This is a genomic window from Nitrosomonas sp. (assembly GCF_020852615.1).
Lineage (GTDB): Bacteria > Pseudomonadota > Gammaproteobacteria > Burkholderiales > Nitrosomonadaceae > Nitrosomonas.
Map to the genome: position 1 here is coordinate 57,672 of NZ_JADZAJ010000018.1, position 52,130 is coordinate 109,801.

General features: G+C 51.3%; 45 protein-coding genes (1 of these 45 only partly in view). 19 read left to right on the forward strand and 26 right to left on the reverse strand.

Going from position 1 to position 52,130, the window contains the following annotated elements:
* The 5 genes from IT527_RS03730 to IT527_RS03750 all read right to left on the reverse strand — a co-directional run.
* Positions 1-1,209, reverse strand: the 5' portion of a protein-coding gene (locus IT527_RS03730; protein WP_292966755.1) for an RNA-binding domain-containing protein. It extends 282 nt beyond the left edge of the window; only the first 1,209 of its 1,491 coding nucleotides appear in the window; it begins with the start codon at positions 1,207-1,209; its stop codon lies beyond the left edge, outside the window.
* 14 nt (positions 1,210-1,223) lie between these two features.
* Complete coding sequence (locus IT527_RS03735; RefSeq protein WP_292966757.1) at positions 1,224-2,747, reverse strand: RNA-directed DNA polymerase; 1,524 nt, start codon at positions 2,745-2,747, stop codon at positions 1,224-1,226.
* Complete coding sequence (locus tag IT527_RS03740; protein WP_292966759.1) at positions 2,744-4,003, reverse strand: restriction endonuclease subunit S; 1,260 nt, start codon at positions 4,001-4,003, stop codon at positions 2,744-2,746. Before IT527_RS03740 ends, IT527_RS03735 begins: the two co-directional genes overlap by 4 nt.
* The gene (locus IT527_RS03745) at positions 3,993-5,576 is read right to left on the reverse strand and encodes a class I SAM-dependent DNA methyltransferase (protein WP_292966761.1); all 1,584 of its coding nucleotides are present in this window, start codon (positions 5,574-5,576) and stop codon (positions 3,993-3,995) included. Before IT527_RS03745 ends, IT527_RS03740 begins: the two co-directional genes overlap by 11 nt.
* Before the next feature lie 167 nt (positions 5,577-5,743).
* Positions 5,744-5,887 carry a hypothetical protein gene (locus tag IT527_RS03750; RefSeq protein WP_292966762.1) on the reverse strand — a complete coding sequence of 48 codons (144 nt, stop codon included), beginning with the start codon at positions 5,885-5,887 and terminating at the stop codon, positions 5,744-5,746.
* A gap of 317 nt (positions 5,888-6,204) precedes the next feature.
* Here IT527_RS03750 and holB point away from each other — a divergent pair, with 317 nt between their 5' ends.
* Positions 6,205-7,269 carry a DNA polymerase III subunit delta' gene (holB, locus tag IT527_RS03755; RefSeq protein ID WP_292966764.1) on the forward strand — a complete coding sequence of 355 codons (1,065 nt, stop codon included), beginning with the start codon at positions 6,205-6,207 and terminating at the stop codon, positions 7,267-7,269.
* Between the two features lie 69 nt (positions 7,270-7,338).
* On the opposite strand, the gene IT527_RS03760 is transcribed toward holB, so the two are convergent.
* Positions 7,339-7,857, reverse strand: coding sequence for a hypothetical protein (locus IT527_RS03760; protein WP_292966766.1), 519 nt, complete (start codon positions 7,855-7,857; stop codon positions 7,339-7,341).
* A gap of 229 nt (positions 7,858-8,086) precedes the next feature.
* Here IT527_RS03760 and IT527_RS03765 point away from each other — a divergent pair, with 229 nt between their 5' ends.
* Positions 8,087-10,813, forward strand: a complete 2,727-nt coding sequence (locus IT527_RS03765; protein WP_292966768.1) for a PD-(D/E)XK nuclease family protein — start codon at positions 8,087-8,089, stop codon at positions 10,811-10,813.
* A gap of 95 nt (positions 10,814-10,908) precedes the next feature.
* On the opposite strand, the gene IT527_RS03770 is transcribed toward IT527_RS03765, so the two are convergent.
* From IT527_RS03770 to def, 6 genes are all read right to left on the reverse strand, one after another.
* Complete coding sequence (locus IT527_RS03770; RefSeq protein WP_292966769.1) at positions 10,909-12,174, reverse strand: sigma-54 dependent transcriptional regulator; 1,266 nt, start codon at positions 12,172-12,174, stop codon at positions 10,909-10,911.
* Between the two features lie 226 nt (positions 12,175-12,400).
* Positions 12,401-14,575 (reverse strand): ATP-binding protein, encoded by a 2,175-nt coding sequence (locus IT527_RS03775; RefSeq protein WP_292966771.1) that lies wholly within the window; start codon positions 14,573-14,575, stop codon positions 12,401-12,403.
* Between the two features lie 9 nt (positions 14,576-14,584).
* Positions 14,585-15,178 carry a DUF4390 domain-containing protein gene (locus IT527_RS03780; RefSeq protein ID WP_292966773.1) on the reverse strand — a complete coding sequence of 198 codons (594 nt, stop codon included), beginning with the start codon at positions 15,176-15,178 and terminating at the stop codon, positions 14,585-14,587.
* Positions 15,179-15,212: 34 nt separating this feature from the next.
* Positions 15,213-16,493, reverse strand: coding sequence for a 16S rRNA (cytosine(967)-C(5))-methyltransferase RsmB (rsmB, locus tag IT527_RS03785; protein WP_292966776.1), 1,281 nt, complete (start codon positions 16,491-16,493; stop codon positions 15,213-15,215).
* Positions 16,490-17,446: a methionyl-tRNA formyltransferase gene (fmt, locus tag IT527_RS03790; protein ID WP_292966842.1), complete on the reverse strand. Its 957-nt coding sequence runs from the start codon at positions 17,444-17,446 to the stop codon at positions 16,490-16,492. Before fmt ends, rsmB begins: the two co-directional genes overlap by 4 nt.
* A 61-nt stretch (positions 17,447-17,507) precedes the next feature.
* Positions 17,508-18,017, reverse strand: a complete 510-nt coding sequence (def, locus tag IT527_RS03795; protein WP_292966778.1) for a peptide deformylase — start codon at positions 18,015-18,017, stop codon at positions 17,508-17,510.
* A 165-nt stretch (positions 18,018-18,182) separates the two neighbouring features.
* On the opposite strand from def, the gene IT527_RS03800 reads away from it, so the two are divergent.
* From IT527_RS03800 to IT527_RS03825, 6 genes are all read left to right on the forward strand, one after another.
* Positions 18,183-19,211, forward strand: coding sequence for a LysM peptidoglycan-binding domain-containing protein (locus IT527_RS03800; RefSeq protein ID WP_292966780.1), 1,029 nt, complete (start codon positions 18,183-18,185; stop codon positions 19,209-19,211).
* 213 nt (positions 19,212-19,424) lie between these two features.
* Positions 19,425-20,954: an MBOAT family protein gene (locus tag IT527_RS03805; RefSeq protein ID WP_292966781.1), complete on the forward strand. Its 1,530-nt coding sequence runs from the start codon at positions 19,425-19,427 to the stop codon at positions 20,952-20,954.
* A 6-nt stretch (positions 20,955-20,960) separates the two neighbouring features.
* The gene (locus tag IT527_RS03810) at positions 20,961-22,184 is read left to right on the forward strand and encodes a hypothetical protein (RefSeq protein ID WP_292966783.1); all 1,224 of its coding nucleotides are present in this window, start codon (positions 20,961-20,963) and stop codon (positions 22,182-22,184) included.
* Between the two features lie 69 nt (positions 22,185-22,253).
* A complete protein-coding gene (gene dprA / locus IT527_RS03815; RefSeq protein WP_292966785.1) occupies positions 22,254-23,372 on the forward strand; it encodes a DNA-processing protein DprA in 1,119 nt (372 codons plus the stop codon).
* 82 nt (positions 23,373-23,454) lie between these two features.
* A complete protein-coding gene (locus tag IT527_RS03820) occupies positions 23,455-23,913 on the forward strand; it encodes a DUF494 domain-containing protein (protein WP_292966787.1) in 459 nt (152 codons plus the stop codon).
* Positions 23,914-24,058: 145 nt separating this feature from the next.
* Positions 24,059-26,554 carry a DNA topoisomerase III gene (locus IT527_RS03825; protein ID WP_292966790.1) on the forward strand — a complete coding sequence of 832 codons (2,496 nt, stop codon included), beginning with the start codon at positions 24,059-24,061 and terminating at the stop codon, positions 26,552-26,554.
* 45 nt (positions 26,555-26,599) lie between these two features.
* Here IT527_RS03825 and IT527_RS03830 read toward each other — a convergent pair whose 3' ends face one another.
* The gene (locus IT527_RS03830) at positions 26,600-26,851 is read right to left on the reverse strand and encodes a hypothetical protein (RefSeq protein ID WP_292966792.1); all 252 of its coding nucleotides are present in this window, start codon (positions 26,849-26,851) and stop codon (positions 26,600-26,602) included.
* A 216-nt stretch (positions 26,852-27,067) separates the two neighbouring features.
* Between IT527_RS03830 and aroA the strand changes: the two genes are divergently transcribed.
* The 6 genes from aroA (at position 27,068) to pyrF (ending at position 32,316) form a co-directional block, all read left to right on the forward strand.
* Positions 27,068-28,357: a 3-phosphoshikimate 1-carboxyvinyltransferase gene (aroA, locus tag IT527_RS03835; protein ID WP_292966844.1), complete on the forward strand. Its 1,290-nt coding sequence runs from the start codon at positions 27,068-27,070 to the stop codon at positions 28,355-28,357.
* An 83-nt stretch (positions 28,358-28,440) separates the two neighbouring features.
* Positions 28,441-29,112, forward strand: coding sequence for a (d)CMP kinase (gene cmk / locus IT527_RS03840; RefSeq protein WP_292966847.1), 672 nt, complete (start codon positions 28,441-28,443; stop codon positions 29,110-29,112).
* Between the two features lie 112 nt (positions 29,113-29,224).
* Positions 29,225-30,946 carry a 30S ribosomal protein S1 gene (gene rpsA, locus IT527_RS03845; protein WP_292966794.1) on the forward strand — a complete coding sequence of 574 codons (1,722 nt, stop codon included), beginning with the start codon at positions 29,225-29,227 and terminating at the stop codon, positions 30,944-30,946.
* A gap of 9 nt (positions 30,947-30,955) precedes the next feature.
* Positions 30,956-31,273, forward strand: coding sequence for an integration host factor subunit beta (locus IT527_RS03850; protein ID WP_292966795.1), 318 nt, complete (start codon positions 30,956-30,958; stop codon positions 31,271-31,273).
* A 200-nt stretch (positions 31,274-31,473) separates the two neighbouring features.
* Positions 31,474-31,608, forward strand: coding sequence for a LapA family protein (locus IT527_RS09700; protein WP_363278047.1), 135 nt, complete (start codon positions 31,474-31,476; stop codon positions 31,606-31,608).
* 12 nt (positions 31,609-31,620) lie between these two features.
* Complete coding sequence (pyrF, locus tag IT527_RS03855; protein WP_292966796.1) at positions 31,621-32,316, forward strand: orotidine-5'-phosphate decarboxylase; 696 nt, start codon at positions 31,621-31,623, stop codon at positions 32,314-32,316.
* Here pyrF and IT527_RS03860 read toward each other — a convergent pair.
* The 6 genes from IT527_RS03860 to IT527_RS03880 all read right to left on the reverse strand — a co-directional run bounded on the left by IT527_RS03860 (position 32,311) and on the right by IT527_RS03880 (position 37,248).
* Positions 32,311-33,351, reverse strand: coding sequence for a phytoene/squalene synthase family protein (locus IT527_RS03860; RefSeq protein WP_292966798.1), 1,041 nt, complete (start codon positions 33,349-33,351; stop codon positions 32,311-32,313). The genes pyrF and IT527_RS03860 overlap by 6 nt on opposite strands.
* A gap of 21 nt (positions 33,352-33,372) precedes the next feature.
* The gene (gene lysA, locus IT527_RS03865; RefSeq protein WP_292966800.1) at positions 33,373-34,629 is read right to left on the reverse strand and encodes a diaminopimelate decarboxylase; all 1,257 of its coding nucleotides are present in this window, start codon (positions 34,627-34,629) and stop codon (positions 33,373-33,375) included.
* Positions 34,626-34,751, reverse strand: a complete 126-nt coding sequence (locus IT527_RS09705) for a lipoprotein (RefSeq protein ID WP_363278046.1) — start codon at positions 34,749-34,751, stop codon at positions 34,626-34,628. Before IT527_RS09705 ends, lysA begins: the two co-directional genes overlap by 4 nt.
* A 95-nt stretch (positions 34,752-34,846) precedes the next feature.
* Positions 34,847-35,449 (reverse strand): ABC-type transport auxiliary lipoprotein family protein, encoded by a 603-nt coding sequence (locus tag IT527_RS03870; RefSeq protein ID WP_292966802.1) that lies wholly within the window; start codon positions 35,447-35,449, stop codon positions 34,847-34,849.
* A gap of 13 nt (positions 35,450-35,462) precedes the next feature.
* Positions 35,463-36,389: an MlaD family protein gene (locus IT527_RS03875; protein WP_292966804.1), complete on the reverse strand. Its 927-nt coding sequence runs from the start codon at positions 36,387-36,389 to the stop codon at positions 35,463-35,465.
* 31 nt (positions 36,390-36,420) lie between these two features.
* Positions 36,421-37,248, reverse strand: a complete 828-nt coding sequence (locus IT527_RS03880; protein WP_292966807.1) for an inositol monophosphatase family protein — start codon at positions 37,246-37,248, stop codon at positions 36,421-36,423.
* Between the two features lie 47 nt (positions 37,249-37,295).
* On the opposite strand from IT527_RS03880, the gene IT527_RS03885 reads away from it, so the two are divergent.
* Positions 37,296-38,036, forward strand: a complete 741-nt coding sequence (locus IT527_RS03885) for an RNA methyltransferase (RefSeq protein WP_292966810.1) — start codon at positions 37,296-37,298, stop codon at positions 38,034-38,036.
* A gap of 73 nt (positions 38,037-38,109) precedes the next feature.
* Here the strand turns inward: IT527_RS03885 and IT527_RS03890 are convergent, their stop codons facing one another.
* Positions 38,110-38,724 carry a glutathione S-transferase gene (locus IT527_RS03890; RefSeq protein WP_292966813.1) on the reverse strand — a complete coding sequence of 205 codons (615 nt, stop codon included), beginning with the start codon at positions 38,722-38,724 and terminating at the stop codon, positions 38,110-38,112.
* A gap of 123 nt (positions 38,725-38,847) precedes the next feature.
* Here IT527_RS03890 and purB point away from each other — a divergent pair, with 123 nt between their 5' ends.
* From purB to dnaJ, 4 genes are all read left to right on the forward strand, one after another.
* Positions 38,848-40,224 carry an adenylosuccinate lyase gene (gene purB, locus IT527_RS03895; protein WP_292966849.1) on the forward strand — a complete coding sequence of 459 codons (1,377 nt, stop codon included), beginning with the start codon at positions 38,848-38,850 and terminating at the stop codon, positions 40,222-40,224.
* A 128-nt stretch (positions 40,225-40,352) separates the two neighbouring features.
* Positions 40,353-40,937: a nucleotide exchange factor GrpE gene (grpE, locus tag IT527_RS03900; protein ID WP_292966814.1), complete on the forward strand. Its 585-nt coding sequence runs from the start codon at positions 40,353-40,355 to the stop codon at positions 40,935-40,937.
* A gap of 62 nt (positions 40,938-40,999) precedes the next feature.
* Positions 41,000-42,937 (forward strand): molecular chaperone DnaK, encoded by a 1,938-nt coding sequence (dnaK, locus tag IT527_RS03905; protein WP_292966816.1) that lies wholly within the window; start codon positions 41,000-41,002, stop codon positions 42,935-42,937.
* A gap of 198 nt (positions 42,938-43,135) precedes the next feature.
* Positions 43,136-44,248 carry a molecular chaperone DnaJ gene (gene dnaJ, locus IT527_RS03910; RefSeq protein WP_292966818.1) on the forward strand — a complete coding sequence of 371 codons (1,113 nt, stop codon included), beginning with the start codon at positions 43,136-43,138 and terminating at the stop codon, positions 44,246-44,248.
* Between the two features lie 83 nt (positions 44,249-44,331).
* Here dnaJ and IT527_RS03915 read toward each other — a convergent pair whose 3' ends face one another.
* The 6 genes from IT527_RS03915 to IT527_RS03940 form a co-directional block, all read right to left on the reverse strand.
* Positions 44,332-47,658, reverse strand: coding sequence for a mechanosensitive ion channel domain-containing protein (locus IT527_RS03915; protein WP_292966821.1), 3,327 nt, complete (start codon positions 47,656-47,658; stop codon positions 44,332-44,334).
* A gap of 294 nt (positions 47,659-47,952) precedes the next feature.
* Entirely contained in the window at positions 47,953-48,585 is a 633-nt protein-coding gene (locus IT527_RS03920; RefSeq protein ID WP_292966824.1) for a hypothetical protein, read from the reverse strand.
* A 69-nt stretch (positions 48,586-48,654) separates the two neighbouring features.
* Positions 48,655-49,248, reverse strand: coding sequence for a TetR/AcrR family transcriptional regulator (locus IT527_RS03925; RefSeq protein ID WP_292966827.1), 594 nt, complete (start codon positions 49,246-49,248; stop codon positions 48,655-48,657).
* Between the two features lie 180 nt (positions 49,249-49,428).
* The gene (locus IT527_RS03930; protein ID WP_292966830.1) at positions 49,429-50,613 is read right to left on the reverse strand and encodes an NAD(P)/FAD-dependent oxidoreductase; all 1,185 of its coding nucleotides are present in this window, start codon (positions 50,611-50,613) and stop codon (positions 49,429-49,431) included.
* 61 nt (positions 50,614-50,674) lie between these two features.
* Complete coding sequence (locus IT527_RS03935) at positions 50,675-51,217, reverse strand: OsmC family protein (protein ID WP_292966832.1); 543 nt, start codon at positions 51,215-51,217, stop codon at positions 50,675-50,677.
* Positions 51,218-51,493: 276 nt separating this feature from the next.
* On the reverse strand, positions 51,494-52,130 hold a 637-nt coding region (locus IT527_RS03940; protein ID WP_292966834.1), incomplete at its 5' end, for a hypothetical protein.

The window sequence follows — 52,130 nt, forward strand, 5'->3', positions numbered from 1 at the left end:
GGCTTCCACCGCCACCGGCCAACCTCGCGCCGCCCGCGCCGCCGCCACGTCGAACGTCACTACCACGGCGCCGGTGTGCACGGTCGTGAGCGGCGGCTCCAGCCCGGCTTCGCGCATCAAACCGGCGATCTTCAGCGTGCCGCGCCCCCATGTCTCGATGATGCCGCGCCGGTAGAACGCCTGTGCAATCAGCGGATTCCAGGGCTTCGATTCGTGCTGCCGCAGCAGCGCTTCCGGGGTCAGGCCGAAGTGCAGATCGCCGATGGAAATGATCTCCAGCCGGTCGTCGTACAACGCCACATTGACCGACCCGCCGCCGATGGCGTAATCCCGATGCACGAAGGCATTGGCCAGCGCCTCGCGCAACGCCTCGACCGGGAACAGCGGCGTATCCTCGCGTTCCATCTTGCCCGGGATGATGCGCCCGGCGATGGGCAACGACTCGATCAGAAACCGCTCCGCCTTGCGCATCAACGCGAAGGCGTTGCCCTGAAACTGGCGGTTGTCGAGGAATTCGTCGCGGCTGGTGCCCTTGAAGCGTGCCACCTTCAGCAGCAATTGCGGAAAATCGGGCAGCGGCACATCGTCGCGACAAAACAGCACCACCGCCGCGCGGGACAGCTTGCCGCCATCCACCAGCAGGTTCATGCCGCGCAGGATATCCATCGGTTCGCGCGTGCCGGGGTCTTCGCTGCGCCCCCGGCGAATGGATTCCTCCAAGGTCTGCACCATCTCGCGCGTGTCCAGCCTGGTCGTATCCCAGCCGTCGGCAGGCTGGTTTTCCCAGCGCTGCACGGCGTGCAACTCTTCCATCAACAGGCGCTGCTGCACATCGCGCGGCATCACCCGCGTGGTGTTCAGCACCCGCTCGTAGGGCACGCCGCGATAGTGCGTGACCCGCCCGCTGCGCGACACCGTAACCACCAGCACTTCGCGCTCCGCCTCGACTGGTACGCGCTCCACCGTGGGAAACAGCGGCGGCTCGAAGTGGCGAAACTCCTGCGCCAGTTCTTCCAGCGTGCGGTCATTGACCGTCTGCCCCACCGCCTTGCCCGAAGGCGTGACGCCGAACAGCACGCGCCCGCCCTGGCCGTTGGCGAAAGCGCACAGCGTGCGGCAGGCGCGCTCCTTTTCCGCCGTGGATTTCTTGAATTCGAGGGTGGCGGATTCGCCGGAGATGAGCCAGGCGGTGAGTTGAGAGCCTGTCATCGAGCTGGAATTTCTCATCCGTAATACCCCTCCACATTGGAGAGAAACAGTTCGACCTCTTCCGATTGGATTACGGGAGCCAGCTGATCACGAATTGTTGTATCCACGATCTTGATGGCATCCACTGCAGCCTTTAGGCCATTGGAAGATATCCAATCGCTGTTCCACAGCGACACTTTTTCATCAGTTACCAACTTGCAGATGGCCTCCTGATATGCAATGTCCTTGTCTATCGGAAGCGTTGCACGCTGCAACCATATCTGCATATGGCCGGTATTTGGTAACTTGCCAAATTTTTGTTGTATGCGCTTTACGGTAGATTTTTTTACCTCGTCATCCTCAAGAAACTCCAGGAGAATACTCAGTATCGCAGCAGTGATCGGGTAGGTTCTGGGATTTCGATAAGCAATGTCTACCACGATGGCGATCAATGGCATCACACCATCGCGCCTTGGCTTGGATTTCAAAAGGCGCTTGTGATAGTCGCTCAACGCGCGAACCAGACTGCCAGAATTTGGGTGGTTCGTTGCATGGTCATGAACGATCAGCAAGTGCTTCTGCAAGTCTTTCTCTCGCTGCTTGCGCCCCATCCATGCCAGCTTGTCGCCTCTGATGGATGCTCGCACTACGTCGGAACTGGCGCGTGTTTTTGACGGGTTGAGCTTCAAGCCAAGGCCCGTAGTAATCTCGGTTATCGCTTTGGCGATGGCATCCCCGTCTTGCGGGTTGTTGATGAAAACGCGGTAGTCATCCCGATACCGGAGCACTTGATAATCCGACAGCCCCAATTCTTCGATGCGCTGCGACAGTTCCAGATCTGCCAGACCAAGCACCGTCTCGGCGATGAAATTCATGAGCGCTGACCCTTGCGGAATGCCATTGGTCTGGCCATGTCGCATGTCCTGAATATGGTTGTCGATTACATTGCCAACCAAACCATTGTCCCGCCGCTTTTTCTTCGCCTCTTCCTTTGTATGCAAGGCCCATGCGATGGAATGCGTGTAAATCGCGCCATAGCAATCCGTAACGTCGGTCTCCAGCACATAGTCGTATTCAAGCGAAAGCTGAATGGAGCGTTGCTCCACCTCTTGCCACCACTGCGAAACTTGTTCCGCACGATCCTTCTCTTTCGATGTTGAAACGACAGGCAGGCTCAAGCAGCGAATCTTCTTGTTGTTCGAAAATTCCTGAAACCGCGCGCAGATGGAATTCCATTGGGCTTCATCCGTCATTGCCTGCACCAGCGAGACGTAAATCGCAGGATGAATCAGTTGGAATGGTCGCCACGCATACCGTCCATCCTTGTTATGGAAGATCGTGTAATTGACGTCATGGTGGTCACGCACGCCAGAACTCAAGCCGGATAGCTGCTTTCCTGTAAGCGCACTGCTAACGTCATCCAACAGGCCACCAAAACCGATGTAGGGCGGCAAATCCAGACTGCAGTAGCTCGTCGGCTTCAGAAAGAACTTCCTCGCCTCATCGTACGGCAATTCGAGAATGGACTTCTTGCTTGATGCCGAGGTAGTCGCATTCATATGGCTGCCTCGGCATCTGAGACCCGTAGCCGCCCAGAAATCAGGCGCGGCAGCAGGGTGTCGCGTAGGGTAGCGAGGGTGGCGGCTTGCTGGCTGTTTCGTTCGATGCGTTCGAGCATCGGCTTCGTGACGGCGGAAAACTCGGCAATGACTTGATCCGGTGCGACAACGCACGGTGTTTCGGCAACGACATTTGGCCGCACTGCGGGATACGCCGCCCCATCGGCGAGATTGGCGAGGCGTTCGATGGCTTCATTTCGCGTGATGGCCAGATAGATGAAGCTGGCGTAGTGCGGCTTCCTCGGTGAAAGCACGGCAAAGCCTGTGCTGCCGGTAAGGCTCGCATCCGGCATGTGGATGTAGGCGAACGCGCGGTTGCCGGGGCGAACCGTCCCGACAATGGTGTCGCCTTCGCGCAGATGCATTCGTGCGCGGCTCGGCGCTTCGTCAAAGGCGTATTCGGTAATCGCTTCGATGCGATTGGACGAAACGCCGCTGAGGTCGATGTAACGCACGGTTGGCGGGTGTTTCTTGTCCGTCCATTTTGCGGCGTTGAGTTCGCACAAGTCCGCGAGCGTCCCCACGCGCCACCCCTTCGGAATCAAGTCCAGTTCCAATTCCTGCATATCCTCCGGCAACACGCCGTCGAAGTCCACGAACCGGGACTTGAACAGCGCGGCGGCGATGGCTTCCAGCGTGGCGTTGGTCTGGTGTAGGTTGTCGATGCGGTCGTCGAGCACGCCGAGCGTTTCGGCGATGGCGCCCTGTTCTTCGAGCGGTGGAAGTGGCAATTCAATCGTCTTCAAATACGAAGACGGACGCGCGATTGATGGGACGCCGGTTTGCGACGCATTGGCAAGTAGCTTGTGCCGACCTTCGTTGCTGTGGAAGAAGTAGGAAATGAAGACCGGATCAGCCTTGCTCAAGTCGCAGCGCAGATAGAACTGGCGCTGTGAAATGACATATCGCTCGTATTGGGAATTGGGTGGAATGTAGGCGACCTGACTGATGTTCCCGGCATGAGTGAAGATGACATCGCCGCGAAACACATTCGAGTTCCTCATCTTTTCCGCGTGTTCTTCGGTGACAAAGTTGAAATCTCTGTCCTCCACGCGAACACCACGAAGATGAGCGCCGCTGATAACGGGAACGCCAGTCTCGACGAAAGTCTCGACTTTGATATTCGAGCCGAATGGCCCCATCGCAATTTTGTCCGCGATGTCTTCAATGCGGACAATCGGCCACTCAGACGCCATAACCGAGCGCCCCCAGCTTGTCGCGGATGACAGCATCCAGTTCCGCGCCGCGCTTCGTCTGTTCAAACAACTGCGCGGTCAACCTCTGCATCTTTTCCGCGAATGCCTCGTCGTCCTCATCCTGCGCTTCCGCGCCAACGTAGCGCCCAGGCGTGAGAACGTAATCGTGCTTGCGGATAGCGTCGAGGGTGGCAGACTTGCAGAAGCCGGGGATGTCCGCATATTCGCCCGCGTTGGCCTCTCCGCGCCAAGCGTGGTAGGTGGCGGCGATCCTGCCGATTTCCCCGTCGGTCAGTTCGCGCCGCGTCCGATCCACCAGCACGCCCAGCTTGCGCGCGTCGATGAACAGCACTTCGCCGCGCCGGTCGCGTAGCTTGGTTTTCTTCACCAGCCCATTGCTGCGGTCTTTCGCCAGAATCCACAAGCAAGCCGGAATCTGCGTGGAGTAGAACAACTGGCCGGGCAGCGCGACCATGCAGTCCACGATGTTCGCCTCGATCATCGCCTTGCGGATGTCACCTTCGCCGCTCTGCTGCGAACTCATCGAGCCGTTGGCAAGCACCACGCCAGCGAAGCCGTGGGGTGCGAGGTGGTGGGCGATGTGCTGCAACCATGCGTAGTTGGCATTGCCAACCGGCGGTGCGCCGAAGGCCCAGCGCACATCCTCGCGCAAACGCTCGCCGCCCCAGTCCGAAATGTTGAACGGCGGGTTGGCGAGGATGAAGTCGGCCTTGAGGTCGCGCAGCTCGTCCTTGTGAAAGCTCCCCTCGTTGTTCCAGCGGATGTCGGAGTCAATGCCCCGCACCGCAAGGTTCATCTTGGCCAGCCGCCACGTGGTGTAGTTCGACTCCTGCCCGTAGATGGCGATGTCGCCGATGCGCCCGCCATGCTCGTGCACGAACTTTTCCGACTGCACGAACATCCCGCCCGAGCCGCAGCAAGGGTCGTAGACGCGGCCTGAGTACGGCTCCAGCATCTCAACCAGCACCCGCACCACGGAGCGCGGCGTGTAGAACTCGCCACCACGCTTGCCTTCGGCTCCGGCGAACTGGCCCAGGAAATATTCGTACACGCGCCCAAGGATGTCCTTGGAGCGGTCACCTTCCTCGTTCAGCGCAATGCCGGAGATCAGGTCGATCAGCTCACCCAGCATCACCTTATTGAGCGCGGGCCGGGCGTAGTCCTTGGGCAGCACACCTTTCAACGATTCGTTGTCCTTCTCGATGGCGCGCATGGCGTCGTCGATCAGCGTGCCGATGGTGGGCTGCTTGGCATTGGCTTGTAGATGCGACCAGCGTGCTGCCGATGGCACCCAGAAGATGTTGTCGGCGAGGTATTCATCCTTGTCCTCGGCGGCAGCGGCATCCTCGGCCAGCAGTTGCGCGTGGCGGGTCTCGAACGCGTCGGAGATGTATTTCAGGAAGATGAGGCCCAACGCGACGTGCTTGTAGTCGCTGGGCTCCATGTTGCCGCGCAGCTTGTCGGCAGCCTTGAACAGTTCCGCCTCGAAGCCAAGCTGACCTTGTTTGAGAACAGTGCCGTTACCGTTTTTGGCGGTGTCGTTCTGTGCCATTGTGTTCTTTTCTGTTTGTGTGATATTTTTTGTTGAAGTGCTGGCTGCCGGGGTCTGGTGTTTCTGATGTTGTACAGCGCCAGCCGGATTATGGCTTATTATCAATCGTTTTTATGCAGACAAAATACTGAATAAATCAGGATTTTTCTTTTTCGGGAAGATTCTGTCTAATTGGAGTAGAGTTTCCAGAAGATAGTCAGCCAGAATAGCAGCGTGCCGATAAAGATCGTACAGGTGGCGGCGGGAATCAGGTATTTTTTCCAGGGCTGGCGATGACTGAGGAGTACGCCATCCTTGCCTGCCAGTTTCAATTGCTACCCACAAACAGCTCAGATTATCGTTGAGAACCTATTCAAAGGTGAAAAATGCTGCAGTAGTAATTACGCCAGCAATTGGAAATAGATAGCGTAATTCAGAGTAATGTTCGGAAAAATCATGATCGAAGTATTTCGTCAGTAATCCGTCAGCTACACCAAAATAAACAGTCAATATGGCGAAACGGAGCGTGCTGTAGTGTCTGGTGCCCGCTATCAGTTCTTTCAGTTTCTGATCTCCCGGTTTTTTTATTCGTGTCTGGCTTCCAAATCATGTTAAATCTCCCGATCTTAAAAACAGAGCAGCTTAAAAAATGAATCCGACCGAAATTTTTCCGTGGCAGCGGTCAATCTGGCCACGAATCCGGCAGCCGGACAGTGTGCAGCGGCATCACGCGCTGTTGCTGAGGGGGCGCAGGGGGATTGGCAAGCTGGGTTTTGCATTTGCTCTGGCACAATCCCTGTTGTGCGCGCAGACGGATACAGCAGGTGTAGCGTGCGAAAAATGCCAGGATTGTTACTGGTTTGAGCAGGGATTGCATCCGAATTTCCGTCTGCTGGAGCCGGAGGCACTGTCAGCGCAGGAGGGAGTGGCAGATAAGGGGGGTGAAGAAAATCGCGAAGATGCCGGTGGTGCAAAATCGGGTAAAAAACTGAGTCAGCAGATCAGTGTTGCGCAGATTCGTGCACTGGACGATTTCATTTATTTAAGCGCCCATCAGGCGCGATACAAGGTGGTGCTGATTCACCCGGCGGAAGCGATGAATACGGCTGCAGCCAATGCGTTACTGAAAAAGCTGGAGGAGCCGCCGCCGGAAGTCCTGTTTATTCTGGTGACACATAACGCGGCACTGATCCCGGCGACGATTCTCAGCCGCTGTCAGCAGATTGCCATGCCGGCGCCGGGGTATGAAGCAGCAAAGGACTGGCTGGTCAGCCAGGGAATTGCGGATGCTGATTTCCGTCTGGCCATGTCAGGTTTTTCGCCGCTGCAGGCGCTGCAGTATGACGAACAGCTGGCTGCTTCTCATGCTGATTTTATTCAGAGTCTGTGTGCGCCGGAGAAATTTGATCCGATTGAGCTGGCAGAGAAATTGCACAAACTGGATTTACCCGGTGTGACCGGCTGGCTGCAGAAATGGTGTTATGACCTGTTAAGCTGCCGTGCCGGCGGGCAGGTGCGTTATCACCTGAGACAGGCGGCAGCTGTCCGGCAGCAGGCGGCTGTTATCGATCCGGTTGCTTTCGGGTTTCTGTGGCGCAGCCTGGTTACTTCGCAGCAGCTGGCGCGCCATCCGCTCAACGCGAAGCTGTTTCTGGAGGAAATGTTTCTGAACTATATGGATTTAATATGTCCTGCCAATTCAGCGCACCTTTAAAAACCCGGTGATGCGGGATGAAGCGCAAGCTGCCTGGCTGTTATCCCGCATTCTGATGAATGATTCAGACTATTGGATGCACGATTCACTGGTTGGGTCGATGGTGCAGGCCCAGAGCGTTCTGTGGACACCCGCTGCACGGTTGAAAAGGTGGTCTGCCTGCTGGCCTTTTTGCTGTTCCAGTGTGAGCGTGACTTTCTCCGGAATGAGGTATGGCTGAACCCAGAAGCGTAACCGGCAAAATTCCTTTTCCTCAGAACATAATTTGTGAATGGCGGCGCTGTAGACGGTTTTATCTGCCTGGCGCCCTTTTTCGATCAGCACCATCTGCACAAATTTGCCTGAATTCCCCATTTCAATACGGCGTATCAGTTTCCAGCCAATGCCGCTGGGCAGTGCCTGCTCTTTTGCCTGTTCTGCTGTTTTTTCTGCCGCTTCCCCTTCCGCTGAAGCTGGTGCGGCTTGTTCTGCAGGGGCAGATGCTGCGGCGGTATCGGCAGCAGTCTGCTCGTCTTCCTGTCCTGAAAAAACCAGGCTGGACCAGCTGATAGCCAGGGCGATCAATAATCCGTTTCCTATTTTGTTCATTGCTTCTCCTGATTAAACTGTTTTAAAAATGAATTACGGGCACCTCTGAGAATCCGGTTGTGCGGATGAAATGCAAGGCACATGGAGTATCACAACGAGACATATCAGGCGGACTGACGCGGCAGTGTGTATCGTGCAGCATTGCTTTACCTGAAAAACCGGTTTTCAGAAATGCCCTTGTATTATTCTGTCGGCGTATAGCACCCATTCCCAGATTGCCTGCAAAAATATGAAGAATTCAGCCAGAACAACCTGCCTGTCCGACGCCCGGCAGACTAACGTTACTGATCTTATCCAAAGACTGGACAGCTGTGCAACGATTGTGACCGGAAACCGGCGATTGGCGCGCGCACTTCATCAGGTATTTAATCAGGCCAAATCGGCAGAAGGGCCTGGAATATGGCCTGCACCGGATATTCTGCCCTGGGAGGCGTGGCTGCAGCGGTTATGGCAGGAAGTGATTGTTTTCAGTCAGGCACCGGCAGCACGGAAATTGTTGCTGACTCCCTGGCAGGAGTATTTCATCTGGCAGTCAATCCTGGCAGAGCGCACTGGCGGTGTTCCGCTGCAGGCGGTAAATGAAACAGTTACCCGTATTGTGGAAGCGTGGCAGACGCTGCAGGCGTGGTGTATTCCGCTTGCTGCGGCAGATTTTGAACATAACGCGGATACCCGACTGTTCCGGGAGCTGGTTTCAGCATTTGAAGCCAAATGCCGGAAAAATGACTGGTTTTCATCTGCTGTTTTACCTGAGATGCTGGCAGAGTGTGCGTTGGCTGGTGATCTGCAATTATCGCAAGGGTTGCCGCACGAGCTGGTGCTGACAGGTTTTGATGAATGGACACCACAGCAGACTTTATTCCTGCAGGCACTTGAACAGGCGGGATATCCATTGCAATGGCTGCAGCTTTCCGGGCAGCCGGGCAAAACCGGTAAGCTGGCCTGTGCAGACAGCCATGATGAAATCCGGCAGGCGGCATACTGGATCCGACAACGCCTGCAGGAAAATCCGGCAGCCCGGATTGCACTGATCGTTCCGGAACTGGCGGCGCAGCGGGAGGCAATCTGCCACATGCTGGATGAAGTGCTGATTCCGCAAGCCTTGCAGCCGGGACAGCATCAACTGGTGCGCCCGTATAATCTTTCGCTGGGCAAGCCACTGGATCGCTATCCGCCCATTGGTATCGCTCTGGATATTCTTGATCTGGTGGAAAGTACCGTTGAGCTGCCACACATCAGCCGCCTGTTGCGCACTTCTTTCATTGCGGGCGGGGATCGGGAAATGAATACACGTGCCCTGCTGGATGCCCGTCTGCGTGAATCAGGTGAATGGCACCCTGGCTGGCAAAAGCTGCTGATGAATGCCGCTCATGGCGGTCAGCCGTATTCATGTCCGCTGCTGGCTGCATCACTGAGCGATTTCATGAAACAGGCAGCCGTATCGCGTACACCGTGCAGCCCCGGAGAATGGGCACAGCGATTTGGGCGATGGCTGAAAGCGATTGGCTGGCCGGGTGAGCGGAGTTTGTCCAGCGAGGAATACCAGGTGATTCAGGCGTGGCAGGGCGTGCTGAGGGAATTTTCCACCCTGGACTGGGTCACCCGGTCGATCAGTTTAGGTACGGCACTGGAGCAGCTCAGACGCATGGTTGCCAGTACGATTTTCCAGCCTGAATCGATGGAAGCGCCGGTTCAGGTACTGGGGCTGTTTGAAGCCGGTGGACTGCAGTTCGACCATCTCTGGATTATGGGATTGCATGACGGGGTATTTCCTGCACCGCCTCGGCCCAATCCTTTTCTTCCTTTGGCCCTGCAACGTAACGCTGATGCCCCTCATTCCGGTGCGAAGCGTGAATTGCATGTGGCAGCGGCACTGTTGCAGCGCATTATCACCAGTGCACATGAGATCGTCATCAGTTATCCGCAGCGTAATGGAGATGAAATGCTGAGTGCCAGTCCGCTGCTTGAGGTTTTTCCGGTGCTGAACGGGGAATTGCCTGCTGCGGCTGCCTGGCCCGGCTGGCGAAATATCGTGTACCACAGTCGTCAGCTGGAAGTACTGTCTGAAGACATTGCACCTGCATTTACCGGAACAGCTGCTCCGGGTGGCAACAGGCTGTTCAAACTACAGGCAGCCTGTCCTTTTCTGGCATTTGCCGAGCTGCGGCTGGGTGCATCTTCACTGGGAAAAATACAGATTGGTCTGAATGCGCGGGTGCGTGGCATTTTGCTGCATCGGGTCATGGAAATGATCTGGGCCGGGCTGGGTTCATCGGTTGCGCTGGCTGCCCTGTCTGACAGTGAATTGCATGTGCTGGCGGGTGACAGGATAAATGAGGCGATACGTGAAATCGCGTCCCGTTATCCGCATTCTTTTGGTAAACGGCTGCAGGCACTTGAAAGCAGGCGGTTGCATGATCTGGTGCTGGCATGGCTGGAAGTGGAGAAACAGCGCCCGCCTTTTCATGTTTCCGGCCGGGAGCAGGAAGCAGAGCTGGAGCTGAATGGGTTGCCTGTCCGTTTACGGATAGACCGTATTGATACGCTGGAAACGGGGGAAAAGCTGCTGATCGACTACAAAACGGGTGAAGTCAAAACAGGCGTCTGGTTTGGCGAACGTCCGGATGAACCGCAATTACCACTATACAGCCTGGCATTCTCTGAGGGGCTGGCCGGAATGGCATTTGCCCGGATCCGGGTGGGTGATGTGGCCTTCAAAGGGGTGGCACGTGAAGAGGTAGCTATTCCGGGAGTGAAACCCTTTGAGAAATTGAAAGACGTGCAGGAGGAGAGTTGGGGAGAAATACTCGCCAGCTGGCGCAGGACGATGGAAAAACTGCTGCAGGATTTCATGGCCGGAGAAGCAGGAGTCAACCCCAAACAGTACCCGCAAACCTGTACTTACTGTGAACTTAAATCTCTGTGCAGGATCGGCGAATTGTCAGGAACAGAGTAACTGCTGCACTTTGGATCAGGAAAAATATTGGTAAAAAACGGATAAAGAACAGGTAAAAACCGGTAACGGGCTTCCATATATCCGGATTGAATTATTCAGGATGACTGGCCGCGCGGCTTGATGCCCAGTGTTTTGATCTTCCGGTACAGATGGGTGCGTTCCAGGCCGGCGCGTTCAGCAACCCGGGTCATGTTACCCCCTTCCTGTTCTATCAGTTTTTCAAAATAGTTTTTCTCGAACAGATCTCGAGCTTCACGCAGCGATATATTAAGTGGAATATCGGAAACAATGGAAACAGCTTCTTGTGATGAAGAGGTTAAGGCCTGCTGCACGGCGTCAACAGCGATTTCCTCGCCAGTGCAGGTCAGTGCAAGTGAATGGACGATACTGCTTAACTGGGAAAGGTTGCCCGGCCAGTCGTAATTACGCAAGGCGTTCAGTGCTGCTGTACTGAAGTGCATGAGTGGTATTTCTCCCGATTCAATCCAGCCTGAAAGGAGCTGGTTGGCCATTTCCGGTATATCTTCACGGTGGGCGCGCAGAGGGGGGACAGTAATGCAAAGGTTGCCCAGCACTTCAAATAATTTGGGGTGGTAGGCGCCTTGTGCTGTCAGTTCTGCCAATGGACGTATCGTGGCACAAACCAGCCGGACACTGTATTGCTCCAGTTTACCCAGCAGCAGTAACAAACCTTTTTGTTCCAGCTTATTCAGATCACCTACTTCTCCAAGGAAAAGCAGCCCCCCTTTTGCCTGCTCCAGCTGGGTGAGGGGGCTTTCAGCAAGAAATGAGTAAGATTCCGGAGCAACCCAGGGGGTGTTGGGACGGTGCAGGAACCGTGCGCAGTGTTCTACCCCGACCCCGGGTTCTCCCGTCAGCAGAACAGGAATTTTAAGATTTTCCACCTGTTCGAGCTTCTTTCTGAGTTCTGTAATCAGCCCGCTGTAGCCCAGGCTTGACAGGGACAGGGTGGAGGATGATTTGTGCTGCTTGCCGCCCCGCATGACTTGTCCAACAGTATTCAGCAGTTTTTGCAGCGGGATTGGTTTTTCCAGATAGCCGACTGCGCCGACCCGTGTGGCTTCCACTGCCGTATCAATTGTGCCGTGCCCGGACATCATGACGACCGGCATGGTCAGGAGGCCGTTATTCGCCCAATCTTTCAGGAGCGTGATGCCGTCTGTATCCGGCATCCAGATATCCAGCAGCACCAGATCCGGGCGAGTCTGGTTGCGGTAGTTTCTTGCCTGTTCCGCATTTTCCGCCAGTGCAATGTTATAGCCTTCATCTCCCAGTATCTCGGATAACAACTCACGTATTCCCAGCTCATCGTCTACAACGAGAATGGTGTTATTGGCCATACGATTTCTGTCCTGTTTGCAATCGGAATATGAAATTTTTTACAGCAGTCCAGCTGTTAAGCTCGCGTGAAATTACCTGGTACCCCGCAGACTGTTTCCGGTTTTATTGCCCGGTCCGGTTATTGTGCCTTGCCTGTTTTTCCGGTGCAAAACTTTGTAGCTATGCAAAATAGTTTGTCTGAACAGTTTGTCTGGCAAGGGGTAATCGGGTATCCAGTCTTCAGATTCAGGCTGCCTGAGTCGAAGGCTGGCCGGGGTTGCCGGGTAAGGCAGGCAGAGTAATTGAAATTTGCGCGCCATGGGGCTGAACATTCTGGATTTTGATGGAGCCGCCATGCTCGTCAATAATTTTTTTGACGATCGGCAGCCCCAGGCCGGTTCCTTTTGGTTTGGTCGTGACATAAGGCTCAAATGCATGCGCTTTGACCTGCTCTGGAAATCCCTTGCCGTTATCGATCACATTCAGCTCGATTCCGTTATTCACTGACCTGGTTTGTACGGTAATTCTGGCATTTTCTGTTTCGGCCAATGCATCTTGTGCATTCTGTAACAGGTTGTGAATGACTTGCCGTAATCTGGCCGGATCTCCCCGAACAGGCGGAATTTCTCCTGCCAGTTCCAGGGTGATGGGGAATTGCTGTAATTCATTTCCGGCGTTATCGCCCGCATGGTAAAGCGCCAGGACCTCCCTCACCAGCCGGTTAATATCCAGCTGGTACAGTTCAAGTTCGGGTACGCGCGCATATTCCCGGAATTCATTTACCATTCTTTTCAGCGCATCTACCTGGCTGACAATGGTTTCAGTGGAGCGCTTCAGTATTTTGGCATCAGTTTCATCCAGTTTGCTGATCAGTTTGTGCTGCAGACGTTCGGCAGACAGCTGGATTGGGGTAAGCGGATTCTTGATTTCATGTGCCAGCCGCCGGGCTACTTCTCCCCATGCTACGGTACGCTGGACTTGCAGCAGATTGGTAATATCGTCAAAAACGACAACACCGCCCCCACCGGACGCCAGCGGCAGGCGGGAGCCGCGCAAAAGCAGAACCTGTTCTTTGTCTGTGGTGAAGTGCAGTACCTGTCGCTGCCATTCGCCGACTTCCTCGGAATCAAACCCGCCCCTTATTTCACTGGCCAGTAATCGAAGCCCCGATTCCTGCCCGGCACATTCTTCCATGGTTAACCCCTTGAACCGGGTTAATGGAATTTGCAGTATCTGTTCAGCACTCTGGTTAACTGCGCGTATACATAACGCTTTATCGAAAACGATGACGCCGGATGACAGATTGGCCAGAATGTTTTCAAGGTAGGCGCGCGCATTTTCGATTTCCTGCTGGTTCTGCTGTGCAATGGTGCGAGCGGCTGCCAGTTGCTCGGTCATCAGGTTGAATGATTCTGTCAGGATACCAAACTCATCCGTACTGTTGACCTGATGCCGGCGGCTGAAGTCGCCTTGCGCTACTGCACGCGTGCCTTCGGCCAGCAATCCAAGAGGAGCGCTCAGCTTCTCGCTGATCAGGAAAGCGCTGGCAAGTGCCGAGAACAATGCGAGTAACAGGGCCAGTGTCAGTGTGACACTGTACAGTCGCGTCAGCCCCTGGCGGGATAATGTCAGTTCCTGATAATCACTGAAACCGGCCTGGACAATTTCGGCGTTGCGCGCGATGGATTCCGGTACGCGCTGCAGCACCTGTAATACCCGGATATCTTCTTCAGCACTCAACACATTGACAGGTACAAGTACCCGTAAATACAGCGTGTTATTGGCAAGTGTTTCAACTGCGCTGTAATTTTTCTGCATCCGGATACGCCGCATCGCCTCCGTATTGGGAATTTCCGGAAACAGTACCGAATCATCCAGACTGGTAAAGGCGATGACTTTTCCGTCCTGATTGAACAGGGTGGCCTCCTGGATCCGGGATTGAATCAGGAGCTGATTCAGAGTGGTTAACGGATACGATGATGCCTGTTCTGCCAGTTCAAGCGCGGCTACCTGTGCTTTTTTTTGCAATTCTTCCAGCAGATTGTCCAACACCTTCTGGCCAAGCGTCAGGCCACCTTCCAGTGCGCGATCCACCTTGACATCAAACCAGGATTCGATGCTTTTTTCCAGAAACTGGATTGAAATACCGTAGATAAGTGCACCAGGAAGAATAGCCATCAGCGAAAATACCATCAGCAGCCGTAGCGCTAATTTGGAGCCAAACTGGCCTGTTTTGAGGCGGCGGCGCAATCGTCCGAGTAAAAATCCAACGACGCCGATCAGAAACAGCAGGAAGATGACAATGCTGACAATTAACCAGCGGTAGTGGTGTCCGAAGAATTCGGTATTGGCACCCGTTGAGGCCAGCAGGTACAGCATGACAATGCTTAACCCGGCTACGGTAAAAATAACGTATTTCATAGACTGGCGTTATTGAAGGTCGGGTGTCTTGTCAGTGTCGTTGCCAGCATTGGGAACAGGCGGGAATTTGAGCTGCCAGATTTTTTTCTCGGAACTGAGGGTCCAGTCTTCTGTATCGAGCCATTCCAGCTGGAAGGGTTTGGGTAAGCGCGAGATGTCCAGCCATACTTGCAGGATTGCTGTGTAAGTGGTATCAGGAAGTAATGGCTCGTTTTCCCTGATCTGTAAACCTGGCTGATGACCCAGCGCCTGTAAAGCTGCTTTCAGTGTCGGGAAATTTTGTGATTGTCCGCCCTGAACCAGCCGGTACTGTCTCGTCAGTGCCTGATAACTGAGCCCTATTCTTGCCTTGGAACGGGCGATTTCTTCATTCAGCCAGTACCAGCGCGGTTTTACAACCAGGAGCCGGGTAACGAAATACAGATCAACTCCTTTTTTAAGCGCCTGTTTCATTGTTTCGCTTAAAGCGATATCCGCTTCCACATCAATCTGAAAATTTTCATTCGATTTCCTGATCTGGAAAGATTCGATTGTGATGTGTCCTTTATCAGCAGCAGGGGCAGGTGATGGCAGCAGCAACACCATCAGCAGTGAGAATGTCATGTAATACCAGGAACAGTTTCTGGCGGAAAATCTGTCAGTCTTTCTGGAATAAAGCATAAAAGAAACCATCGTGCTGCGACCCTGGTAATAGCTGGCCGTTATTCATTGCTTCGCGAGAGACTGGCAGTCTACTGGCATCGTGACGAGCAGTCAGGAATTTTTCGGCGATTGCATTGTTTTCTTCATTGAATATTGAGCAGGTGGCGTACAGCAGTTTTCCTCCCTGCCGCAGCAATGGCCACAATGCATTTAATATCGCCATTTGCGCCTGCGCGAAGTTACGGATATCCCCGGGTCTTCTGAGCCATTTAATATCCGGATGGCGGCTGACCACGCCTGAAGCCGAGCATGGAACATCGGCCAGGATACGGTCATATAACCGGCCATCCCACCATTGCGACGGGTGCATTGCATCTCCACAAACCAAATGGTAACCGGTTATTTTCAAACGGGAAAAATTTTCTGTCAGTCTGGTAAGCCGATCTGCATATTTGTCCAGCACTGTTAATTCAATTCCCTCCGACAGTTCGGCAAGATGGGTGCTTTTTCCGCCTGGTGCAGCGCAGGCATCCAGTACACGCATCCCTGAGCTGACATCCAGTAGTGGTGCAGCAAATTGTGCACCGGCATCCTGTACAGTAATCAGCCCTTCATGGAACCCGGGTAATCTTTCCACGGGGACTGGTTTGCGTAGTCGTAAAGCGTTGCCCCATAACCATTCAGAGTCGATATCCTGAGTTTTCAGCATTACCTGATAGTGATGGATCGAGGTACGTAACGGGTTGATGCGCAGAATCATGGCGGGGTGTTCATTACCTGCAAGCAGTATGGCTTTGTAATCCTGCGGGTATTGCTGACGCAGTTTGTTAATCCACCATTGTGGATAAGAATAGCGAGCGACTTCATCTTCTCTGATTTCATTCGTCAGGGCAGTTTGCTTGCGCATGAAGTTGCGTAACACGGCATTGATCAGTCCGGATATGGCGGGGTTGTGCGAAATTTTCCGGGACGATGAAACTGCATGGTCAACAATGGCGTGTGCCGGAGCTTTACTGTAACAGAGCTGATACAGTGCGATGGTGAGCAGGTAATGCAGTTGTTTGTCTTGCAGTGGTTTGTTCAACAGCCTGCGGAGCAGGGCGTCAAACTGTCCATAATGGCGGAGTACGCCATAAGCAATATCCTGAATAGCGCCGCGTTGCTGAGAGGTGAGATGGGGGCCGGTTTGCCAGATGTGACGTAATACTTCATTCAGGCTGGCACCGGCAAAAACTTCTCCAATGGCCTGTACAGCCAGTAACTGGATTTCAATCATTTTTCAGAGGGGCCCTGCGCTGCTTTATGGAAAATTTCTCCGGGTTGCAGCGGGTGCCCGGAAAGGAACTGTGCAGCGGTCAGTTTTTTTCCGCCTGCTTTTTGCAGGGTATGAATAGATAAGGCATTACGGCCACATGCAACCACGATTCCATCGGAGTCAGCGGCGATAATTTCACCCGCTTGTTGCGGGCTGCCATGATTGATGATACTGGCCTGCCACAGTTTGATTGTATTGCCATTCAGACAGGTAAAAGCACCGGGATGCGGGTCAAATGTCCGGATTATCCGGTCAATCTGTGCCGCATCACCTGTCCAGTCGATTTCGGCCTCATTTTTCCGTATTTTTGCTGCATAACAGGCGTTTACATCATTTTGCGGGGTGGAAGTCAGCCTGCCCTGATCCAGCAATGTCAAGGCTTCCACAATACATTCACCACCCAGATCAGCCAGTTTGTCATGCAGGGTGGCAGCGGTGTCATGTGATTCGATGGGAAATGCCTGTTTCAGCAGGATTGATCCGGTATCCAGCCCCTGATCCATTTGCATGATGGTAATTCCGGTTTCCGTATCGCCCTCCAGCAAGGCGCGCTGAATGGGAGCAGCGCCACGCCAGCGGGGCAGCAGGGAAGCATGGATATTGATACAGCCATGACGGGGGAGGTGCAATACGGCTTCCGGCAGCAGCAATCCGTAGGCTGCGACAATCATCACATCAGGTTTGAACGCCTTGAGTTGTGCCTGTATATCGGGTGTTTTCAGCGTTTCCGGTTGTAGTAACGGAATATCAAGCTGTTGCGCCAGCAGCTTGACCGGGCTTGCCTGCAGTTTCATACCGCGCCCGGCGGGCCGATCCGGTTGAGTCAGGGTGAGGATGATGTCGAACCCCGCTTTCCGCAAGGCTTCCAGTGCCCTGGCTGCGAAAACCGGTGTGCCTGCAAAAATAATTCTCATGCGTAACCCGTGTTTGCTGGGTGGAGGGGTATTGCCGGAATCGGGTGCTGACTGGATTCGATCAGGCAATTTGTTGTCTGCGCGCCTGTTTTTTCAGTTTGCTCAGAATACGGGACTGTTTGAAGGGGGACAGGTATTCGACAAACACTTTACCCGTGAGGTGGTCCATTTCATGCTGGATGCAAACGGCCAGCAACCCGGTTGCTTCCATCTCAAAGAATTTTCCGTCAATGTCAATTGCCTGAACGGTGACTGCTTCGGCACGGGTTACTTTGTCATAGATGCCGGGTACAGAGAGGCATCCTTCCTGTGCTTCTGATTTTCCGCTGCTGGCGGTAATTTTCGGGTTGATCAGCGTGAGCAGCTCATCCCGGGTTTCTGATACATCAATGACAATTATTTGCTGATGGACATTAACCTGGGTGGCTGCCAGTCCTATACCGGGAGCAGCATACATGGTTTCGGCCATGTCACTGATCAGAGTGCGTATTTCCGGTGTAACCGACGGGACTTCAGCTGCAATCTTGTGCAACCGTTCATCGGGATATTGGAGTATGTTCAGAATTGCCATAATAAATATGCATAGTTCGAGTGCTGGTACTTTGGGGCGCGGTTCTATCATTGTGCACCGGCTGATTTTTTGCTGACCGGTCCGGCGTGCTGCCCGGTCAGGTGAGACTGGAGTGAATGGATCGCCTGATCTTTCCGGGTATTTTGATGGAGATGAAGAACCCTTATGCGCACTTTGACAATTATATCTGCGATTTTGTTTATTGGTCTGTTTTCCGGGCTGTCTCTCGCGGCAGGTGAGGTTTGGATACGGGATGATGCCCCTGATCATTACCAGGTCATTCCCGGTGATACGCTTTGGGGAATTGCCTCCCGTTTTCTCAGGGAACCCTGGCGCTGGCCCGAAATCTGGCAGATGAACCGGGAGCAGATCAGGAATCCGCACCGGATTTATCCGGGGGATGTCATCGTTATTGAAAATACACCATACGGAAAGCGGCTGAAATTGGCTGGCGGGAAAGGGGCTGTCAGGCTCTCCCCCCGAATTCGTACCGAGGCTTCAGCCATGCAGGCCATCCCTGGTATCCCGGCTGAAAAAATAGCACCTTTTCTGGATCAGCCGCTGGTTGTTGAAAAAAATCAGCTGGATAAAGCGCCTGTTATCCTTGGAGCGAGTGATGATCGAGTAATTTTGAGTACAGGTAACAAGGTTTATGTGAACAATTTGCCTGCTGATCAGGGGAGGGACTGGCAGGTGTTTCGTAGCGGGAAGGTGCTGATTGATCCTGATCATGCCAATCGTATTCTTGGATATGAAGCTGTATATCTGGGTACGGTTGAGGTTACCGATTTTGCAGTAATCAGTACCGCAAAGATTACCCGTTCCGTGCAGGAGATTCTGAAAGGCGATCGACTGTTGCCACTGTCAGCCGCAAAAATTGAAGATTATTTACCGCATGCACCTGATTTTCCGGTGACAGCCCGGATTATTTCCGTCTACGGTGGCGTGCATGAAATCGGGGAAAATATGATTGTGGCGCTCAATCAGGGTAAAAACGACGGAATTGAGCCGGGGCATATACTGGCTGTCTACCATGAGCACAGCATACGGTCTCATGAAGGCAAGTCGATCAGTCTCCCGGATGAGCGCATTGGACTGGCAATGGTTTTTCGGGTGTTTGATACTGTTTCCTACGCGCTGATTATGCAGAGCACTCAAACAATCAAGGTGATGGATGAATTGAAAACACCCTGATGAGTGGTGCAGCACCTGCAGTGATTAAAAATATTTCCTTACTGTCTGTGCGGGTTATCATAAGCCGTCATAAAAAGCAGACAGTCCTTCTCCACCCTGCGGCAGGGCGGTGAGCCCTGAGAATTTGTCCGGGAGGGGCTGAAAAAGCATAATACGGCGACTGATCAGGAACCCTTGCCGTTCTTCTTTTTACTAACCGGAGTAAAAAAGTACGTGCTGTTCAATTCTTTTGGCTTCATATTTCTTTACCTGCCAATCGTTATTTTCATTTTCTTCTGGCTGGGTCGCTACGATAAAACCCGGGCAGCCGGGTGGCTTGCATTTGCTTCTCTTTTTTTCTATGGCTATTGGGATTATCGGTACGTCCCCCTGCTTCTGGCCTCTGTCGGGTTTAATTACTGGGCCGGATTACATATTGCCCGGGCAGTCTCTGCCCGGAAAATCTGGCTTGTCTTTGCGTTGACAGCCAACCTGCTTCTGCTTGCCTACTATAAATACGCAAACTTTTTTCTCTATACAATCGATGCTGTCAGCGGCTGGCACTTCGAAGCTCTGGATATCGTTCTGCCAATAGGTATCTCGTTTTATACGTTTACCCAGATTGCTTTTCTGGTAGATACCTACCGGGGACAGGTCAAAGAATACCGGTTTGTTCACTACATTCTGTTTGTCAGTTATTTTCCTCATCTTATCGCCGGACCGGTGCTGCATCACAAGGAAATGATGCCCCAGTTTGCTGACGATAAAAATTATCACCCGGGCTGGGAAAATATTGCCATTGGCCTGTCTATTTTCGTCATTGGATTAACAAAAAAAATATTGATCGCAGATAACGTTGCACCTCTTGCCGATCCGGTTTTTTCTCCCGATGCCCACCCGCAACTTATTGAAGCATGGATAGGAGCACTGGCATATACGTTTCAGCTCTACTTTGATTTTTCTGCCTACTCGGATATGGCCATCGGCTTATCCCGTCTGTTTGGAGTCAAACTTCCCCTCAACTTCAATTCGCCTTATAAAGCAGAGAACATCAGTGATTTCTGGCGGCGCTGGCATATGACGCTATCACGCTTTCTTCGTGATTATTTATATATTCCGCTCGGCGGTAACCGTAACGGTTCACTTAACCGCTATCGCAATCTCATGATTACTATGCTGCTGGGTGGCCTTTGGCACGGTGCGGGGTGGACGTTTGTTATCTGGGGCGGTTTACACGGGTTTTATCTTGTAATAAACCATGCCTGGCAATTTGTTATATCAAAATTAAAGATGCATACGGGACCAATCTGGACAGCCAGTAGCCGTCTGATTACATTCCTGGCAGTTGTCATTGCGTGGGTATTCTTCCGTGCCCCGGATATACGAACGGCGATTGATATCCTTGGCGCAATGATCGGGGTGAACGGGATTTCATTCCCCCACGGCTTGGCACATTATTCAGATCAATTTCAATATTTGCCTTTTTCTGTGTCGTTCAATGGTATTCAATGGATTGATTTCGGTGGAATTGATGTTCCTGTTCTCCTGGCCGCCGCACTGATTGCATGGTTTGCTCCGAATACCCAGGAGATCTTTTCCCGGTATGATCCCTGCCTCGAAAAAGTGACTCCCCCGGGTTCCCTGATCAGCCGCTATATCAGCTGGGCTCCTTCAAAACTGACAGGAGTGGTGTTCGCAGTATTGTTTGTTATCTGCATGCTCAATATGAACCGGGTAACAGAATTTTTATATTTTCAGTTCTAGTCTGATATGAAACCAGACACGATCTATCATCCCGGGAAAGCAGAATTTCGCATATATGTAACAATATTTTGTTCGCTCTTTACGGTGGTACTGTCTTCGATTGCCGGCCTTAATTACTTTGTTGATCCATACCTGATTCATCAGTGGGATTCACCTCTGATTCAAAGACTTCGCCCGACAGAAGAAAGATTGAGCCCATGGGGAAAGACTTATGCTGTCGCAGCGTATAAACCATCCATTCTCTATCTGGGTAACTCAAGAACGGAATTTGGACTGCCAACTGATTCTCCTGTTTTTTCCGGAAAGAAAGTGTTTAACAGTGCAATTTCCGGGGCAACTGTGGCAGATGCAATCACAATGGGTAAGCATGCTTCTTCGGTAAGCCAGCTTGACACAGTTGTCTGGGGAATCGATTATCAAACCTTTTCTGCCGTCGTGGGTAATACGGAATTTGATAGAGGGCTCGTAGCCGATTCAGGCAATTATTTTCTTCATCGTGCCATTCTGGACGTTAAACGTGTGCTTGCAGTAGATATGACGCGAGATTCAGTCGCCGTATTGTCGGGTTCATTTGATCCGGTATGCCATTCAAGTCTGGTTTTCTACGGACAGCGGGATAAAGCGTGTATGAAAAAAATTATTGAAATGCAGGGAGGTATTCAGCAGGCGATAAAAACAGAGACAAGAAATTTTGCCAAAGCCACTCCTTCTGCTGAAAAGGCTTTTTATGAATTCAATTCCTTTATCCGGGAATTATGCAGCCGGAAAATCCAGATCCGTCTTTATATCAACCCGACGCATGCGCTTACAATGAGCGCGCTCTACTGGAATAATAAATGGGGTCCGATGGAGACCTGGTTGCGGCAACTGGTGGAAATTGCAGATGCAGCAAGGTACTCAGGTTGTGATATCCGTTTATTCAATTTTTCCGGATTTAACAGCATCACTACTGAATCTGTTCCTCAGATCAGTGGGAGAAGCAAGATGGAGAACTATGCGGAGACTTCCCATTACCGGGATAATGTTGGCACGATGATTCTGGAGAAAATGTTTGATTCTGATACGGGCTCAGTGCCAGATGACTTTGGCGTGGAGCTTAATAAGGAAATGTTATCTGCTTATCTGGAAAAAATGCGATCTGACCGTGATCAGTATCATGTACAGCATCCGGTCGAAACCCTGTTTGTGAAATCATTGATTTCTGATTCGGGGGAAGTATTGCATGAATAAATCTCTTCCTGAAACATCATTACGCCTGAATTTGAACCGGGATTTCTAGCGGGTTGAAGATATTTCTTTATGCTGATTGATCGGGATATTGAGTCTTGGTTACGTCTCGGGTTGACGGAAGGGGTGGGAAGCGGGGCACTGCGCCGGTTGCTGGTTGCGTTTGGTGATCCGGCTGAGGTGCTTGCCGCAAATCAGAGTGCGCTTGAAGGGGTGGTGAAGAAATCAGTCGCTGCCAGTATTTTTCTTCGCAGGGTGGATGAAGAGAGACTGGCCAGAACGGTTGAATGGCTGAGAGATCCTCTTAATTCTCTGATTACATTGGCAGATCCGGATTATCCGAAGCTCCTGCTCAATATAACTGATCCTCCTCCCATGCTGTATTTCAAAGGCCGGCGGCATTTGCTGGCGCGGCCGGCGCTGGCAATCGTTGGCAGCCGTAACGCAACGCCGCAGGGGCTGGCAAATGCTGATGCTTTTGCCGAAGCTGCCAGTAACGCAGGGTTTTGTGTCATTAGTGGTCTGGCTCAAGGCATAGATACTGCCGCACATCAGGGAGGGTTGCGGGGTGCATCTTCCAGTATGGCTATTGTCGGAACCGGACTTGATCTTGTCTATCCCTCAAAAAATCATGAGCTGGCCCATAGATTGGCTGACACAGGAGGGCTGATTTCGGAGTTTCCTTTGGGAACTCCGGCGATAGGCCGTAATTTTCCGCGCAGAAACCGAATCATCAGCGGTATGTGCCATGCGTGTCTGGTTGTGGAAGCGACACTGCACAGCGGATCACTGATTACTGCCAGGCTGGCGCTGGAACAGGGGCGTGAAGTGATGGCGATTCCGGGTTCTATTCATTCTCCCCTGTCCAAGGGCGGTCATGCGCTGATCAAACAAGGTGCAAAACTGGTTGAGAATATTCAGGATATTCTGGATGAGTTGCACTACCAGTCTGTCCCGCAACTGGAATCTGCGCCGGAGGGAGAGGATACGGTAAATATGCCGGTCGAAGATCTTTGCGAGGATGATGATTCCGGTTTATTAATGCATTTTGGCTACGATTCCGCTGATATTGATACATTGTGTATACGTAGCGGCTTGACGGTTGAGACAGTATCCGCCATGCTACTGAACTTGGAATTGGAGGGCAGGGTTGGCAGTCTTCCCGGGGGGAAATATCAGCGTATTCGCTGATTTACCAGAAGTGAGTGGTATGGCTGTCACCCTGTTTTGAGTGTCTTAGAGTGGTCTTGATTTGAGACCACGGTACAGAGCCATGTTCGATATTCTCATTTATCTGTTTGAAAATTACTTTGATGCTGGAAATTGTCCGGATTCTGCCACGCTGACACGGAAGCTGACCATGGCTGGTTTTGATGATGAGGAGATTACGCTGGCGCTTGACTGGCTGTCCGATCTTTCCTGTTACGGTGAAGAGGGTTACCTGGACGGATTGGCGGAGAGTCGTTCAATGCGCCACTTCACTGAAGAAGAAATGGAGATTATTGATACGGAAGGGCGTGGATTTATTCTTTTTCTTGAACAGGCAGAGGTGATTAACCCTTTGCAGCGTGAATTACTGATTGATCGCGTCATTCGTATGGATGGCGATATTCCCAGCGTGGAAAAAATAAAACTGGCGGTGCTGCTTAATCTCTGGATTCAGAATCGGTTAACGGATCGCGGTATCGTCGAAGGACTGTTCATCGTCAGTGATTTTCACCAGCGGCACTAACATCCGGCTGATTCCACACAAACATTTTTTCCAAATTTGTTGATAACCGATATCCGGAAGGTCGGGCAGCCCGGCCGGCCAGCGCCGTTTCTGCGCCAGCTTTCACTTTTGTTTTGTTGTACCAGCCGTTGTATGTAAATACCCTATGAGTAAAAAACTGATCATCGCTGAAAAGCCTTCTGTTGCTAATGATATTGCGCGTGCCCTGGGAGGCTTTACTAAACAGGGAGATTATTTTGAGAGTGATGAGTTTGTTTTATCCTCGGCAGTCGGGCATCTGCTGGAGCTGGTCGTTCCTGAAGAATATGAAGTCAAGCGAGGAAAGTGGAGTTTTGACCATTTACCCGTTATTCCACCACGTTTTGATCTTGCCCCGATCGAAAAAACTACGGATCGTCTGAAACTGCTGAGCAAGCTGATCAAACGCAAAGATGTCGATACACTGATTAACGCCTGCGATGCCGGGCGTGAAGGTGAGCTGATTTTCCGTTACATCGTGCGTCATGCAGGCAGTAAAAAATCTGTTAAGCGTTTGTGGTTGCAGTCTATGACACCGACTGCCATACGTGAGGCTTTTGTAAATCTGCTGGATGATGCTGAAGTGCTGCCCCTGGCTGATGCGGCTGTTAGCCGGTCGGAAGCGGACTGGCTGGTGGGTATTAACGGCACACGTGTTATGACTGCATTTAATTCGCAGGAAGGTGGGTTTCACAAAACCACAGTGGGGCGTGTACAGACACCTACGCTTGCTATATTGGTCGAGCGGGAAGAAGCGATCAAAAAATTTGTGGCTCGGGATTACTGGGAGGTTCATGCTGTTTTTCAGGCAGAGAGCGGCTCCTACAAGGGAAAATGGTTTGATGAAAATTTCAGTAAGCGTAAGGATGAAACTGAATCCAGGGCAGATCGGGTCTGGGATCATGCTAAAGCTGAAGCAGTTCGGAATAAATGCCTGGGCCAGACTGGAATTGTTTCTGAAGAAAACAAACCAGCCAGGGAAAATTGTCCGCTGCTGTACGATCTGACCGGTTTGCAGCGTGATGCCAACAGCCGTTTTGGCTTTTCTGCCAAAACGACACTGGGACTGGCTCAGGCACTGTATGAGAAACATAAGGTGCTGACGTATCCCCGTACTGATTCGCGTGCGCTTCCAGAGGATTACCCGCCGGTTGTCAGAGATACACTGCAGGCGCTGAAGGGATCACACTATGACCGGTTTGCCAGCCAGATTCTGGAATCAGGCTGGGTGAAACCCAATAAACGTATTTTTAACAATACAAAGGTTTCCGATCACTTCGCCATCATACCGACTGCACTTGTTCCCAGGAAACTCAATGAGGCGGAAGAGAAGCTCTACGATCTGGTAACCAAACGTTTCCTGGCAATTTTTTATCCGGCAGCAGAATTTCTGATGACAACCCGCATTACACGGGTGGAAGGGGAGCCTTTTAAAACTGAGGGTAAGGTGCTGGTGCACGCCGGCTGGCAAGCTGTTTATGGCAAGGTGGAATCTGCTGCTCAGGGGCAGGAAGAAGAACTGGTGGCAGTCGCACCGGGTGAAGCTGTATTGGCGCAGGAAGTCAGCGTTGTTGCCAGTCAGACACGCCCTCCCGCCAGATATAACGAGTCTACCCTGTTATCTGCGATGGAAGGTGCCGGAAAGTTTGTGGAAGATGAAGAGTTGCGTGCAGCAATGAGTGCCAAGGGACTGGGTACACCCGCAACACGGGCCGCCATTATAGAGGGATTGATTCACGAGAATTATGTTGAGCGTTCAGGACGGGATCTGCAGCCGACAGCAAAAGCATTTTCCCTGGTCACCCTGTTGCGTGGACTGAAAATTCCCGAGCTGATTTCGCCTGAGCTGACAGGGGACTGGGAATTCAAGTTGCGCCAGATGGAGCAGGGTCAGCTAAAGCGCGATGTTTTTATGGAAAAGATTGCGGCGATGACTCGTCATATCGTTGAGCAGGCCAAGAACCATCGGGATAAAACTATCAGTGGCGATTTTGCGACGCTCCAGGTGCCTTGTCCTGAATGTGGCGGTGTGATCAAAGAAACATACAAAAAATTTCAGTGCCAGCAGTGTAATTTTGCATTGTGGAAAATTCTGGCCGGGCGACAGTTTGAAATCGGTGAAATGGAAGCGTTGATTTCCACCCGTGAGGTCGGTCCTTTATCAGGCTTTCGCAGCAAGATGGGGCGTGCATTTAATGCGATTGTCAGGCTGACGGATGATTATGAAATGAAGTTCGACTTTGGTAATGAAGCCGATCAGGCACAGGAGAAAGTTGATTTTTCAGCACAGCAGTCACTTGGGAAGTGTCCTCAATGTGGTCATTCTGTCTATGAGCACAAGATGCTGTATGTTTGTGAAAAATCAGTTGGAGCGGATTCTTCCTGCAGCTTCAGAACCGGAAAGATTATTTTGAATCGCCCTGTTGAAGTGGAGCAGGTAACCAAATTGCTGCAAACCGGGAAAACAGATTTGCTGGCCGGGTTTATCTCCAAGAAGGGTCGGCCATTCTCCGCCTATCTGGTTGTGGGGCCGGAAGGGAAAATCGGATTTGAGTTTGAGCAGAGGAAAACGAAGAAAAAACTGACTGATACTGTTCCGGAAACCGGGGAAGCTGCTTCTTAAGCTGACTGGCAGTCTTTCTGCCGTATTTCCGGAATAGTGATCAGATTAGCCATAGACGTAAATAAGGTAGCGTACGATACCTGATACTGCGGTAATGAGGATAGACAAGCTTCCTACTAACGCGACCCCTTCAATCAGAAAAAATGTCAGTGCCTGGCCAAGCGTTTTGTATTCCATTTCCCCTGACTCATTGCGCATCTTGTCTTTGCGGGTCTTGGTCCAGTAGAGAATTATGAAAGAGAGTGGTATGGCCAGAATTGAGTAAAACAGGGTCATTATCTGTGAATCGTCTTCCATCTGTTACCTCGTTGAATATAAAAAAATTGACATAAGGAAAGAAGCGTATTGTATTTGATCTGCGGCGGCTTTAGTAGGCGGTTGTACTGATATTTGATATTGATGGAAAAACAGGATAACTGGTGGTTGATCGGGATTGGGGGATGATGGGACAGGTGAAAAACGGGAGTGTGGTAAATAATTTGCAGTTTGGGATTGCAAGAAGGTCGTTTGTCTATGCAATGGCTTGATCTTCCTTTGGTGCGTAATGCGCGCGGCAGTGTGCGCCTGCCGGGTTCGAAGAGTATTTCCAACCGTATCCTGCTGCTGTCCGCGCTTGCTGAAGGTACAACGATGGTTGGCAGTCTGCTGGAATCTGATGATACCGCACGGATGCTGGATGCATTACAGCTGCTTGGAATAACCATTGCGCATGTGGGTGATGGTGAATACCGGATTATCGGGTGCAAAGGGAGATTCCCGGTAAAAGAAGCCGAGCTGTTTCTGGGAAATGCCGGGACTGCTTTTCGTCCGTTGACCGCTGTGCTGGCTCTGGCGCAAGGACACTATCACCTTTCCGGTGTACCGCGAATGCACGAGCGTCCGATTGGTGATCTGGTGGATGCGCTGCGGCAGATCGGGGCCGAGATTACTTATCTTGGCCATGAGGGGTTCCCGCCACTGGAAATCCATTCGGCAATAATTTACCCGGGGGATATTTACATTAATGGAAATATCTCCAGCCAGTTTCTCAGCGGGCTGTTAATGGCATTGCCGCTGACCGGCAAGCCAGCAACTGTTATCGTCAGTGGTACATTGATATCACAGCCTTATGTGGCGCTTACGATTGCACAGATGGCGCATTTTGGCGTACAGGTTGAACAGGAATCCTGGCAGCGGTTTATCCTGCGCGGAAACCAGATTTATCGCAGTCCGGGAAAAATCAGGGTTGAGGGTGACGCATCCTCGGCTTCTTATTTTCTTGCGGCTGGGGCTATTGCGGGTGGCCCGGTACGAGTTGAGGGTGCAGGAAGTGACAGCTGCCAGGGGGATGTCCGTTTTGTCGAGGCACTTGAGGCAATGGGAGCGCATATCAGGATGGGGAGCGACTGGATAGAATCCGGTGCGCCAGCCGGCAAAGCGCTAAAGGCGATTGATTTTGACTGTAACCATATTCCTGATGCGGCTATGACGCTTGCAACGACGGCCTTATTTGCACAAGGCACTACCACGCTCAGAAATATCGCAAGCTGGCGGGTCAAGGAGACCGATCGGATTGCAGCGATGTCTGCGGAGCTTCGCAAGCTGGGTGCTCATGTTGAAACAGGAGAGGATTTTCTCCGCATTACGCCGCCGGCCGGCTCGCTTGTTGCTGATGCTGCTATTGATACCTACGATGATCACCGGATGGCCATGTGTTTTTCCCTGGTGTCTCTGGGTGCGCCAGTGCGTATCAATGATCCCGGTTGTGTGGCTAAAACTTTTCCGGATTATTTCAAAAGGTTTGCAGCCATTACGCACGCATAGCCTGTGAAAGCAGCCGGTTTTCATAAAGTAAAAATGACACCTGATGCGCTCAGGTATTTATCATTGAACCGGGTAGATGAATGATGGATAAACAACATGTGCCGGTAATTACGCTGGATGGCCCTTCGGCATCAGGAAAGGGGACAATTGCCCGTCTCGTGGCGCGGGCACTCGGGTTTCATTATCTGGATAGTGGCGCACTTTATCGTCTGGTGGCGCTGGCTGCCATGAAGCGTGATATAGAGGCGGATGACGAGAAGAGCATAGTCGATATCGCCCGGCATCTGGGTGCTTCTTTTAGCGATACAATGATCTTGCTGGACGGAGAAGACGTCAGTGGTCGGGTGCGTTCAGAGGCATGCGGGGAGTATGCTTCACGAATCGCTCAGTATCCTGCGCTCAGGGTGGAGTTGCTGGAGCGCCAGCGTGGTTTTCGTCAGTTACCCGGGCTGGTGGCCGACGGGCGTGATATGGGGTCCGTAATTTTTCCTGATGCCAGCCTTAAAATCTATCTCACGGCGAGTGCAGAGGAACGTGCGTCCAGGCGTCATAAGCAGTTGATGGAGAAGGGTATAAATGCTAGTATCGCGGAGCTGGTCCGGTCGTTGCGGGAGCGTGATGAACGTGACGGCAGTCGTGCCGCCTCGCCGCTGCAGAAGTGTGAGGATGCACAATTGCTGGATACTACTGGCCTCGGTATAGACCAGGTTGTCAGCAGAGTGCTGGGTATGTATGCTGAAACCCGGCAGTCTTGAGTAATTCTGAAATTTTAGTTTTCAAGCTGTTCTTTTTATTAACCATATTAACTAACCAACCTGTCCCCTCTGTTTTTTGCTGGGGGATTTTTTACAATCGGGTATTTTTTAAATGACTATTGCAACCAGTGTAGCGAGCTCTTCGGAAAATTTTGCCGAGCTGTTCAATGAAAGCCTTTCGCATAAGGAAATGCGAGTGGGTGAAGTGATAACTGCTGAAATCATTCGTGTCGATTACAACTTTGTTGTAGTTAATGCAGGGCTAAAATCCGAAAGCTATATCCCGATTGAAGAATTTAAAAATGACAGGGGTGAAGTTGAAGCCCGGGCAGGTGATTTTGTAACTGTGGCTATTGAAGCGCTTGAGAATGGGTTTGGTGAGACTCGCCTGTCAAGAGACAAGGCAAAACGCCTGAATGCCTGGTATGAACTTGAAGACGCCATGGAAAAAGGCAAAATTGTTACCGGCATGGTCAATGGTAAGGTGAAAGGTGGATTGACGGCCATGATTAACGGTATTCGCGCCTTTTTGCCAGGTTCCCTGGTGGATATCCGCCCGGTCAAGGATATGACGCCTTATGAAAATAAGGAAATGGAATTCAAGGTAATCAAGCTCGACCGTAAACGCAATAACGTGGTCGTGTCCAGACGTGCCGTTCTGGAAGAAACCCAGGGTGCCGATCGCGATGAATTGCTGGCCAGTCTGCAGGATGGTGCAATTGTCCATGGGATTGTCAAAAACATTACGGATTATGGCGCATTTGTTGATCTGGGCGGTATTGATGGCCTGCTGCATATTACTGATCTTGCATGGCGCCGTGTAAAACATCCAACTGAAGTAATTAACGTTGGAGATGAAGTTACTGCCAAGATTCTGAAATTTGATCAGGAGAAGAATCGTGTTTCCCTGGGGCTGAAACAGCTGACGGAAGATCCGTGGATTGGCCTTTCAAGACGGTATCCGCAAGGCACACGTCTTTTCGGTAAAGTTACCAATATGACTGATTATGGTGCTTTCGTTGAAATCGAACAGGGTATTGAGGGTTTAGTGCATGTTTCTGAAATGGACTGGACCAATAAAAACATTTATCCATCCAAAATTGTTCAGTTGGGCGATGAGGTCGAGGTCATGATCCTCGAAATCGACGAAGATCGTCGCCGTATTTCGCTGGGAATGAAACAGTGCAAGCCAAATCCATGGGAAGAGTTCTCTCTCAGCCATGAAAAAGGCGATAAAGTTACAGGACAAATTAAATCCATTACCGATTTTGGTTTGTTTATCGGATTACCTGGCAATATTGACGGACTGGTTCATTTATCTGATCTTTCCTGGAATCAGCCGGGCGAGAAAGCAATCAGTGAATTCAAGAAAGGAGATGAAGTTGAAGCTGTTGTACTGTCCATTGATGTAGAGAAGGAGCGAATTTCTCTGGGGATAAAGCAGCTCGAAGGTGATCCTTTCAACGTGTACGTGTCTTCGTATGATAAAAACAGTATCGTCAAGGGTACTGTTAAATCTGTTGATGCCAAAGGTGCTACTGTTGCGCTGACCGACGAGGTGGAAGGCTATTTGCGTGCTTCCGAATTCTCCCGTGACAAGATCGAGGATATCCGTTCCCGTATTAATGAAGGGGATGAGATCGAAGCCATGATTATTAACATTGATCGCAAAAATCGCAGCATCAGCCTGTCGGTTAAGGCGAGAATCCAGGATGAGGAGGATAAGGCTGTCAAATCTATGTCCTCAGCTGTAAATTCTGCCAGTGCCGGTACGACTAATCTGGGTGCATTACTTAAAGCCAAGATAGACAGCAGCAAAGCGTCAGAAGAATAAAGGCAGGTTATGACGAAATCCGAACTGATTTCCAGGTTGGCAGAACGCTTTCCTCAATTACTGGCAAAAGATGCTGAGCTGATCGTCAAGATTATTCTTGACGCAATGGCCAGGAGTCTTGCCAGAGGGGAGCGTATCGAAATTCGTGGATTTGGCAGTTTTGATCTGAATTACCGGCCCTCACGCATTGGCCGCAACCCGAAATCAGGTGAGAAGGTGCATGTACCGGAGAAATACGTTCCACATTTTAAAGCAGGAAAGAAAATGCGTGAACTGATTGATTCCGATCATAAGCAGCATAAGGTGCTTGAGCGTGTTTCGGGTTAAATGTGCTTTCCATCAGAAAAATCAGGAAGTGTATCCATATCTGTTAAGGATAGCGGTTGGCTGGTTGCCAGCTGCAGGGGAAGTTTCCGGATGGTGATTGCACTTCCTTCTGTTAAATCAGATAGGGTTATATGGTGATGACCTTTCTGCGCCTGATTGTCTTCTTGTTTTTACTGAGTGTTGCCGTCAAGAACTCCGAGATGGTGACAATACATTACTACCTTGGGCTGGAGTGGGAGGTGCCTGTGATAATCGTACTTCTCCTCTGCTTCATTGCAGGTATCCTGTTCGGGTGTTTATCCTGCTTCATTAAGCGAATCGGTAAAAAATCCTGACATTTCTGTCACATGAATGATCCCCGTATCATTGTCGCACTGGATTTTCCGGAGCCGGCTGCTGCACTGGATTTTTCTGCCCGGCTGGATAGTGCGCTTTGCCGGGTCAAAGTGGGGAAAGAGCTGTTTACCTCTGCCGGTCCGCAGCTGGTTGAAAAATTGATGAAACAGGGGTTTGATGTATTCCTTGATCTGAAATTCCATGATATTCCCAATACGGTTGCGGCTGCCTGCAGTGCAGCGGCAAGTCTTGGCGTGTGGATGATCAATGTACATGCGCTGGGAGGGAGCAAAATGCTGCTTGCAGCCCGGCATGCAGTGGAAGGGAAAAAAACCAGGCTTATCGCCGTTACGCTGCTTACCAGCCTGAATCAGGATGATTTAAGAGAGTTGGGGATAACTGATGCACCGGAAACACTGGTGCGGCGGCTGGCTTTACTTGCGCAACATTGCGGGCTGGAGGGTGTGGTTTGCTCGGCACTGGAAGCAGCGGATCTGAGAAAAATGACCGGTAAGGATTTCTGGCTGGTAACCCCGGGTATCCGGTCAGCTAATGACAACCGGGATGATCAGGCGAGAATTGCAACACCTGCGATAGCTGTTCGTAATGGAGCCAGCCATCTGGTGATCGGCAGACCTATTACCCGATCATCTGATCCACTCAAGGCGCTCCAGCAGTTTAATAACGAAATTTCTGCGGCTTTATAAGCCGGTAGTTTTTACTTCAGGCAGATTTCTGGAAGACAGGGAAAAAACTTTTCTAAGTGTCCAGTCCTGGCCGGCTAACAGGCTGGTAATCAGGACAGTCATTCTGACATTCCAGCGAGAGATTTTAACTTCCGTACCTGTTGTGAAATCGCGCTTCTGATTGATTCTGTTCAGAGTCAGTATAGCCATGCCTATCGCCCACAGGCAAAACCGGCGTATTCCTGTTTCATGTGACGGAATCAGGCAGGTGTACGTCAGTGCGTTCTGTAAGTGTGTTCTGGCAATTCCGATCAGCGTACCCAGGCCGGCATGAAATTCCGGCACAGAACAACCGGGCTGTAAATCATCCAGGTCAAATCCTTCTCTCAGAAAAATATCTCTTGGCAGCCAGCAGGCACCCCGTTTTCTATCTTCCCAGATATCTTTCAGGATATTGGTCATTTGCAGTCCCTGCCCGAAAGAAACGGACAGCTGCATCAGTTCTGATCTGTGCTGACTGATTTCGGAAGAGTAGTCACAGAACAATTCAGTCAGCATCTCACCGACAACACCAGCGACATGATAGCAATAGCGATCCATCTCGGCCAGATTCTCAAGACCTGATAAGGATTCGCTCTCCTGATATGCTGCCATCCCTTGTCCCATTATGCGTATACAGCGCTCCAGTGCCTGGCGCTGTGCCGGGTTAAAGCTGTGCGTCATGCGTATGACGGATGGGGTATGTTTGATGAGATCGTGTTCCGCCGGAATAGTATGTTCCGAAAGCAAGGGGTGCAGCGCCTGGGCAAAGGTTTCGGCATCAGTTTTTCCACTGACCACCTCAGTAAACATTCCGGCCAGTTCGCGTGTCTGTTCCAGTGTCAATGCGCTGTCATCCTCTACAGTATCGACAATGCGGCATAGCAGATAGGCGTTGCCAATAACCTCACGCAATGCAGGCGGCAGTTGTGGAATGGTTAGAGCAAACGTACGCGATACACCTTGCAATATATGCTCCTGGTAGCGTGTATCGTCGAGGGTGGCAATGTTTGACATGTTTGGGGGTCGTTACAGAATTCAGGCTGGGGGCAGCTTTTCCAGGGCGTATAGCGCTTCAATGGTTTCACGGGCACGAATGAGGTGTACCGAGCTCCCATCCACCATGACTTCGGCTGCACGCGGGCGGGTATTGTAATTGGAACTCATGCTCATGCCATAAGCGCCGGCAGACATAACGGACAGCAAATCATTCTTTTCCACTATCAGGTCACGATCATGGCCGAGAAAATCCCCTGTCTCACAGACGGGGCCGACGACCTGGTAAGTTTTTGTTTCTCCCGTTCGTTTTGTGATTGGCAGGATAGCGTGATAGGCCTGATACAACGCGGGCCTCAGCAAATCATTCATTGCACCGTCAACAATAGCGAAATTACGGTGTGGTGCATGTTTGAGATAGTGCACCCGGGTCAGTAACAGACCGGCACTGCCAACCATTGAGCGCCCGGGCTCGATGAGCAGCTGCTGAGGGTAATTTTCTGTCGCGGCACATAAAGCCCTGACGTAAGCCTCTATCGCGGGTGGAGATTCCAGGTTGTAGCGAATGCCCAACCCCCCTCCGAGATCAAGATGGTCTATGGAGATACCCGTACTTTGCAGTCGTGTCAGCAAAGCCAGCATCTTGTTAGCGGCTTCGATGAAAGGGGCCAGTTCAGTTAATTGTGAACCAATGTGGCAATCCAGCCCGGAGATGCGGATATGGGGAAGCTGGCGGGCCAGGGCGTATATTCGTTCAGCTTCTGCGGCCGGGATACCAAACTTGTTTTCCTTCATCCCGGTTGAGATATAAGGATGGGTATTGGCATCCACATCCGGGTTGACGCGTAAACTGACGGGTGCGATTTTCCCTGTCTGTCCGGCGATTTCATTCAGGGCCATCAGCTCCATCTCGGATTCCACGTTGAAACAGAGGATATCGGCTGCCAGCGCCGCACGGATTTCATCTGATGTTTTACCGACACCGGAGAAAACAGTTTTTTGTGGATTACCGCCCGCTTTCAGCACGCGCTGTAACTCCCCGCCGGAAACAATATCAAAACCACTGCCAAGACGAGCAAGCAGGTTCAGAATGGCGAGATTCGAATTCGCCTTTACCGCATAGCAGATCAGATGATTTCGTTGTCCAAATGCACGATCGAACGCCTGGTAGGCCGAGCGGATTGCCGCGCTCGAATAAACATAGCAGGGTGTGCCAAATTCTGCAGCAATTTCTGCCAATGGGACTGATTCCGCAAAAAGCTGATTATCTCGATATTCAAATGAGCCAAAGTTGCTCATGGTTTTTCCTGTGTTTTATTGTTAATGGGAGCCGGGTTTTGTGGGATATAAAGAGGGCCTTTATGGCCGCAGGCTGACAGAAATAACTGCAGAAAAAGGATCAGGGCAAGTGCGCGCATCATTAGATTGCTATGAATATGGATAAAAATCCGTTCGCTTCTGTAAAGACCAAACCGGTTCCGGATGGAGAATCATGGTGCCATAAATACAGTATTTATTATTGGCGGGAGCCGGACAGCCACTGTACCAGCTCACTGCGCAGGTTGTCACTTGCCAGTATAAAAGCGGCGACAGCACCTGCTGCATCAGCTGTTTGTGCAGATTGCGCTATCGTAAAACTGTGCTGTGCAATTGGCTGGTGTGTATCAGGTTCATACAGAAATGCCCTTAACCGGATGACAACATGGCTGCTGTTCTGCGTATCAAAAACCTGCATAAATTCGTCTAAGTTTATTTTGAGCAGACAGTTTGTGAGCGAACGATTGTATTTACTGTTACCGGGGGGATTGAGCCGATGGCCAGCTAAATACTGTCTCAGGTATTCAGTTAACAACTTTGCCGGGGGGGCCGTCCAGTGACTGTTGGCATAGGTATAGACGCGGGCAGGGTCGTGATAGGCAAGCCGGTAACGGATGGCTTCTGTATCAAGCCAGACAGGAGCACTAATGTCCGCAACCTGAATGGCCGCAGGTGAAAATTGTGCGAATCCGGGTGCAGTGACAGGTATCGAACCCAGATCATAAATGGAGACAGGAGCTGGTTTCGGTGTCAACGCACACCCTGTCAGCAGAATAACTGAAAATACCGCAGAAAGTTTCATCCTCCTCCTGTTATCACCTTATCGCTTCATTACTTTGCTGTTTGAGTGGCAGAGGTGGCGAAAAACCGGGTTCGCCCGGGCCGGGTAAAGCAGGGGATTTGCCAAATACCAGGCTTTGCGGCTGTGACTCCAACAGATTCAGGAATTGATCCAGTTTGCGTGTACTTTGTGTGATAGCCTGGCTCGTTGTATTCAGATTTGACAGGGTATGTGTGATCTCCAGGGAGCTCTGTGTCAGGTTATCCACCAATCCCCGCTGCCGGTTAAGTTTCTGCAGAACCTGGCTGGTATTCTCCATGACCTGCCGGGTTTGTTTGAGCGTTGTACTGAATTCGTCGGTTACCCGGGGCAAAGCCTGCAGCCCTTTCTGAAGCGGTTCGGTCAGTTTGTCATAATGCTGCGCCATCTGTTCCAGATGACTCAGGATATTTCCAATGTGCGCCTGATTGCTGTCATTTAGCAGGGCGCTGATCTGCCTGATCACCGTGTTGGAATTTTGCAGAATTTCTTCCAGAGAATCAAAAAGTGTTTTGATGAGTGAAGAGCGGAGTGGTATAAGCGCTTCATCCTGCAGAGAGCCCGTCTCTGCTTCATCCGTATCATTATTCAGTTCAATATAAGTCAATCCGGTAATACCCTGGCTTGCCAGCTGGGCATAGCTGTTTTTGGGAAGCGTTATATTACTGCTGACTGCGATGCGGACAAAAATATTGCGCATGTTATCCTTGTCGAAATAAATTTCTTCGACTTTGCCGACACTGATGCCGCGGTAACGCACTGATGCTTCCGGGTTAAGCCCGGAAACTGTACCGGAAGAAACCAGAAAATAATGGTTGTAACTGAGGCTGTCGTGGCTGAACCATTTGATCGCCAGGGCGGTAGCCAGCCCCAGCAGGAGTACAAACAGGCCGGCAGCAAGTGCGTGTGCTCGATTCTCCATCAGATTCCCGTGAAACGGTTTAGTGGCAAGACTATCCGACCTGCTCCCGATTTTCAGCGAGAAGCTGTTCGGTCAAATGCGGCGTGATAATCTGCAGGAGCTGGGAAAAGATTTTAGGGTTGCCGGCAACCACTTGGCCGCTGCGCATGTAGTTGCCATTTCCTTCCAGATCACCCACCATGCCGCCCGCTTCAAGGATAAGCAGACATCCGGCAGCGATATCCCAGGGTGCCAGCCCGGTTTCCCAGAAGCCATCGTAGCGCCCGGCGGCAACGTAGGCGAGATCCAGTGCAGCCGAACCCGGGCGCCGTATTCCCGCTGTTTTGGGAATCATATCCCGGAACATGGCCAGGTAGGCTTCCATGTGAGTGAAATCCCGGAACGGAAACCCGGTGCCAATCAGACATTCGCCCAGCTGTACACGTTTGCTGACACGAATACGGTGATTGTTGAGATAAGCTCCACTGCCGCGCGTGGCGGTAAACAATTCATCTTTTACCGGATCATAGACAACAGCCTGTGCCAGGATGCCCCGATGCAGCAGTGCGATTGAAACACAATACTTGGGAAATCCATGCAGAAAATTGGTAGTGCCGTCCAGCGGATCAATAATCCACTGGTATTCCGGTTTGTTTACGCTGCCTCTGGAGCCACTTTCTTCTGCTAAAATTGAATGGTCGGGGTATGCATCCAGCAGGATTTTAATAATGGCATCCTCGGCGGCCTTATCCACCTCACTCACAAAGTCACTATGCGCTTTACGCGTGACCGTCAGCCGTTCCAGGTCCATTGAAGCGCGGTTGATGATACTGCCGGCACGGCGAGCAGCCTTGACCGCAATGGTAAGCATGGGATGCATGGCAAAAACCTGAGAAACTCATAAAACTGGAAAGCCGCCATTCTAATATGAATCCCGCCCCCCCGCTCGATAATGTCCGGATCATACTCAGCCATACCAGCCATCCGGGTAACATCGGTGCTGCTGCACGAGCCATGAAAACCATGGGGCTGAGCCAGCTCTATCTCGTCAATCCGAAATCGTTTCCGGATAGTGAAGCGGATGCGCGTGCTTCCAATGCACGTGATGTTCTTGAGGCAGCGCATGTGTGTACCAGTCTGGAAGAGGCGATAGGCGACACTTTTCTGGCTGCTGCATTGACAGCACGTTCGCGGGATTTGCCGCATCCCACCTGTAACGCCAGGCAAGCCGCTACTGAGCTGGTTCGACACGCACACCATCATCCGGTTGCACTGCTGTTCGGTCGGGAAAGCGCCGGCCTTACCTCCGAAGAAATCAGTCATTGCCAATTGACTGTGCAAATCCCGACCAATCCTGCTTATTCATCGCTCAATCTGGCGGCTGCGGTACAGATCATGGCGTATGAACTGCGCATGGTGCTGGAGGAGGCAATTGCTGCTGGCGAAGCCGATTTACATTTACCCGAACCTGCCAGCCTGCATGAAATTGAAGGGTTACACAGCCACCTGGAGCGGGTCATGATTCAGAGTGGATTTCTTGATCCCACTCAACCCAGGCGCCTGATGCGCCGGATGCGTCGCCTGTTTGCACGCACCCGGCTGGAAAAAGAAGAAGTGAATATCTTGCGCGGCTTACTGACTGCTGTTGATCCGAAAAAATCAGGCTGAAGGCAGATTTATTTCGGGATACCCGGGTAATGCTAATCCGCCGGGGTCCCCTGCTGATTCTGGTTGCAGCCGGTCAGTTCGGTGCAACCGTTGTTTTGAATGACTGACGTTCTGCCAGTTTGTTGGCTAGCCGGACGAGATTGGGGCAGGTGTCACGCCATTTGACTTCTGGGAAACGGGCATCCAGATAACCAAATGTGCAGCCGAGTGCAATATCAGCCAGCGTCATGGCGGTGCCTTCGCACCATGCCTGATCGCCCAGATCAGCCGAGGCAGCCTGTAATCCTTGGTCAATTTTTTTCTGCTGACGTTCCATCCAGTCCTGGCTTTGTTGTGCTGCCGGGCGCTTGCGTTCAAGATAAATGGCTACGCAGGCATCAATGATTCCGTCGGCAAGTGCCTCCCAGCGCTTGACGCGCAGCCGTTCAGATCCGGAGGCCGGGATCAGCCGGGCGGAGCCGGCGTTGTCCTGACTATCCAGATATTCAACAATCACACGTGAATCAAACAGAATAAAGCCATCGTCCAGAATCAGCGCGGGTACCTTGCCCAGCGGATTGACCTGGGCAACTTTAGTGTCAGGGCCAAATGGCGGGTCATTCGTGAATTCATAGGTGATGCCTTTTTCAGCGAGCACGATACGCACTTTACGTACATACGGACTGGTGAGTGATCCGATAAGCTTCATTTTATTGCCCTTTTTGTTGTGAAAATAGTGAGCCATCATTTTATCCCAGTCGGAGGGGGAGGGTGGGCTATGTTAAAATACGTGTTCATAACCCGATAAATGCCCGAATTTGAACGATTATTTATGGAAATCTCGACACTTCTTGCACTTTCGCCACTGGATGGGCGCTATCAGCAAAAAGTTACCGCTTTGCGATCCTTTTTTAGTGAATATGCCCTGATCCGTCACCGTATTCATGTGGAGATTGAATGGTTTAAGGCATTGGGCTGTACGCCGGCGCTGACGGGTGCGTCTGCATTATCCGCTGGTGCTGTCGCCCAGCTGGATCAGCTTGCAGAGCATTTTTCTGTCGCGGATGCAGAAGCCGTCAAATTGATTGAGGCGCGTACCAATCATGACGTAAAGGCGGTGGAATACTGGCTGAAGGAAAAGCTGACTGGAAATCAGGAAACCGCGGCACTTTCCGAATTTGTGCATTTTGCTTGCACGTCGGAGGATGTCAATAATCTGTCACATGGGCTGATGCTTAAACACAGCCGCGATCAGATCATGCTCCCCGCGCTGGATGACGTTATTAAACGACTTGCAATCCTTGCCGGGGAGCTGGCGGATGTTCCGATGCTTTCCCGAACGCACGGGCAGACCGCCACACCAACGACCATGGGCAAGGAAATGGCTAATTTTGTTTACCGGTTGCGCCAGGGGCGTAAGCGGCTTGCCGGTGTCGTTATTTCCGGGAAAATCAATGGTGCAGTGGGCAACTACAATGCGCACATGATTGCTTTTCCCGGGTTTGACTGGGAAGTATTTGCCCGCGCCTTTGTTGAAAAACTGGGACTCAGCTTTAATCCCTATACCATCCAGATCGAGCCGCACGATACCATGGCAGAGCTGTTTGACGCCTATGCGCGTATTAACACAATCCTGGTGGATATGAACCGCGATATCTGGGGTTACATTTCACTGGGTTATTTCCGGCAGAAAACCAAAGCAGATGAGGTTGGCTCTTCTACCATGCCGCATAAGGTCAATCCGATTGATTTTGAAAATTCAGAAGGCAATCTGGGGGTTGCCAATGCCTTGCTCAGGCATTTAAGTGAAAAGTTACCGGTCTCACGCTGGCAGCGTGATCTCACTGATTCAACTGTGCTGCGCAATATGGGGGTGGCACTCGGTCATACTTTGCTGGCTTATGATTCATGCCTCAAGGGACTGGGGAAATTACAGATTGATACAGCCCGTCTGGCGGAAGACTTGAATCATGCCTGGGAAGTGCTGGCCGAGCCGATTCAAACAGTGATGCGCCGTTATGGCGTACCCAACCCTTATGAACAGCTTAAAGCACTGACGCGCGGGAAAACCGGTATTGACCGTGCCACGTTGCAACAATTCATCGGACAGCTTGAGATTCCCCTTGCTGAAAAAGAACGTCTGCTGCAGCTTTCTCCTTCAGGCTATACCGGCCTGGCATCACATCTGGCAAAAAATATCGGAGACTGATTCCGGCGTTTCATCTTTTTTATCAGGCTGTACCCGCTAAATCCGGGTACAGCGCATATCTTTTTTGATCAGGGGTTGAAAATGGAATATCAGTCCCAATATCACCGGCACCGTAACAGGAGGAATCTATGCAGGAACCACATAATCAGGAATCTATCGAGGAACAAAATCTGCCGGGAACGGGTGATACCCCGGAAGCAGATCATTCCGGCGCAGCAGGCTATACCGAGAGTGCCGGAGAAGAAATGACACCCGACATTGAACAGCAGTTAAAAGAAGCCGAGATCAGAGCCGCTGAACATCATGATGCCTGGTTGCGCGCCAAAGCCGAGAACGAAAACATTCGCAAACGTGCCCAGGCAGATATTGCCAATGCTCACAAGTATGCTGTCGATAATTTTTCCGTTCAGTTACTGGCCGTGATGGACAGTCTGGACGCTGCACTGGCTGTGGAAAATTCCACCATTGAAAGTCTGAAGGATGGTGTGGAACTGACACGCAAGCAGCTGGTGGCAATTTTTGAAAAATTCAATATTCACACCATTGATCCACAAGGTGAAAAATTTGATCCGCACCGCCATGAAGCCATGTGTGCCGTAGAATCGGATTTGCCACCCAATACGGTCATGCAGGTCATGCAAAAAGGGTATGTGTTGCACGATCGGGTAATCCGCCCCGCCATGGTGACAGTTTCCAAGGCCAGGGGTGCTTGAGATTTCCGGAGACAACCCCACTTTAAACAACAGGATAAATTTCAACTTGTAAAGGACAAACTATGGCAAAAATAATTGGCATCGACCTTGGAACGACCAACTCATGCGTTGCCGTCATGGAAAACGGTAAACCCAAGGTGATTGAAAATGCTGAAGGTACAAGGACAACCCCGTCAATTGTCGCTTATGCGGAGGACAATGAAATTCTGGTGGGGGCTTCGGCCAAACGCCAGGCGGTAACCAACCCGGAAAATACGCTGTTTGCCATCAAACGCCTGATCGGCCGTCGTTTCGACGAAGACGTGGTGCAGAAGGATATCAGCGTTACACCGTACAAGATTGTGCGTGCTGACAACAATGATGCCTGGATAGAAGCGCGTGGCAGAAAGATTGCTCCACCGGAAGTTTCTGCTCAGGTACTGATGAAAATGAAAAAGACAGCAGAGGATTATCTGGGCGAACCGGTTACGGAAGCAGTCATCACCGTGCCGGCGTATTTCAATGATTCCCAGCGTCAGGCAACCAAGGATGCAGGCCGTATCGCCGGGCTGGAGGTCAAGCGTATTATCAATGAGCCCACCGCTGCGGCACTGGCGTTTGGCCTGGACAAGAAAGAAGGTGATCGAAAAATTGCGGTATATGATCTGGGGGGCGGTACGTTTGATATTTCGATCATTGAAATTGCGGAAGTCGAAGGCGAACATCAGTTTGAAGTACTGGCAACCAATGGCGATACCTTCCTTGGTGGTGAAGATTTTGACTCCAGAGTGATCGAATACCTGGTGGATGAATTCAGGAAAGAAAGCGGTATTGACCTGAAAAAAGACATGCTGGCATTGCAGCGGCTTAAGGATGCAGCTGAAAAAGCCAAGATTGAGCTGTCCTCCAGCCAGCAGACGGAAGTGAATCTGCCTTATATTACTGCAGATGCATCCGGACCCAAACACCTGGCGATCAAGATTACGCGCGCCAAGCTGGAAAGTCTGGTGGAAGAACTGATCGAACGTACAGCCGGCCCGTGTCGGACTGCGCTGAAAGATGCCGGTCTGTCTGTTTCTGATATTGATGACGTGATTCTGGTCGGTGGCCAGACCCGTATGCCGAAGGTACAGGACAAGGTCAAGGAAATTTTCGGAAAAGAGCCGCGTAAGGACGTCAATCCTGACGAAGCAGTCGCAATCGGGGCATCCATTCAGGGTGGGGTGCTGAAGGGGGATGTCAAGGATGTGTTGTTGCTGGATGTGACGCCCCTGTCGCTGGGAATCGAGACACTGGGTGGCGTTATGACCAAGCTGATCCAGAAAAATACGACCATCCCGACCAAGGCTCAGCAAATATTCTCAACAGCGGAAGACAGCCAGACGGCTGTTACTATCCATGTGTTGCAGGGTGAGCGGGAAATGGCCTCCGGTAACAAGAGTCTGGGCCAGTTCAACCTGACCGATATTCCATCGGCACCGCGCGGAATGCCGCAGATTGAAGTGACTTTTGACATTGATGCCAACGGTATTCTCCATGTATCGGCCAGGGACAAGGCAACCGGCAAGGAGAACAAGATCAAGATTCAGGCAAGCTCCGGGCTGTCCGAGGATGAAATCCGGAAAATGGTAAAAGATGCCGAGGTACATGCGGAAGAAGACAAAAAGGCACTGGAGCTGGTCAACAGCCGTAATCAGTGTGATGCCATGGTTCATTCAGTCAGAAAATCGCTGACTGAATATGGCGACAAGCTGGAGGGAGATGAAAAATCCAGAATCGAAGCCGCACTGAAAGATGCTGAAGAGGCACTCAAATCGGGTGACAAAGAGGCGATTGATGCAAAAACTCAGGCACTGACCGAGGCTTCACACAAGCTGGCTGAAAAAATGTATGCGCAGGAGCAAGCGCAAGCAAGCCAGCAGGCGGATGCCGGGACAGCTTCCGGTGGTCACGCCGGGGAAAAACCTGTAGAAGGCGAAGTTGTTGATGCCGAGTTCGAGGAAGTCAAAGATAAAAAATGATTTCCCGGGCTGTAGTGCGGGCGGCAGTCACAGGCTGACGCCCCCGGCTGAAAAAACAGACGCAGAGAAAGAGGGAGGAAGTATCTTCTCTTTGACTCTGCGTTTCTGCATGTGACACGGTAAAGTTAGCCGGATTGAGCCGGGCTGTCTGCTCATCGGGTTTAAAAACATCTGGATTTCTAGTTAGCAGGAATTTTTATGAGTCAGCGTGATTATTATGAGGTGCTCGGTGTTGGCCGCGATGCGGATGAAACCGAGCTGAAAAAGGTATATCGGAAACTGGCGATGAAGTATCACCCGGATCGGAATGCCGGTGATGCTAAAGCGGAAGAGCGATTCAAAGAGATTAAGGAAGCCTATGAAGTGCTGTCTGATCCCAATAAACGGGTAGCTTACGATCAGTTTGGCCATGCCGGACTGAACGGCGGGATGGGCGGCGGTGGTGCACAAGGATTCAGTGATGCCTTCAGTGATATTTTCAGTGACCTTTTCGGGACGCGTGGGGGTGGGCGCTCCAATGGAGGGTATCGCGGTGCTGATCTGCGCTATAACCTGGAAATTACACTGGAGCAGGCGGCACGCGGCACCGAAACCCAGATTCGTATTCCCCGACAGGAAATTTGCGATACCTGTCATGGCAGTGGTGCCAAACCCGGAACTTCACCCAAAACCTGTCCGACCTGTAATGGACACGGCCAGATTCGCATGCAGCAGGGCTTTTTCTCAATTCAGCAAACCTGCTCGCATTGCCAGGGCAGCGGTAAAGTGGTTTCGGATCCTTGCGGAGATTGTCGCGGGGCGGGGCGGATCAAACGCCAGAAAACATTGTCAGTCAGAATTCCGGCCGGTGTGGATGAGGGAGACAGTATCCGGCTGACAGGGGAAGGTGAAGCGGGTGCAAACGGTGGACAGGCTGGTGATTTATATGTGGTTGTTCACCTTGCCAGCCATCCGGTTTTTCAGCGGGAAGGTAATCATCTGCATTGCGAGATCCCTATCAGCTTTACTGTTGCTGCCTTGGGCGGGGAGATTGAGGTGCCTACCCTCGATGGCCATGCCCGGATCAAGGTGCCAGCCGGCACGCAGACTGGAAAAATCTTCCGCCTGCGCAGCAAGGGGATAACCGGAGTGCGCAGCCAGTCTACAGGTGATCTGCTTTGCCATGTTGCGGTGGAAACGCCGGTTGATCTGACAGCCCGGCAAAAAGAGCTGCTGGAAGAGTTCGAGGCAATCAGTCAGGAAGATGGCTCACGCCACCACCCGCGTGCAAAATCCTGGATGGACAAGGCACGTGAGTTTTTCACCGAATAAGCGAGTCTGGCAATTGGTGGCAGGTATTTTTACAGGGATTCTCTAAAGCCTGATCTGCCGCCAGTCCGGTTATCTGCCGCGCGTTACCTGGCCGGGATCATCTTTTCTGCACTTCCGGTACGTAAATGCACATCGATCTGCGGGAATGCAATTTCGATTCCTTCTTCAGCGAAATGCCGGTTAATCAGCATGTGCAGTTCATGTACCAGCTGCATTCTGTCTGATAACTGGCCGGTGAATACCCGTAATTCAAAATTCAGTGTGCTGGCACCAAATTCCAGAAGGAATGCAGCCGGTTCAGGGTCGCGCAGTACCAGGGGGTGGTCATTCGCGATTTTCAGTAACAGAGCACGCGCTTTGTCACAATCGGCATCGTAGGCGATTCCTACCGAAATGACTACGCGTGTAATCTGGTCACTCAGTGTCCAGTTGATCAGTTGTTGTGTAATGAATATCTTGTTGGGCACGATAACTTCTTTGCGGTCACTGTCGATCAGAGTTGTCGCACGGATATGGATTTTGCTGACAGTCCCGCTGATGTTATTCAGCGTGATTTTGTCACCGATTCGAATAGGGCGTTCAAACAGCAGAATCAGACCGGATACGAAATTGGCGAATATTTCCTGCAGCCCGAAACCCAATCCAACGCTCAGTGCGGCAACCAGCCACTGAATGTTGGACCATTCCATTCCCAGCTTCTGCAGTGTTACTGTGAATCCGATAATCACAATCGAATACCGGAGCAGGGTGGTTATGGCGTAACCCGTGCCGGGGTTGAGCGATAAATGCCGCAGCACCAGCAGCTCAAGTGTGCCGGGCAGGTTGTGGGCGGCAATCATGGCCAGACTCAGGATAATGAGTGCCGTCAGCAGCGTTTTCAGCGTGATAGGCTGCATAATGGTTTCGCCATCCAGCTCCACTGAGGTATGCCAGATAGTGATTTTTTCCAGAAAGCCGAGTGCCGGCAGTACATCCACCCAGATAAGACCAAGGCCGGTAATCAGCATTGCCCAGATACTGATTTTCAGCAGGGTTGCAGACTGTTTGCTGATGGTTTTGACGTCAATATAGTTGTCGTCCAGTAAATCGGTTTCACTTTTTCCCGTGGTGGAGCGCTGTGCCAGCATCTCCCCCCGCTTTTCCATTGCACGCTCGAATGCAATCTTGCGCTGAATAATCAGCAGGCTGCGGAAACCCACGAAAAAAGCCAGCCCGCAGAACATGATCCAGCTTATTGACTGGAATACGAGCAGATACTGGTAGATGGCGGCAAAATAGTAGCCAATGGCAGCCATGATGATCATGCTGATCTGTAATATAAACAGCAACGCCATCCAGAATCGCGGGTTGAACATCAGGCTGTATGATTCGCCCTGATAAAGCGCCTTGCCGGAGCGGGTGATGGCCAGCCAGCCTGAAGCAAATACGGCGAGCACCAGACACAGCAGGATGAAAGTCAGCCGGCCAAAGCCATTGCGGACGAGATCATCATCCAGTGCGTCGGTGAAAGCGATGGTGACGCACAGCAGCGTTATAACAGGCGCAAAGCGTTTGGTATCCCGGTACATTTTACTGACCGGTTTTTCAGAACATTTAAACTGCCCGATGAGCAATCCCTCATGATGAAACAGCTGCAGGATAAATGACCAGATAAAAACGGCCACGGCTGCCACGTGCAGGCTTGCCGACAGTGCATGGCCGAGCTCCATGCTGACGCTGTAGCGCAGAACGAGTGATGACAGCTGGAAAGGCAGGTAAATACACCCCGATATCAGCAATGCCATCAGTAACATGCCGACAGGGTATAACTGCCTGTCCTGGTTGACCTTGCCGCGCAGGCTGTTTCCGGTACGAACCCAGGTAAGGTAGACAGGCCAGTAGGTACGCCAGAAGAGAGTGAATATCAGCGCGAATACGGCACAAATAATCAGGATATTTTTCCAGGCTGTACTGAATACTTTGCCAACTGCTGTTTCTGTTTTGCGTGAGCCAAGCCAGGTTATGGCATCCTGAATATCCTGTATCACATCCAGTGAGATGGGTTCTGCACTGCGTGTTACCAGCAGATTTTCTTTCAGCAGCAGCTTGTGCTGATTGATTTTCTCGACAAGCTGCTGCTGGATGGCAAGATGAAGCTGCAATTCCTTGATATAGCCATGCAATACCTGAACGAACTGATCGATTACCTGTTCGCGGGATTGCTTGAGTTCGTGAAAAGCATCCATGATTTGCCGGTACTCAGATGTGTCGTCTGCCGGTAACTCATCTCCATTCATGATTTGCCTGAAGTAACTGCGTTCATTCAGCATTTGCAGCTTTTCCTGTTCAAGCCGGAATAAATCCAGTCTTGCACTGTTCAGATCTTTCTCGGTTTGTGCGATGGCCGGCTCAACCATGATTTCCTTGAACTGCTTTCTGACGGCTGTTCCCAGCGCGGTATCTTCTCCCTTTAGCTCCAGGCGCTGCTGCAGTGCCGTGTAACTTTGCGTGATGAGTGTCAAACGTTTTTCGCTGTGAGCTTTACGCTCGATCAGTTTCGTTGAGAGTTCAGCATAACCGCTCAGTTTTTTGCCCAGCGACTGATTATCCTGTGCGAGCTTTTCCAGCCCAAGGTATTGCCAGGCTTTCTTAACCAGCAGCTGCTGTGATTTTTCAACGACCTGTTCGGTTTCAGCACGTTTGCGCCGGTTGATTTCCTCGGCAAGTAATTCAACTTCCTGTTCCAGTGCGTGAATTTTGGGCTGAAAGGAAAGTTTCTCCTGCAGTGTGGTGATTTCTATGGCATTGGGTAATACCAGTGCTTCCAGCTCCAGCATGCGCGTCTTGTCAGTCAGTGCCTGCAGCTGTGCTTCCCGGTAGTTCTCCAGTGCATCGAGTATTTTTTTATCGGTTGTTTTGCGTGTTTCGGATGGATTTTCCGTCAGTTCTGCCCGCAAAGTATTGATTGAAGCCTGTTCTTCACGAACGGTGACCACACGCTGACGTAATCTGGAAATTTCAGATGTGAGTTTTTGCTGCTGATTCAGCTGCTCGGAAAGATCAGCCTGTGTGGCAGTATGGCGACGTTCCAGTTCTTCAGGCGACAGCCTGGCCAGCATTTCCGGGGTGATTGCCGGTGTATCAGGAACTGCATCACTTTTTTTGAGGGTTTCCAGCTGCCTGGGATATTTTTCCAGCTGTTCAGAATAATTTGCTGTTTTTTTCAGGTATTCCTGATGATCACGCAACACTTGCTGATGATCGTTGTAAATTTCACGCAGGCGTTTTTTCTGCGGTGTTTCTTCACCACCGCCCAGTGCCTCGAGTCTGGATTGAATCATTTGAAATTCTTCATCCAGTTCGCCTGCATGACCTGACAGGTAAATCATGGCCAGCAGGATGAAAATAATGCTGCGAAACAATTTGTTCATGTATGGATTGTGGCGGGAAAAATCTGTCAGACCGGTTTTTTCCTGATCGGTTGCTGTGGCTGTATTCTGTGTACCTTGTATTTCATCCGCATAGCCGGATTACATAATCTGCCAATCCGAAACCAGGCCGAGTTCAAACAGGGCTGGTTTTTTTTCGGATGACAAAAACTGGAACCGGCCAATTGTTATTGTTCAATATTGGCCGGAAGTGTGGAGTGTAGAGATTGGAACTGAACAGTCAACCACCTTTCTCTGATACGGTAACCGGGAGAGCGGTGGTGAATCCGGTTTTCCTCAGCTGATCAATCGTTTAAGGTTGATCAGGAAGATGGTCGCCATGCATAACACAAGCATTGGCCAGTGTGGAATGAGCGCTTCGTACCATTGCGTGCCAACGGTAATGGGGATATCTAAATGAAATTCAGATTGGCGCTCATCTGTACCGGAGAGCTGAAGGATGTATTCCCCGGTTTCGTTAATACGAACTTCCTGCGAGATGATCCCGGACTGGTAAATTTGGGCGGGAATCGATAATGCTGTTTCCATTATGCCTTTTTCATTTTTTCTGATCAGGCTGACAGTCACCGGCTGTTCTCGTGCTGATACCGGGTACAGCAGGTCAACCGAGATGCTGAGCAAACCGGGGCCCGGTACCTTGCCGCATAAAATAGGAACAGTCATGGCGCTCATTGCATCTTCCGGAATCGCGTAATCTCCGGGAATGAAATAAGCAGAATAGCCAATCATGAGCGTATCCGTTTCAATCGTGCAGGTACCGCCACGAAAACCTTTAGGGTAAGTTTCCGACATATCCCCTTGTGAGCTGACATGAAACATCATGCCAATCAGGGTGATTGCCATCAGTATGCTAATGGCGATAAAAAGGCGCTGAATGTTGATGGACAGATTTTGCCAGATTGCAATCATAGCTACCTCCATTGAGCTGTTTCAGATAATTAACAGTGCAGGCAGATCGGGTTGATCTGCCTGCTTTTTTTACGACATTGCTAAAAACGTACCGGTCTGTCTGGCGCAGTGCAGAATATCTCTGGCAGCCAGTTTGCCAATATGGGCAATTTCGCTGTTGCCGGTAACCATGGCAGTGACAATCGTGCCGTCAATCAACAGATTCAGCTTTTCTGTCACCATCGCCGGATCCCTGGCGCCGCTTGCTGCCACCATGGCCTGAAGTCTCGCTGTAATTTTTTCTCTGTGATCGTTGGCGATTTCCTGTACCCAGCTGTTGCATTTTTCATGTTCGGCGACAGCGTTGATAAACACGCAGCCATAAAAAACATCGCTATCAAACCAGTCGCGCATCAGATCGAACAGCGCCAGCACACGGCTGGCTGGTGAACATTCCATTTGAGGCAGGTCGCGGTCGAACCAGCGGAACCACAAGCTGGCTTCGGTTTCGAAAACTGCTTTGAGCAGGTTTTCTTTCGAACCATAGTGTGTATACAGGCTGCGCCGGGACACGCCGGATTCCTCGATGATTCTGGCAATGCCTGTGGCGTGTATCCCCACCTGACAGAAGAGACGTCTCGCTGTTTGCAGGATTTTTTCCTCTACTGAGATTTTTCCGGGCATGGTTGTTATGGTGATTGTGTTTTATCAGTATTCATTGCCAGGTTACGGGTTGATACGGATTTGTTTGATTGCCGCAAATGGAACGTGACGGATAAAGCCACCCGGCGGTCATGACAATAACGGTACCGGATCACCACATTGGCCTGGCGCCTTCGCGAAGATGGCATTTTTCAGAACGCCTCAGCGATTCCCTAATTGCCTGCGCAGTTTGTGTGCAATCTTGCCGGCTTCCAGCCGGATTTCGCGCAACTGGCCGCTTAACGGATTAACCTGTCCGATAAAATAAAGGCGTGGTGCGCCTTCAAATTCCTGATCACCCACAATTTTTGATTTGCCCTTCTCGTCCGTAATCCCGGGTACCTGAATCAGTTCCGAAAAACCGGTACGGAACCCGGTACCGGCAACAATAACGTCCGGCTGCAGGGATGTGGTACCCGGGCTGCTGTTTTGTGTGGTGGGAACCGCACTCAGCACTTCGACTGTTCCACCGGATATTGTCTGGATCGGGCCGACAATTCTGATGCGGCCGGCACGGACATCATCAACGAAAGGGCCATAAAGAATCGGTACGACGTTATTGATTGCGTACTGTTTTAGTGTTGACAGGGCGGGAGAAGGAAGCCCGTAGGCGGACAGGTCTCCGATCATCGTGCGCCGCATGAAGCCCAGTATGCTGTCCACCAGTGAGTTCGGCAGCTGCCTCAACACGATTCCCATTCCGACAAAAGGGATACCAAAAATATGTTTGGGCAGGAGTTGTGGTGGTGTTCTGACAGACAGGGTGACCGAGCTGGCATATTGCGTCAGCCTGCTGGCTATTTCAGCGGATGAATTGCCACTGCCGACCACCAGCACATGTTTATCCGCATAATCCTGCGCGCGTTTGAACAGTGCAGAATGAATAATTCTCCCGGTAAACGTATTTTTACCTTCCCAATCCGGAATAACAGGAATGCGATTGACACCGGCTGCAATAATCACTGCGCGGGATTCAAACTGTTGCCCATCATTACTGGTGATCTGCCAGACATCGCGTTCGCGGTCGTAACAGATTTTCTCGACTTCAATGCAGGTCTGCACTGTGAAACCGCCACGAGCAGGCATGTTTTCAAGTAATGCCACTACTTCATCGCGAGACGGCCATCCGCCGGCTGACAGCGGAAATTTGCTGCCCGGCAGTGCGGAACAGAAACGGCCGGAATTCAGGCGCAGTCCATCATAATGACGGCGCCAGACATCTCCCACGGCAGGCGTGCGCTCCAGCACCAGCGGGGTGAACCCCGCCCGGGTCAGCTCATGCGCTGCCGATAATCCAGCCGGGCCTGCCCCTACAACTGCCACATCATGGATAGCACTGTTATTCATCTGTTATCTCCTTGCGGTTTCAATCAGAAAAGCCTTGCAGATAATGAAATAAGGCAGGTGTTTACTTCGGCTGGTGACGAATTTCGATATTGACCGGCACCGGGCGCATGATCGTGTCCGGTATTGGTGCGGTGGCTTTGAGTTTCTCCAGCAGTGCGGTAACTTTTTCCTGTGGGGCATCGGTCTGGATTTCCACCACAACGTTAATATCTTCAAAGCCGGGGTTGCCAGGCTCCACCGCAAAAGCAGCACGGAAATTCACCCGGCCGGAAACATGCACGCGCAGTGATTCCACATTGATACGCGCAGCAGACAGCCCCCCAATATAGGAAGCAGTCAGACAGTGGCCGACTGCCGTCAGCAGCAGATCCTGCGGGGTAATTCCCATACCCTCGCCACCGTAACGCGGAGGCTCGTCACCGATGATTGTCTGTCCGTCAGTTACATTTGAAGTGGTGTGATAACCGCTGTCCCACACAACGGTAGCCTGGTAACGGGGCCTGGCAATATCACCCGTGCGATCCTCACTGATCCGGTTTTGAATTGCAAAAGATTGCTCAATATTGATGCCGTTCACAGTCGTTTTGATAGTCGGGGAAGTCATTGCCGGATCTCCAGGTAATGTGTTACTGACAGTAATCAGGTCAAAAGTAGATCAATCGTTCTCTTTTTTGGCTGATAGTATACCGGGAAAAATAAAATGGCAAGACTGGAGAAACAAGGGAAAACAGATGACAGAAATCGGCCGTTTAATAACAGTTACGGTATGCTGCCGGCTGGAAAGCAGCGGTTATTTACCAGATAGGCGGAACGTCTGAATTCACCGGCCTGCGCGGCTTTATGCGCAAGACCCGGTGGAATGATGGGTTGGGAGTGACTGTCACGGGGCAGGTGTCTTTGCAAAGAAATCTCTTGCAATGTAATTTAAGCGAGAAGCCAAAAATTCCTCACCCTTAAAGAGACTGTCGATATCTATTTTCGAGAAATCTGAACGGCTCTTAATGGCGTCTGAACTGCACTGGTAGTCAATAGAAATCTTTTTCATCTTGTTTTTGTAGTCCTCGGAAGCTCGCATTTGTTCGCATTTTCCACCAAACTCCTTTTTCCGAACTTCAGCTTGATTCCTGCTTTCTTGCAAAGTATTCAAGAACTCATGCCAGGGCTTGTAGATATCGTCATTGCCACGATCTGCGAGTGACTGAAGCAGCCTTTGGTTGCCCTTGGTCAGACCGGACAGATTCATTGTAGAAAGTACTTTTTCACGAATACAAGCTGAGCTGCAAGGCTGCCATCCGGTATGGATCCTAATTTGCAGAGCTTGCTCCCCAAAATCTGAAACTCTTGAATGAGTCTGGGTCGAAGCTCTCCATACCGTTCGCGAACAGTCCCCTTGAGGTAGGTTGAAAAAAGAGGAGTCCAACGTTTTATAAAATATCAGAAATGGAGGACGGAAATGGAACGGATACCGAAAGGGATTTACACGCTGGAATTTCGGGCGGAGGCGGTGAAGCTGGTGG

Bases quoted from the DNA above. Each gene is read 5' to 3' on its own strand.
- IT527_RS03760 (WP_292966766.1), bottom strand. From the start codon at position 7,857: ATGAACAAAATAGGAAACGGATTATTGATCGCCCTGGCTATCAGCTGG.
- IT527_RS03935 (WP_292966832.1), bottom strand. From the start codon at position 51,217: ATGACTTCCCCGACTATCAAAACGACTGTGAACGGCATCAATATTGAG.
- IT527_RS03880 (WP_292966807.1), bottom strand. From the start codon at position 37,248: ATGCATCCCATGCTTACCATTGCGGTCAAGGCTGCTCGCCGTGCCGGC.
- IT527_RS03825 (WP_292966790.1), top strand. From the start codon at position 24,059: ATGAGTAAAAAACTGATCATCGCTGAAAAGCCTTCTGTTGCTAATGAT.
- IT527_RS03925 (WP_292966827.1), bottom strand. From the start codon at position 49,248: ATGCCCGGAAAAATCTCAGTAGAGGAAAAAATCCTGCAAACAGCGAGA.
- def (WP_292966778.1), bottom strand. From the start codon at position 18,017: ATGGCAATTCTGAACATACTCCAATATCCCGATGAACGGTTGCACAAG.
- IT527_RS03820 (WP_292966787.1), top strand. From the start codon at position 23,455: ATGTTCGATATTCTCATTTATCTGTTTGAAAATTACTTTGATGCTGGA.
- IT527_RS03745 (WP_292966761.1), bottom strand. From the start codon at position 5,576: ATGGCACAGAACGACACCGCCAAAAACGGTAACGGCACTGTTCTCAAA.
- rpsA (WP_292966794.1), top strand. From the start codon at position 29,225: ATGACTATTGCAACCAGTGTAGCGAGCTCTTCGGAAAATTTTGCCGAG.
- IT527_RS03930 (WP_292966830.1), bottom strand. From the start codon at position 50,613: ATGAATAACAGTGCTATCCATGATGTGGCAGTTGTAGGGGCAGGCCCG.
- aroA (WP_292966844.1), top strand. From the start codon at position 27,068: ATGCAATGGCTTGATCTTCCTTTGGTGCGTAATGCGCGCGGCAGTGTG.
- IT527_RS03860 (WP_292966798.1), bottom strand. From the start codon at position 33,351: ATGTCAAACATTGCCACCCTCGACGATACACGCTACCAGGAGCATATA.
- IT527_RS03735 (WP_292966757.1), bottom strand. From the start codon at position 2,747: ATGAATGCGACTACCTCGGCATCAAGCAAGAAGTCCATTCTCGAATTG.
- holB (WP_292966764.1), top strand. From the start codon at position 6,205: ATGAATCCGACCGAAATTTTTCCGTGGCAGCGGTCAATCTGGCCACGA.
- rsmB (WP_292966776.1), bottom strand. From the start codon at position 16,493: ATGATTGAAATCCAGTTACTGGCTGTACAGGCCATTGGAGAAGTTTTT.
- IT527_RS03765 (WP_292966768.1), top strand. From the start codon at position 8,087: ATGAAGAATTCAGCCAGAACAACCTGCCTGTCCGACGCCCGGCAGACT.
- IT527_RS09705 (WP_363278046.1), bottom strand. From the start codon at position 34,751: ATGATGCGCGCACTTGCCCTGATCCTTTTTCTGCAGTTATTTCTGTCA.
- lysA (WP_292966800.1), bottom strand. From the start codon at position 34,629: ATGAGCAACTTTGGCTCATTTGAATATCGAGATAATCAGCTTTTTGCG.
- IT527_RS09700 (WP_363278047.1), top strand. From the start codon at position 31,474: ATGGTGACAATACATTACTACCTTGGGCTGGAGTGGGAGGTGCCTGTG.
- IT527_RS03810 (WP_292966783.1), top strand. From the start codon at position 20,961: ATGAAACCAGACACGATCTATCATCCCGGGAAAGCAGAATTTCGCATA.
- dnaJ (WP_292966818.1), top strand. From the start codon at position 43,136: ATGAGTCAGCGTGATTATTATGAGGTGCTCGGTGTTGGCCGCGATGCG.
- IT527_RS03740 (WP_292966759.1), bottom strand. From the start codon at position 4,003: ATGGCGTCTGAGTGGCCGATTGTCCGCATTGAAGACATCGCGGACAAA.
- IT527_RS03890 (WP_292966813.1), bottom strand. From the start codon at position 38,724: ATGAAGCTTATCGGATCACTCACCAGTCCGTATGTACGTAAAGTGCGT.
- IT527_RS03770 (WP_292966769.1), bottom strand. From the start codon at position 12,174: ATGGCCAATAACACCATTCTCGTTGTAGACGATGAGCTGGGAATACGT.
- IT527_RS03915 (WP_292966821.1), bottom strand. From the start codon at position 47,658: ATGAACAAATTGTTTCGCAGCATTATTTTCATCCTGCTGGCCATGATT.
- dnaK (WP_292966816.1), top strand. From the start codon at position 41,000: ATGGCAAAAATAATTGGCATCGACCTTGGAACGACCAACTCATGCGTT.
- dprA (WP_292966785.1), top strand. From the start codon at position 22,254: ATGCTGATTGATCGGGATATTGAGTCTTGGTTACGTCTCGGGTTGACG.
- IT527_RS03850 (WP_292966795.1), top strand. From the start codon at position 30,956: ATGACGAAATCCGAACTGATTTCCAGGTTGGCAGAACGCTTTCCTCAA.
- IT527_RS03920 (WP_292966824.1), bottom strand. From the start codon at position 48,585: ATGATTGCAATCTGGCAAAATCTGTCCATCAACATTCAGCGCCTTTTT.
- purB (WP_292966849.1), top strand. From the start codon at position 38,848: ATGGAAATCTCGACACTTCTTGCACTTTCGCCACTGGATGGGCGCTAT.
- IT527_RS03800 (WP_292966780.1), top strand. From the start codon at position 18,183: ATGCGCACTTTGACAATTATATCTGCGATTTTGTTTATTGGTCTGTTT.
- fmt (WP_292966842.1), bottom strand. From the start codon at position 17,446: ATGAGAATTATTTTTGCAGGCACACCGGTTTTCGCAGCCAGGGCACTG.
- IT527_RS03780 (WP_292966773.1), bottom strand. From the start codon at position 15,178: ATGACATTCTCACTGCTGATGGTGTTGCTGCTGCCATCACCTGCCCCT.
- IT527_RS03775 (WP_292966771.1), bottom strand. From the start codon at position 14,575: ATGAAATACGTTATTTTTACCGTAGCCGGGTTAAGCATTGTCATGCTG.
- IT527_RS03870 (WP_292966802.1), bottom strand. From the start codon at position 35,449: ATGAAACTTTCTGCGGTATTTTCAGTTATTCTGCTGACAGGGTGTGCG.
- IT527_RS03885 (WP_292966810.1), top strand. From the start codon at position 37,296: ATGAATCCCGCCCCCCCGCTCGATAATGTCCGGATCATACTCAGCCAT.
- IT527_RS03875 (WP_292966804.1), bottom strand. From the start codon at position 36,389: ATGGAGAATCGAGCACACGCACTTGCTGCCGGCCTGTTTGTACTCCTG.
- grpE (WP_292966814.1), top strand. From the start codon at position 40,353: ATGCAGGAACCACATAATCAGGAATCTATCGAGGAACAAAATCTGCCG.
- pyrF (WP_292966796.1), top strand. From the start codon at position 31,621: ATGAATGATCCCCGTATCATTGTCGCACTGGATTTTCCGGAGCCGGCT.
- IT527_RS03830 (WP_292966792.1), bottom strand. From the start codon at position 26,851: ATGGAAGACGATTCACAGATAATGACCCTGTTTTACTCAATTCTGGCC.
- cmk (WP_292966847.1), top strand. From the start codon at position 28,441: ATGGATAAACAACATGTGCCGGTAATTACGCTGGATGGCCCTTCGGCA.